Raw genomic sequence first — 57,671 nt, forward strand, 5'->3', positions numbered from 1 at the left:
GTTTGTGCTTCCGCCTGCGGAGGTACCCGCAACGACGTTTTGCATCAAGTTTCTCGTGCTAGGAACCGCACGATCGGCAATACCTTGGAGTTCTGACTGCAAGCTCGAAAGGTAGGCCTCTTCCAATGCCTGCTTTTCGGCAGGCTCTTGTACTGCAGCCACGGCCGTCTGAGCTTGCATGATCGACATTTGAAGGAAGGGAACCGAAGAAAGGAGATTTCCCAATGCGCTTGAGATGCTTGGAACACTGCTTGCAAATGCATCGCCGTGCGTCGCAACCTCATTGATTCTGGACACCGCGGCATCGATAACCGCACCTCGGTTCGACGATCCGATAGACTGCGCTACCGCCCTGAGGTCATTCGCAATTGACTGAACATCGGCTCCGAGGCTGTTCCAATGCTCCATAGCTTGGCCCACGGCTCCGTGATTTGTTTGCCACAGTGCAGATGAAAGTTCAGACAGCGAGTTGGACTTGCCTACGATTGGCGCTTCAAATTCAAAACTTAGATAACGTGCATCCGGTCGCGGCCTAAACTCAACGCCTTCCGCCCCGATTCGACCACCTTCATCTGCGATACTCAATCCGCTACGGGTGAAAGACTCTTGTAAGGAAAGTGCCCGTACAGTATTCCTAAGCTGTTCGGAGATCCAAACTACTTGATCAGAGAACGACTGCAAGATTTCTGCTGCCGAACCTGTTCCACCGAAAAGGATCTTGCCATGGTTTTCACCGAGTGAATCGAAGCCCGGAATACGGGAGTAGCTTGAATCAATCAAATCCGTTGAAGAAGCCTGAAGAACTGTATTGGAGATCTGAACCACTTCACTAAGGCGTGCGAGCTGCTCTTCAATAGAATCGATAGACAAATTCAGTTCCATTAGGAGATTCCTTTCAAGTCAAGGATCGTTTTCATTTTCTGATCAGCGTCAGAGCAAAGCTTTTCCAAGGAAACATCTCTAACCACCCCACCCAAGGCGGTTACGCCCAAGCGTCCTCCGGTCGTCGAAACGCTCACCATGCAATTGGAGTCCGATAAGTGCGGGAATGGAGAATGAAAAATTGCGCCCGTAGTGACACTTTCAAATGGCATATTCAGCTCAGCGAAATTTTCTGAGACTACATCCCTCACCATTTCGTCGGAAACGAGAGAATAGGCCACCTCACTCTTTGTCCTGTCTTTGTTTCTAAAGCCACAGAAGGCAAAATTCTTGAATGTTCGTTGGTGATTTACACCGTTTGACTCAAGGCCCATACCAGCAATCTCTGCCGCCGTCAGCTCTTCGCAGACGTTGAAGAATTCATAATCCGGCGCGCTCACATCAAAATCACCAAGACGAAAGCGACCCTGCATGGCGGAAGCCTGAGGTACAGCTTCGATCCCTGCAGCGGGGTTTACGGGTGTTATTGTGCTCGGTGATTCTCGTTCGTTATTCGCAATGGCATCGACTGCGAATCCACACCCAGATAGCCCGAGAGCAGTAATCCCAATCACGAGGATTGCGCTAAGTTTTCGCACGCCGGCCGGATGATCTTTTGGACGCTTAGCTGAAGTGAGTTTCATCACGGATCTCCAAGTTAAAGGCAGGGTTTTGAGGCAGGTTTATGCACGCCAAAGGCCTACATGAAACTACTTAGACGGGTGTTGCGGGGCTCCGGTTCCCTGGAGGGTGAAACTTTTTTTTCCCGGCCGAACGCTCGTTTTGGTGTTTCATTTCCCAGAGCCTTTTTCGCGGCTTTCCTTCCTTTTACCTACCCGTTTGTGTGATGTGGTTCCCAAATGTGTTGGTTTTTGAGTGGTATCGGAACGTAAATGGGCGCGGGTTTGTTGGGACAGGTGAACGTCGGCAAGCGAAGGCGCAGGTTAAGTGGGAGAAGCGAGTGTGTCGCGGGCGTGTGACAGTATTAGATGGACGTAAAAATTAAGCGAAAGTTTGGTGTTTAATCCGTGCGATCAATCGCCCGAATTCTCAGCAGCGCCAAGGCGCTGTGGCCCTACTACCTAGGGGTCGTCATTTCCGCGGTCATCGTTGCCGTATTGGCGCTGGTGACACCGTTTATTCTCAAAGACGCAACGGATACGATCGTCGCTTCAGTCGCGGGTGATACCCCCCTTGAAACCGCTACCACCAGGGTCATGTGGCTGGCGGTGGCGCTTTTTGCAGCGCAGCTATTGAACACGATCCTGCACAACGTCGGTGGCTACATCGGCGACGTCATGGCCGCACGCATGCGGCAGATTTTGTCCACCCGCTACTACGCGCAGCTGCTGGGCATGCCGCAGCGATACTTCGACAATCAGGTCACCGGCACGATCATCGCCCGGCTTGATCGCTCCATTTCCTCCATCACCCAAACCCTGCAGGCGATGGCCAACAACTTCTTCCCCATGATCATCACGCTCGTCGCGGTGCTGGGAATTTCCGCGTGGTACTACTGGCCGCTGGCGGTGCTGCTGGCTGTCATCGTGCCGGTGTACATGTGGCTGACGGGGCTTACCAGCAAGAGGTGGCAAAAGATTGAGGCGAAGAAAAACGAGCAGATCGACCTCGCCGGCGGGCGTTTCGCCGAGGTCATCGGCCAGGTCAAGGTAGTCAAGTCCTTCGTATCCGAGGTCCGCGAACTGGGCACCTTCGGCCGCAGGTACCGCACGACCGTCGAGCTCACCAAGAAACAGTCCTCCTGGTGGCACTTCATGGACGTGGCCCGCGGCGGGTCGATGGACTTGGTGTTCTTCGCCATTTACCTCATGCTGTTCTATCGCACCCTGCACGGGATGTTCACCCTCGGCGACATGGTGTTGCTGCTGCAGCTGGTCAACATGGCCCGCCAGCCGCTGACCATGATGAGCTGGGTTGTTGACACCACACAACGCGCGATTGCCGGATCGAAGGACTACTTCGAGGTCATGGAAAAGCCGCTCGAAGACACCGTCAATCCGGAGCTGGTGGCCGCCACCCGTGCCGTTGACGTGCCAGTGCTGCACGAGGATGCGGTCCGCCCACTGGTACCGCGCGGAAATCGCCCGATGATTTCATTGCAGGGCGTCTCCTTCGAATACACCGCCGGCGAGCAGGTGCTGAGCGACGTTTCCTTCGAGGCGCAGCGCGGGCAGAAGATCGCTTTGGTCGGCGAGTCCGGTGGCGGCAAGTCCACCATTGTGAACTTGATCCTTGGCCTCTACCAGCCCACCCAGGGGCAGCTATCGATCGCCGGATACGATGTGTCCCAGCTTTCCGCCGAGCAGCTGCGCGCCAGCGTCGGGGTGGTCTTCCAGGAGTCCTCCCTGTTTTCCGGCACGGTGCGCGAAAACATTGCCTACGCACGCCCGGATGCCACCATGGAAGAGATCGTGGAGGTGGCCAAGAAAGCCAACGCCCACGACTTCATTATGAGCTTCCCCGACGGCTACAACACCGTCATCGGCGAGCGCGGCCTACGCCTGTCAGGTGGGCAGAAACAGCGTGTGGCGGTGGCCCGCGCCATGCTCAAAGACGCACCTGTGCTTGTCCTCGACGAGGCCACTTCGGCGCTGGACACCAAAGCCGAGCTGGCGGTTCAGGCTGGCCTCGAGCAGCTCATGGAAGGCCGCACCACGTTGATCATCGCCCACCGCTTATCCACCATCGCCGACGTAGACACCATCATCACCTTGCGCGATGGGCACGTCGACGAGATCGGTTCACCAGACGAGCTGGCACGCTCCGGCGGGATCTACGCCGAGCTGTTGGCTCTGACGGCCCACTCCACAGAGGCCAGCAAGCAGCGTCTAAAGGCATTCGGCTTCGAGGGTTAGCTGCCAGTTGGATGGGCGCCAGCCGCAGTCATGACAATGCGTCCTGATATCCACTGATCGCGACACCAAAGCAGGGCTGCCTGGTTAATCCTTCGGGAGCGAGCTGCCCCTGGAAAAGCCCGACGTAGCGAAGTCATCAGCGGGAAGTGGCCCGACAAGTTCCATGGGCACATCACAGGCAAGACACTTCGTGCTGCGCAACGCCGCTTATATTGAGAATTTCCACTCTGAAGGTTGTGCACCACGCTCAGAAGGTCTCCTCATCGCACTACCTGGTTATCTAGCGTCAAAAGCACCAAGAGTTTTATTCATAGGTACTTTGTGCGCTATCTCAACCTGCGGCGCTGTTGAGTAGCGTAGAGGCATGAATCTGATTAGCTTTCCTACCCTCGACGAGCTCACAGCCCGCCACACCATGAAGTGGACCCGCTATCCCAGCGACGTTTTGCCCCTGTGGGTGGCCGAGTCCGACTTTGCAACGTGTCCGCCCATAAAGAAGGCGCTACAAGCGGCAGTGGAAAACGAATCTTTCGGCTACCAGCCGGACGGGTCCGCGCTTCCCGCCGCCACCGCCGATTTCTACCGCAACCGTTACGGTTTTGACGCCAAGCCCGAGTGGATCTTTGCCGTGCCCGATGTGGTGCGCGCGCTGTACGTGGCGATTAGCCACTTCACCGCACCAGGCTCCAAGGTGATCGTGCCGGTGCCGGCCTACCCGCCATTTTTCCAACTGCTGTCCGCGACCGGGCGCGAGGGCGTCTTCCTCGACGCGCGCGGCGGGCTGGACCTCGACCAGGTAGAGCAGGCCTTCCGCGATGGTGCAGGCTCGATCCTGTTGTGCAACCCCCACAACCCGCTGGGCTACACGTTTAAGCAGGACTACCTCATCGAACTCGCCGAGCTCGCCGACCGCTACGGCGCACGCGTGCTTGTCGACGAAATCCACGCCCCACTGGTCTACGATGGCGCCCACGTCGTGGCCGCAGGGGTATCCGCCACTGCCGCCAAGGTCTGCATCACCGCCACCGCCACCTCCAAGGCGTGGAACACCGCAGGCCTGAAATGCGCTCAGATCATCTTCAGCAATGAAGACGACGTGAGGAAGTGGAATCAGCTGTCCCCAGTCATCCGCGACGGCGTGTCCACCCTGGGCCTTATCGCCGCCGAGGTGGCCTACACCGAAGGCCTCGAGTTCCTCGAGCAGGAGCTGGACTATCTCAAGGCCAACCGCGACTTCGTCGCCCGCGAGCTACCCCGCCGCATCCCCGGGGTCAAAGTGCCACACCTGGAGGCCACCTACCTGCTGTGGCTGGATTTCACCGAGACCACGGTGCCAGGCAACCCCTCCCAATTCTTCATCGAGCACGCCAAGGTGGCCATGAATGACGGCGAGTTCTTCGGCGAGATCGGCCGCGGGCACACCCGCCTGAACATCGCCACCTCCCGGGAGATTCTCACTGCGGCGCTCGATCGCATGGAGGCGGCCTACGCCGCTTTGTGAGCCGAGACTGTAGACGTCTGCAAGGCTGCGTGGGAATAACGATTCGGCCGTCATCGTTACAGGAAGACATGAGTAACCAGCTTCCTTTGTCCCTGCTCGACTTCGCCACGATCTATGACGGGGAACGCCCCGGCGTCAGCTTTGCCCGATCGGTGCAGCTGGCACAGAAGGCGGAGGAGCTGGGATTCGAACGCGTGTGGTACGCCGAGCACCACAACATGAAGTCCATCTCCTCTTCGTCCCCGGCGGTGCTCATCTCCCACATCGGTGCGCACACCAAGCGCATCCGACTGGGCGCGGGTGGGGTCATGCTGCCCAACCACTCCCCCTACACCGTGGCCGAGCAATTCGGCACGCTGGCCGAGCTCTACCCCGGCCGCATCGACCTCGGGCTCGGGCGCGCCCCGGGCACGGATCAAAACACCTTGGGGCGCGCGCTGCGCCGCAATCCCATGGCCGCCGAATCCTTCCCCGAGGACGTCGTGGAGCTACAAAAGTACCTGGCCGATGAGTCCATCATCGACGGCGTGCGCGCCATCCCCGGCGCGGGCACCAACGTGCCGCTCTATATCCTGGGATCGTCCCTCTTCGGCGCCCAATTGGCCGCGCGCCTGGGTTTGCCCTACTCCTTCGCCTCGCACTTTGCCCCCACACACCTCGAGGCGGCGGTGTCCACCTACCGCGAGAACTTCCAGCCGCGTCACGACGGCGACAAGCCATACGTCATCGCCGCCGTCAACGTGCTTGCGGCCGACACCACCGAGGCCGCCCTCGCCGCCCGCGAACAGGTCATGCGCGCGTGGGTGCGCAACGTGGCCAGCCGCGACCACTACCTCAACGACGAGCAGCTCGACGCCGTCATGGACTCCTACGCCGGGCAACAAATCCAAGACATGATGCGCTACACCGCGGTCGGCACCGGCCCCGAGGTGCGCGACTACTTACAGAAGTTCGCCGCGCATGCCCAGGCTGACGAGCTGATGATTTCGCTGCGCACCCCCAGCTTCGAGCAAACCCTCGAAAGCCTGGAGATCTTGGCGGCCAACCGCCCCTAGTCCCAGGCGTCCTTGGCCCGTGGCAGGGTCTGCTCCACCACGGTAAAGCCCGGTTCATCCTCGGCGACCTCGCCCTCGACGCCGAGATCGCCCGCGATAACCACGTTGCCGGGGATGACGATCGTACCGTCCGGCTCCTGTGCGAGGCGCACCTCCTGAAGGGGATTGCCGTCCTCGTCATAGCCGGGTGCCGCCGCCTGCTCGTGCTGCTCCAGCTTCTCCGCGGTGTCGGTCTTGTCCCACCGGCGGGTCACCACCTTCCTGCGGGCGGCGGCGTCGTCGGACATACCGCGGATGAGGGAGTACATCATGATGAATTGGGTTATCAGGAATGGGAAGGCCACGATGATCACCACCTCCTGCAGGGTGGTAATTCCGGTATCCGGGGAAATAAGCAGCAGGGCTGCTGCCACCGCGCCGATGGCCACCGTCCACAGGATGCGATAGCCCACCGGGGTCGCGTCCTCCTCGCCGGCTGCGAACATGTCGTTGATCATGCCGGCGGAGTCGATCGACGTCACGAAGAACAGCACCACGATAATCAGCGCGAGGATGCTCACCGGCACCGTGAGCGGGAAGTGCTCGAGGAAGCCGAATAAGGCAAAGGCCACATCGCCCTCGTGGACCACCGGATCACTCAAGACGCCAGGGTTGCCCAGCTCAATGTCGATTCCTGCGCGGCCGAAGATGGCAAACCACACGATGGCAAAGAGGGCGGGCAGCGCCAGCACGCCGCCGATGTATTCGCGCACGGTGCGCCCCCGGGAGATGCGGGCGACAAACGTGCCCACAAACGGCGACCAGCACACAGTCCAGGCCCAGTAGAACACGGTCCACTTGCCCTGCCAGCCGGGGTTATCGCCGAAGGAGTCAGACCAGAACATTACCTCGGGAAGCGAGCCCGCGTAGATGCCGAAGCTTTCCACGGTAAATCGCAGCAGTGCCAGGGTGGGACCTGTTGCCAGGATAAAAAGCATGAGCGCAACCGCCATCGCGATGTTGAGGTTGGAGAGCATCTTGATGCCTTTCTCCAACCCGGAGGCCACCGAGGCGCAGGCTACGGCGGTGATGACCACGATGATGATCAGCTGCACCCAGCTCACCTCCGGGGTGCCCCACAACTTGTGCATGCCAGCGTTGATCTGCAGCACGCCCATGCCGACCGAGACGGCGATGCCGAAGGTGGTGGCAACGATGGAAAGTACGTCGATGAGCTTGCCGGGGGTGGAGTAAATCCGTGCGCCCAGCACCGGGGCAAAGACGGAGCTCACGCGCGGCGGCAGCTTGCGCTTGTAGATGAAGTAGCCCAGCGCCAGCCCCGGCAGGGCCATAATCGCCCACATGTGGATGCCGAAGTGATAAAAGGTAAAGGCGAAGGCCTCGTGGATGGCCTGTTTAGTCATCGGTTCGGCATCGGCCTGGGGGACGTTGACCGCGTGATTGAGGGGCTCGGCCACACCCCAGAACATGAGCACGCTGCCCACGCCACCGGCAAAGAGCATGGCGAACCAGGCGGGCAGGGAGTGCTCGGGCTCATCATCGTCATCGCCGAGCTTGAGGCGTCCGTAGCGGGAGGCGAAGACGCCGATGAGGAAGATGAACATGAGCGAGACCCCGCCGATGTAGAGCCAGCCGACGTTGGTCAGCATCCACCCAGCCACGGAGGAGAAGAATCTGGTGGCGCTATCGCCTGCGAGGATCGCGCCAATGACGAAGACGATGATCGCTCCAAGTGCGCCGGTGAAGATGAAGCGATCGGGACGTGAAGAATTCATAGGTTAAATTTCTAAAATAGGACAAACTTACCCCATCAACGCTATGCAGAGCGCAACTTACCTAGCAACCCCACTTCGGCACCTCAACCGTTTCCACCTGCAGCTTTATCCAAAGTTGAGACCCAATCGGAACCGAACCGCACCCTTTTCGTGATCGTACCGTTACCTTTTCGTTAGCATCCAACTTCGGTTTTACTTATCGACGACCAGCCCGGGCACCCGCGCGGAAAGGTACTCCACGAGCTCGAAGGGGCGCGGATCCGGGTGCGGCGGAAACTCCACCGTGTAGGCCTCCAGCCCGCGTGTTTCTTGCACCAGGTGCCTCGGCAACAACACCGCCTGGCTGCGCAAACCCGCCCGTGTAATGACTAGGCGCGCCAAGTCCGTGACGGGAAAACTCACCCCGGAGTGCACGATGTGGATGCGATCGTCGATGATGAGCACCGGCTTGCGGCGCCTGATAGATACGAAGATCCAGCTGATCGCAGCCGCGACGATCCCCAGCCCCGGCCCGAAAGCGGCCACAGTATATAAGGTGCGCCAGAAACCGGCCGCGGGCATGCCGTCGACGAGTACCACCAGCACAATAGCCATCGCCGCGATGAACGCGAAGGCAATTCTTGTGGCTTTGCTGCGCAACAAGGCGGCATTGGCGGTGCGCACGGTGAGGGTCATAGGGCATTAGTTTAATGAACCAATCCCCCAGCATCAGCGCTTGGCGCTGCTTTAGCCACGATTTAACCCAGCAGCACTGACACCACCACGATCACGGGAAACGAGACGATGGTGGTCACCAGCCCCGCATCCCGAGCGAGGGCAACGTTGGTCTTCTGTCGCAGCGCATAGGCGTAGACATTCTGCGCCGTCGGCAAGCAGCCGAGAATGACCGCGGCCAGCAGGGCGTGTTCGTGTAGGCCTAGCGCCCAGGCCAGCACAAAGGCTATCGCGGGGTGCAGGAAGTTCTTGAACACGACCACCGCCCACACCTCCTTGCGCCACGCGGAGTGGAACTGCAGCCCCAAGCCAAACAACACCAGCGCCAGCGGCACAGAGGCCCCACCAAGAAGCGCGATGGGTTCGGCGATCACCGCCGGCGGCTGCCACGCCAGCGCGGTACACACCAGCCCGGAGACCGCAGCAATCAGCATCGGGTTGCGCACGGGGGTCAGCACCAGCGATTTCCACATCGACGCCTCCGGGTTGCGGTGAAGGAAGTCCAGCCAGGTCATGGTCACCGGGGCGTAGAAGGCGATTTGGAACAAGATGACGGGGATGACCAGCGAGGCGTCGTCGAGCACATAGACCGCCAGCGGAATGCCAAGGTTGCCGGCATTCGAGTAGCTCGCGGCCAACATGGCGATGACTGAGTCCGCCACCGACCGCCGGGCGAAGAGGTGGTAGGCCACGAAGAAGGCCAGCCCCGTCGCCAGCGCCGAGCCCACGATCACCACGAAGTTGCGATTGAACACCTCGCCCAAGGTCAGGTGGGTGAGCTTATCGAACAACAGCGCGGGCGTTGCCACCAGGTAGACGAAGTTGCCTAAGACCTCGGTGGCATTCTTGCCCAGCGCACGGGTGCGCCCCAGGACCATGCCCACGCCGATGATCACCACGATGATGACGAATCCGCTTAACACCTGCTGCATGCCCATCATTATCCCCCTATCATTTTCCCTCCCTGCCGCAAGGTACTACCCTGCTTACATGTTCTATTCACACCGGCGCCGCCCGGCCGCCACGGTGCTCGCAGTAGCGCTTTGCAGCTCCCTCCTGCTGAGCGGATGTTCCGCGGGTCACACCGCCACCAGCCTTTCGGATGTCTCGCCGGCCGACACCATCACCGTCGGTGCCACCACCGCGCCCGCTTCCTTGGACTTCACCACCACATCGGGGGCAGCGATCCCACAGGCGCTCATGGGCAACGTCTATGAGGGCTTGGTCCGTATCGACCAAAACGGCGCGGTCGCCCCCTTGCTGGCAACCAGCTGGGACACCAGCGAGGACGGCCGCGTCTACACCTTCCACCTGCGCCAGGGCGTGCGCTTTTCCAACGGCGACCCCTTCAACGCCGACGCCGCAAAGTTCAGCATCGATCGGGTGCTTTCCGACGCCTGGACCAACGGGCTCAAGGCACAAATGGCCAAGGTGGAGTCCACCCGAGTCATCGACGAGCACACCCTCGAGGTCACCCTCACGCAGCGCTCCAACACCTGGTTGTGGACGATGGGCACGCTCATCGGCGCCATGATGAGCCCCACCGGCGTCGATGATTTGGCCAATAACCCGGTAGGCACCGGCCCCTTCATCGTGGAGAATTGGGCCGTAGGCTCGTCGTTAAGCATGACCCGCAACGAGGACTACTGGGGGGACACACCCACCGCACGCCGTGCGGTGCTGCGCTATTTCTCCGACGCGATCTCCATGACCAACGCCGTGCGCGCCGGCGACATCGACATCGCCGTGGGCCTGCAAAACCCCGAGCTGCTGGACTCCCTAGCCAAGCAGGACGACCTGCAGATCGAGGTGGGTACCACCAACGGCGAGGTGCTGTTGTCCATGAACAACCAGCGCGCGCCTTTCAACGATGTGCGCGTGCGCCAAGCCGTCATGTACGGCATCGACCGACAGGGGCTCATCGACGCCGCCTGGGACGGCTACGGGCTCGATACCGGCGGCACTCCCGTCCCGCCCACCGATCCCTGGTACACCGGCACCTCGCAGTATTCCTTCGACCCGGACAAGGCTAGGCAGCTCATGCAGGAGGCCGGCGCCGTGGGCACCCCGATCACCATTTCCGTGCCTTCCCTGCCCTATGCGCAGGTGGCAAGCGAGATGATCTACTCCCAGCTGCGTGACATCGGCTTCGAGGTCAGCATCGAGTCCACCGAGTTCCCCGCCGTGTGGCTGGCGAAGGTCTTAAAGGGCAAGGACTACGACATGTCCATCGTTGCCCACGTCGAGCCGCGCGACATACCCACCCTCTTCGGCAACCCCGACTACTACCTCGGCTTTGACGACGAGCAGGTCCAACAACTGCTCGCCCAGGCGGACTCCGCCCCTGCCGAGCAGTACACGCCGCTCATGCGCGAGGCCGTGGCGCGGATCATGGACCAGGCCGCCGCGGACACCGTGTTCAACCTGCCCAACATCGTGGTCGCCCGCACCGGCATCGACAACATTCCCGTCAACTCCGTCTCCGATGGGCTGGCGCTGGCACCTGTGAGCAAGCAAGGAGCGACAAAGTGACAAGGATCCTCATCCACCTAGCGCGCTACCTGGCAACGGTGATAGCCGCGAGCATCATCATCTTCATCGCCTTGCGCATCGTCCCCGGCAACCCCGCAGAGATCGCCCTGGGGGTCACCGCCACCCCGGACAACGTCGCCGCCCTGGAAAAGTCCATGGGGCTCGACCGCCCGCTAATCGAGCAGTACTTTAGCTGGGCAACCGGCATGCTCACCGGAGATTTCGGCACCTCTCTTACCTCCGGCAAGGACATCTCCCCATTGGTTGTCGACCGCCTGCAGGTCTCGCTCATCCTCATCCTCGCCTCGATGGCGATGGCCTTGGCCATCGCCGTGCCCACCGGCCTGTGGGCCGCCCGGCGCGCCCGCCACGCCGACGGGGTGCTTATCACCGCCACCTCCCAGATCGGCATCGCCATCCCCAGCTTCCTGGCAGGTGTCTTATTGGTTGCCTTGTTTGCCATCCAGCTGGGGTGGCTGCCGCCGAATGGCTGGGTGGTTCCCGAGCAGGACTTCGGCGGGTTCCTTGCGCGCCTGGTGCTACCGGTGTTCGCCTTGGGCATCGTGCAGGCTGCGATCATGACCCGCTACGTGCGCTCGGCCGTGCTGGATGTGATGAACGAAGACTTCATGCGCACCGCGCGCGCCAAAGGCCTCAGCCTGCGCCAGGCGTTGCGCGCCCACGGCCTGCGCAACGCCGCGCTGCCGGTGCTCACGGTCACCGGCTTGCAGATGACCTCCCTGCTCGTGGGGGCCGTGGTCATCGAGAAGGTGTTTGTCATCCCCGGCCTTGGCACCATGCTGTTATCGGCGGTCACCAGCCGCGATCTGCCCACCGTCCAGACGATCGTCATGGTGCTGGTGGTCTTCGCGGTGGTGGTCAACGCGATCGTCGATCTCACCTATCTCATCGTCGATCCGCGCACCCGTAGGAGGGCCTAAGTGAAAAAGTTCTGGAACGCTTTGCCCACCACCGGGCGCGTTGGTCTGGTCATCGTGGCCTTCGTGGTCTTCCTCGCGGTGGTATCGCTGGTGTGGACCCCGGTGGATCCGCTGCGAGTCGACGCTGACGCCCGCCTGCAGGGCCCCAACCTCATCCACTGGCTGGGCACCGACCGCTTCGGCCGCGATGTGTTTAGCCAGATTATGGTCGGCGCCCGCATCACTTTGCTGGTGGGCGTGGTGGCTGTGGCTGTGGCGGCGCTGTGCGGCGTGCCCCTAGGGGTGTGGGCGGGCATGCGCCGCGGCGCCGTCGAGTCCCTCATCATGCGCACCTCTGACCTGCTGCTGGCCTTCCCCGGCCTGCTGCTGGCGATCATCGCCACCGCCATGTTCGGCGCCTCCACGCTGACCGCGATGGCCGCCATCGGTCTGGCCAGCGTCCCGGCCTTTGCCCGCATCGCACGCGCGGGCACCTTGTCCATCATGAGCCGCGACTTCATCGCCGCCAGCTTCCAGGCGGGAAAGTCCGCGTGGTTCGTGGCCACCCGGCACGTGCTGCCGAATATCGTGGGGGTCATCATCGTGCAGGCCTCCGTCTCCTTTGCGCTGGCCATCCTCGCCGAGGCGGGCTTAAGCTTCTTGGGGCTTGGCACTCCGCCACCGGATCCGAGTTGGGGCCGCATGCTGCAGTCGGCGCAGTCCTCGCTGGCGACCGCCCCGATGCTGGCGCTGTGGCCGGGGTTGGCCATCGCCGTGACCGTCTTGGGCTTTAACCTGCTCGGCGACGGACTGCGCGACCTGGCCGATCCCCGACGGCTGAGTATGACCGACAAACACGAGGCGAGAAAGGCCTACTAATGAACACCCTTGAGGTACGCGAGCTTCACGTCGCCGGTGTTGTCCACGACCTGGCGCTTTCCATCGCCCCCGGCGAGCGGGTGGGGCTTATTGGCGAGTCCGGTTCCGGAAAGACACTCACCGCCTTGTCGATCATGCGGCTCATCGACTCCCAGGGCAGCATCACCCTCGGCGACACCGACCTGCATCGACTGCCCGAAAAGCAGCTGTGCCAGATTCGCGGCCGCCGGGTGGCCATGGTTTTCCAGGAGCCGATGACTGCGCTCGATCCGCTGTTAAGCGTCGGCAAGCAAATCGTCGAAGCGATCCGCATTCATGACAAGGTGCCGCGCGCGAAAGCACATCAACGCGCGCTGAAGCTGCTTTCCGACGTCGACCTGTCCGACACCCACTTCGGCCGCTACCCACACGAGCTTTCCGGTGGCCAGCGCCAGCGGGTGATCATCGCCATGGCGCTGGCGCACAATCCCGAGCTGCTCATCTGCGACGAGCCCACCACCGCGCTGGATGTGACCAGCCAGAAGGCGATCATCGACCTCATCTTGAACCTGGTGGCTACCCGCGGGATGTCCCTGCTGTTTATCACCCACGACCTTGGTTTGGTCTCTCGTACCTGCGAGCGCCTCTACGTGCTCCAAGAAGGTCGCATCGTGGAGGAAGGCCCCGCCAAAATGGTCCTGGGCAACCCCAGCCACGACTACACCCGCCGCCTACTTGAGGCAGCGCAGCTTCCCCCGGCCAAGCCTTCGCACGCCACCGACGAGGTGGTCATCGAGGTCAGCGATGCCACCAAGCGCTTCCGGCGCACCACCTCGGTCGATGGCATCTCGCTCAAGGTCCACCGCGGCGAGCGCCTTGGAATCGTGGGCGGGTCCGGCTCCGGCAAGACCACCCTGCTGAAGATGATCGCGGGGCTGGAAAAACCCACCTCAGGCACCGTTTCGGTGACCACGCCTGCGCAGATGGTCTTCCAGGATCCCATGGGCTCGCTCGACCCGCGCATGACCACCGCCGACATCGTGGCGGAGACCCTCCCCCACCCTGATCCCGCCCGCGTCGAGGAGGTCCTCACCCAGGTCGGCATCGACCCCGCGCTGGGACACCGCCTGCCACATGAGTTTTCCGGCGGCCAGCGCCAGCGCATCTCCATCGCCCGTGCGATTGCACCGCACCCGCAGATCGTGCTTGCCGACGAACCCGTGTCCGCGCTCGACGTCTCGGTGCGCAAAAAGGTCCTCGCGCTCATCGATCGCCTCGTTGAGCAAGAGGACCTGACCCTGGTGTTTGTCTCCCACGACATCGCGGTGGTGCGCAGCGTATGTACCCAGGTTGCGGTGATGTGCGAGGGCAAGGTCGTAGAATACGGCCCCGCGGACAAGGTGCTACACCACCCGGAGCACCCTTACACCCGCACCCTCATCGAGGCGGTGCCCCGCCTCGAGATGGCCAATTTCTAGCCTCGCGCCGATGGGCACGACCAATGTCGCATCAATCCAACCACGAGGTTAGGAATCGTAAATCATGCGCAGGCTAGAACCATCGAGCACATGTTCCTCAACAACCTCGAAGCAGGAGACTAGCTCGACAAACTCGGCATGCTCGGCCTGACTAAGAACTCGATCCTTGTCCATGGGGGACACTTTAGTCCCCCGCGCGAATGTTGGCAGCTCTATGCGCCTAGCGCTCCAGTAATTTCTGATGCAGCAGGTTGAAGATGCCTGCCCCATCGTGGCGGATGCCGTCGTGCTGGAATTGGTTGGTGACATGCAGGCGGGCATCGCCGAAGGCCTCGGCCGTTGCCATCGACTGCTCGAAAGGCACGAAGATGTCATCGAGGTAGACTGCAGCGGCAATCGGGCAGGCATTGCCCAGGCGCTCAGGATTGTAGGGGCTGGTGTTCCACGTGTGGTCCGCCAGTTCGCAGGCGGCATCCTTGAAGGCATGCAGCGCCGGATCTTCGTCGAATTGCCAGGGGAAGATGTGTTCGCCGGTCAGATAGAACACATCCCCTCTGGGGTCGGCATCTTCCTCGAAGCCCGCCATCTCCTCGCGGATGCGGTGGGCCGCCCACTGCGTACGCTTTCCTGCGACCCCGCCGTAGATGGACTCATGGATTGCCGCATAGAGCGGGCCTTGCTCAAAACTTAACGCTGCACCCGCGGTGGCGAGGAAGTCCGTCTTCAGGCGCTTTTCGCCACAAACCACCCTGAAGGGATCCTCGAACAGGTACGCCAGGGTGTGGAAGCCATTGCCCCTTCCCAATTCGATGCCCAGCGTTCGAAAGCGCCGCGAACTCAATCGCTCGCCGGTCGGCAAAAGCTCCGCGGAGTTGTCAAGATGGTGGGCGATCTCCTTAATCTTTTCGCGCGCGAAGGGGTACTGCGCAAAGAACGCCTCCTGGCGGCGGCGCAGCTTGGCGAAGGTGGCACGGTAGACCTCGTCGGCATGGCAATCGATGGCCGGCAGGCCCCCTGTGAGGTAGGCGCGGGAGACCGCCTCGGGATAGGCGGAAAGATAGGCGGTGATACAAAAGCCGCCGAAGCTTTGGCCGAACAAAGCCCACTGCGTGATGCCGAGGGCTTCGCGCAGCGCCTCGGCATCATCGACGATGAATTCCTGACGGAGGACCGCAAGGTGGGCTGCGTCCCTATCTTCTGGGGCGCTGTGGCCGTCGATACGCGCGGAACGCCCCGTGCCACGCTGATCGAGCAAGATAACGCGGTAGTGCTGCAACGCCGCGCCGATCAAGCCGCCGTCATCGACAGGGCGCGGTGCGGGAAAGCCCGGACCACCCTGAAAATAGACGATCGCCTCGCGGTCTTCGCCCCCATCGGGGACGAGCTCACGGGCGAAAAGCTCGAAGGTGCCAAGCTCCGGGCGGGCAGGATCCCACGGGCGGGTCAGGCGATGCTCACGAATGGTAAGCCCGAAGTGTCTCGACGAGGTCGTAGTCAAAGTCATGGCCACCATCTTATTCACGCCCCAACCATTGACAGCGGATTTCCCTATAATTGAACATGGTTTATGTACCCAAAGCAAAGGATTTCCAGTGCCCCGACTCGTCATAGACAACCTTTCGAAAAGATATGGAACCATCCAAGCCCTCGACGGGGTATCACTTTCGGTCGAAGCCGGTGAGATCTATGGGTTCGTGGGCTCCAACGGCGCCGGTAAGTCCACCACCATGCGCATAGCCTTGGGTGTGCTGGCCGCCGACAGCGGCAAGGTCTTCCTCGACGGCAAGGAGATCAACTCCACGCTGCGTAGGCGCATCGGCTACATGCCCGAGGAACGCGGCCTGTATGCGAAAGAGCCGCTGCTCGACCAGCTCGTATTTTTCGCCTCATTGCACGGAATCACCACAGCCGACGCCCGCGCGCGAGCCCTCAGTCTGCTGGAGCGTCTCGGCCTAGCCCAACGAGCAAGCGACAAGCTGGAGACCTTATCTTTGGGTAACCAGCAGCGCGTACAGCTGGCCGCCTCCCTCATCCATGACCCCGACGTCCTTGTCCTCGACGAGCCCTTCTCCGGCCTTGACCCCGTGGCCGTTGATGTCATGAGCGAACTGCTCATCGAGCGCGCCCGCGCAGGGGTGGCGGTGCTGTTTTCCTCCCACCAGCTATCCCTCGTCCAGCGGCTGTGCGACCGGGTTGGCATCATCACCGGTGGGAAGATGCGCGCCCAGGGAAGCATCGATGAGCTGCGCGCCGGCGGCGAGGTCATCTACGATATCGCTACCGCCGTGGACCCGCAGTTATGGTGCCCACCGCACCTTCAGGCGCACCCCGTTGGGCCTGAACGCTACCACGTTGCCGTGGGAGAAACCGATCCCCAGGCTCTACTGCGCGCGGCTGTTGCCCATGGGGCGGTGGAGTCCTTTTCCCGGTACGTTCCCGACCTCGACGAGCTTTTCAAAGAAGTGGTTTCCCAATGAACGCCTACTCCACCAGCCAAACCATCCGCACCGTCGCCCTCCGCGAGATCCAGGTGGTCTCGCGCCTGAAAGCGGTGCGCATCTCCATCGCCATCATCGTGGTGCTCATCATCGCCGCTCTTGTGGCCTTGAGCTACTTTGCTTCCAAGGACGATGCGGACGACAGCACCCAAGCAATGGCGCTCGTAGGGGTCGAGGCTTCCCTTTTCCCTGACGGTTCCTTTGAGTTTTCTTCGCTTTCCGACGCCAAGGCTGCGCGTGAGGCAGTAGAAAATGGAACCGACTACGCCCTTATCAACACCGGCAGCGGTTACGAGCTGCTGCACTCTGGAAGCGCGGATCCGCTCGTCCAGGCCACAATCGAGCAGGTCTTGGCCGACGATGCGATGGCGACAGGGCTCGCCGAACTGGGCGTGGATCGGGCAGCATTTGAGCAGGCTACCGCCGCCCCGATTGTCGAGGCCATAGATATCTCCGCGGCCGCGGAACAAAAGGATGACAGCTACTATGCCGCCATCGCCACTACCCTGACGGGCATTGGTATCCTCATGTACTTCATCATCCTGTTCGCCGCCAACGTCGGCGGCCGGATCTGCGAGGAGAAATCCTCCAAGGTCATCGAGATCATCTTGGCCACCGTCAAACCGCTGGACTTCCTCGCCGGAAAGATCATCGGCAACCTCATTTTCGGCACCGCCGCCTCCCTGGCGATCGTGGCCATTGGGCTGGTAGGTCTCAAGCTCAGCGATCTTGGCGAGGGGGTCAGCATCGACTACTCCATTCTTCCCTTGCTCGTGGTTATGTTTATCCTCGGCATGCTGTTTTTCGGCAGCCTCTACGCCGCCGCCGGCTCGCTCGTGGCACGCACCGAAGACCTACAAGCAACGCAGATGCCTGTGATGCTATTTGTCTTCCTCACCCTGTATGCGCCCATGTTTGGCATGAACGCCCTCGAGTCCACCATCATGCAGGTGTTTACCTGGCTGCCACCGACCTCGCTGACCGTGGCGCCACTGGAGTACGCCGCAGGCAACATCAACGCGGCACAATTAGCCGGCGCGTGGGGCGTATTCCTTGCCACCACCGTCGGGGTTATGTTCATCGTGGCCCGCGTCTACCAAAACGCCATCCTCCACAGCGGTACCCGCATGAGCTGGTCCCGGGCGCTGAAGGGAACCCGTTAGAAGGGCGCGGGTTCGGGAACCTCCTCCGTATTCGAGGCCTGTTCCTTGGCCTTGGTATTGGCCTCCACATTCGCCTCGCGGCGCTTGTGGCGGGCCCTGCGCTGGACTCCGTAGCTGCGATTGTAGAGTCGCTCCATGCCTGTGGAGTACGAGGTGACCACCCGACCATCCGGGGTGGTCCAGGTCAGCACACCATTGTTGATGGTGTAGCTGACGATGCCTGCGGTCTTCGCGTTGTGACAGCTTCGGCACAGGCGGGCCCCGTTGGAAGGGTTGGTCGCTCCCCCGTCGGCCCAGTTGACGACGTGGTCGATGTCGCACACCCGGCGCTCGCAGCCAGGAAAGCAGCAATGCTCATCGCGCACCTCAAGGAAGGCGCGCTGCACGCTTGAGAAGGCATAAGAATGAACCGTCTTGTTCGCCACCGCGCCGATATCGCGCGAATAGCAAACGATGTCTTGCCAGCGCCGTAAATCCTCGCCTTCGAGGAAGCCAAAGCCGGGCATGAAAAGCCCGTCCATTCCCTCGACGGAATACAGGTTGACCACCACCGACTGCTTCTTGAGCAGCCCCTTGATCAAGGCCTCGAAGACCTCCGGGCTCATGGTATGGACCGGCTCCTCGGTCGCGGCTTCTTCCTCAGCCTGCTTATTGAGTTGATCGCGCATCTTATCCAACATGTCCTGCAACACCCGCGCGGTAGGCTCACTCAAGAAGGCGAGGAACATCCATTGATTGTCCCCCATCTGCTTCATCTCATTGTCCGGCAGGCCCGTCTTCGGGGTCGATCCATCACCGAAGTGGATGGTCACGATGTCTAGCACCAAATTGCGTAAGGCATTCGGCAGGTGCATCACCTCCGCCTTCTTGCGAGGGGTGATCAAAAAGGCCACCTCCTCATCGATCTCCGCAAGTTGCTCCGGGGTGAGCGCGACCAAGGGGCGCAGCAGGGACGTCAACCGCCGCATCGAACAGGGATAGTCATGCTTGATGCGCCCCAGGGTTACCGGCATGTGGTGCAGCACCGCCAGGCAGGTCAAAATGGTGCGGGTGGTGTAGATGGACTCACCCAGCTTGGTGGCCAAGGTCATCTCATGGGTATAGGCGTCCACGCTTGAGGCATCCTCATCCCGGATGGTAAAGGCGTACCACTGTTCGAATAGGCGCTTGTGCGCCTCCGCATCGTTTTCACTGACTGGGCAGCCCGGCTCGCGGTGCGCGAAGTAGGCCCCTTCCTCAATGCTGATCTTTCGCACCGTTTCTACCTCCTTTCATCTTCTCGATTCATCCTCCAACTAGCCTCCAAATTAACCCATTCCCAGATACCCCACAAGGGTATTTTTCCTGCAAATTTTGCAAAAACTCACGCCGTTACCCGAACACACTTTCGTATGCTGGGCGAACGAAAATAAATTTGCACGCCTGCAAACCGCAACAAAAAGGCTTCGGGCGGTGGACGTCGGCAAGCACACCACAGGCGATTAGGATGGGGCGTATGACCGATCCCCACTTCCACCCCGAAACCGTCGAAGATTTCCGCGCAGCACACCAGCAGGTGCTCGAGCGCATGAGCGATGCCGCGCGACGCGCCGGGCGCGACCCCCAGGACGTGCGGCTGATCGCGGTGAGCAAAACCAATCCCATCGAAAGGGTGCGGCTTGCGGTGCAGGCCGGGATGACGCTCCTCGGCGAGAACCGCCCCCAGGAACTGGCAGAGAAGGCCGAGGCCATCCCCGGCGTTACCTGGGCTGCGATCGGGCATCTGCAACGCAATAAGGCCCGCGAGGTAGCTCGCTACGCACACGAATTCCACGCGCTGGACTCGCTGCGGCTTGCCGAAGCGCTCCAGCACCGCCTCGAGCTCGAAGATCGCACCTTGGACGTATTTATCCAGGTCAATACCTCCCACGAGGAGCAGAAGTCGGGCTTTTCGGCAGACGAAGTCGAGCCCTTCCTCCCCCAGCTTGCCTCGTTGGATCGGCTGCACCTGCGCGGGCTGATGACCATGGCGGCCTTCGATGCGCCGGAGGTAGTAGTCCGCGGCAGCTTCGCACAACTGCGTGAGCTACGTGATCGCCTCCGAGAGGTGCTTCCCGACGGGATGAGCTGCGAGGAATTGTCGATGGGTATGTCGGGCGACTTCGAATGGGCGATCGCCGAGGGCTCGACGAGCGTGCGGGTGGGTACCGCACTCTTCGGCCACCGCGCCAATTCCGCCTATCTCAAGTAAGCACGATGCGCGGAATTCTCATCGGCTTTGCCATCATCTTCTTCGTCATTGCGGCGGGCTACATCTTGGCGCGAAAGAAGATCATCGGGGGCGACGAGCAGCGCCTGGTGCTCAACCGAGTGGCTTTCTTCGCCGCCACCCCGGCGCTGATGGTCACGGTGGTCGGCTCCTCGCACCCGGATGAACTTTTCTCCCCGGTCATCGCCGTGGAAACACTCGCGGCGCTGATCACCGCGGGACTTTTCGCCGTCTTGTACCTCTGGTTTGCACCAAACGATGCCGCGCGCGACCGGGGCACGGTCACCATGGGAGCCACGGCAGCAGGCTACGTCAACTCCAACAACATCGGTTTGCCCGTGGGCATGTACGTCTTGTCCAATGCCGCCTACGTAGCGCCCCTTCTCGTGGTGCAGATGGTGCTGCTTACCCCGCTGATCTTAGCGTTGATCACCCCGCGCAAGGCTGAGGGATCCCGAACGAGGCAGGTGCTCGGCGCGATCAAGGGTGGGCTCTTGAGCCCCATCGTCATCGGCGCGGCCGCGGGCTTGGTATTGTCCCTGACCAGAACCTACGAACAGGTTCCAGAGATCATCGTGGAGCCGCTGACGCTATTGGGCGGGGCTAGTATCCCCATGATCCTCATCAGCTTCGGCGCAAGCCTGCACGGCACCTCGGTGCTCCAGCAAAAGCAATACCGGCTGGGGACTGTGCTTGCCACCGGCTTGAAGGTGGTAGGCATGCCACTTGTGGCGTTCGCGTGCGCGTGGGTTGCCGGTTTGCGTGCCGACGACCTCTATGCCGCAGTCATCCTCGCGGCCCTGCCCACCGCGCAGAATGCCTACAATTACGCCGCCACCTACCGCCGCGGCGAGATCATCTCCCGCGACACCATCATGTTGTCCACCTTCCTGGCACTGCCGGCGATGCTGCTCATCGCCTTGGTATTCGGGCGTTAGCCCCGTGTGGGGTCAGTGCTATGTCCGATGTACTCACGCCTCGGCAGCAATTTTCGGTAGCTTCGAAGACATGACCCTCCCCATCCTCACGTTGGACCTTGGCACCTCCGGCGCCAAGGGGGCGCTGGTGAGCGTGGATGGCACCGTTTCCGCCACCAGCTTCCACGCCTACCCCACCACCAGCCTGCCCGGCGGTGGCTCCGAGCAAGATCCGCAGGCGTGGATCGACCAAACCCGCGAGACGATTCTCGATCTCTTGCCAGCCAGTGGCGTGGCGGCGATCGTATTGACCGGGCAGATGCAAGATCTCATCTGCATCGACGCCCGCGGCCAGGCCATCGGCTTTGCCGTCCTGTATAACGACACCCGCGCTACCGAACAGGCGGCAGCCCTGCACGAGACGCTTCCGGAATGGAATGCCATCACCGGCAACGAGCAATCGGCGACCTCGCTGCCAGCCCTGTGGGCGCGGGCCATCGGCGAGGATGCCACCTTGGCCGCGAAGACCCACCACCTGTTGTTCTCCCCGGCCTCCTACGTGGTCGCCCAGCTCGGTTTGGGCTACTTCTGCGACGAGACCACCGCCTCGACCACCGGCCTGCTGGATTTGTCCTCGCGCACGTGGAGCCAGCGCATCTGCGAGGCCGCAAAGATCAGCGTGGCGGCACTGCCCACGATCAGCTCGGGCATGGTGGGATTCGCACCGGCCAACAACCACCTGGGCATTCCCGCGGACACCCCCATCGTCCTAGCCCCCGGCGATGCCGCCTGCGCTACCGCAGGCCTCGTGGGGCTCAAGGTTGGAGAAGACTATGTCTCCTTTGGCACTTCCGGGTGGCATGCGCAGGTGGTCAAGGAGCAACAGGATCCCGGTGCCACCCATCAGCTCGCACTGCCGGGGCACGGCTTCTTGCGCATCGCGGCGATCCTCAGCGTTGGCGGCACCGCCGATTGGGCCCGCCAGCGATTCCTGCCGGGCGTGACGACGTCGGCAAGCGATGCCATGTTGATGCGCGCCGTGCGCCAGCCAACGGGCATCATTTCACTGCCCAGCCTGCGCGGCGAGCGCTTCCCGGTGCGCAACGATCTCCTCGGCGCCGCGCTCATAGACATCCCCGCCGACGCGGATAACCTGCGCCTTTATGCCGCCGTCCTGGAGGGGGTGTGCTTTGGCTTCGCGCATGACATTTCCGGGACCGGCCCGCTGCCCGCCACCGGTGGCGGTTCCCGCTCGCTTCCCTGGATGCGCATGCTTGCCGACGTCACCGGCCGCACCATTCGCGTGACCCCCAGCAACGACGCGGCGCTGCGGGGTGCGGCCATCTTCGCCGCCGAGGTCCTCGACCTAGGCACGATCAAACCGCTCTCAAGCCACGCGATCGTCGATATCGAACCCGACCCACAGGCGCATGCGGCCTATCAACCATTGCGGGTGCGCCAGCGCATGCTCTATGACGCCCTGAGCCAGCTGCCACGATAAGCCAGATGTGGCAAAGTTAAGAAATTCATGAGACACTAGGGCGGAAACTTCTACGAAAGGAACCCGCCATGGGCATTATGGACAAGGCCAAGGAGCTGTTGAACTCCGAGGAGACCACCGACATGATCCTCGACAAGGCCGAGGAGCTGGCAAAGGCCAAGCTCGGCGAGGACAAGGCTGAGCAGATCGCACAGGCTCGCCAGGCCGCCGATGAGAAGCTCGGCAACGAATTATAAACGAAAGCGGGAAGGAATCCTCATGGATCCTTCCCGCTTTTTATTCCATCACCAGGCTGGTCAGCCAGGCCACGTGTCCGTACTCTGGATCCGCCACTAGGTTCTCAAGGTAGGCGCACACCTTTCGCTCCGCCAGGGTCAGCTCCTCGAAGGAGCCCAGATCGAAGCCGATCTGGGTTGCGACATGCTTGCCCAAGGTGAGGGTCGGGTTTTCGAAACGCCACGCCATCTTCAGCTCATCGACGATGTAGCCCTCGCTGGCGCTCAGCGTCGCCGGGCCACTGAGTCCGAGCACCCCGGCAAGCTCGCGGGATAGCCCCGAGATCCGGCTGTGCGGCGCGAAGCAGTCGACGAGTAGTTGGTAGGACACAACGGTATTGTGAGTGCGCATCTTTTGCTCCTTTGCGTGAGAACTGTTCGCCACGTTGGAAGCAAGGATACCCCTCCAATGCCTATAGGTCGATAGTTATTTGGCCTGTGGGGGAAATTTCTCACCCAAAAAGGCCCGCGACTACTTCTCGTCGGTCGACAACGCCGCCACAAACGCCTCCTGCGGCACGGACACCGAGCCCAAGGACTTCATGCGCTTCTTGCCTTCCTTCTGCTTCTCCAGCAGCTTGCGCTTACGCGAAATATCGCCGCCGTAGCACTTCGCGAGCACGTCCTTGCGCATAGCGCGAATGTTCTCGCGGGCAATCACCTTCGAGCCAATCGCCGCCTGGATCGGCACCTCGAACTGCTGGCGAGGGATGAGCTCTTTGAGCTTCTTGGTCATCTTGTTGCCATACCAGTTCGCCGAGTCGCGGTGGACGATCGCCGAGAAGGCATCCACCGGCTCGCCATTGAGCAGGATATCCACCTTGACCAGGTTCGCCTCCTGCTCTCCGGCCTCCTCGTAGTTCAGGGAGGCATAACCCTTGGTGCGGGACTTGAGCTGGTCGAAGAAGTCAAAGATGATTTCGCCGAGTGGCATGGTGTAGCGCAGCTCCACGCGATCCTCGGACAGGTAGTCCATGCCGCCCATTTGTCCGCGCTTGGACTGGCACAGCTCCATCGTGGTGCCCACGAACTCGCTGGGAACAATGATAGTGGTCTTGACAACCGGCTCCCAGACCTCGCGCAGCTTGCCACCCGGCCAGTCGGATGGATTGTGAACCTGGTGCTCGCTGCCGTCTTCTGCCACCACTCGATAGTTGACCGAGGGGGCGGTGGAGATCAGGTCGAGGTCAAACTCGCGCTCGAGGCGGTCGCGGGTGATCTCCATGTGCAGTAGGCCGAGGAAGCCGCAGCGGAAGCCGAAGCCCAAGGCCACGGAAGTCTCCGGCTCATACGTCAAGGAGGCGTCGTTGAGCTGAAGCTTTTCCAAGGCGTCGCGCAGGTCGGGGAAGTCCGCCTGGGAAATCGGGAACAGGCCCGAATACACCATCGGCTTGGGCTCCTCATAACCCTTCAGCGGCTCCTCGGCGCCGTTGTGGGCCCAGGTGACTGTGTCGCCGACCTTGGACTGGCGCACGTCCTTCACACCGGTGATCAGGTAGCCCACCTCGCCGGGGCCGAGCCCCTCACACTTCTTCGGAGTCGGCGAGACAATACCAATCTCGAGCAGCTCATGGATGGCGCCGGTGGACATCATCTTGATCTTCTGGCGCGGGGTGAGCTTGCCATCGATCATGCGGATGTAGGTCACCACGCCCCGGTAGGTGTCGTAGACGGAGTCAAAGATCATCGCGCGCGCCGGTGCGTCGATGTCATACTCGGTGGTAGGCGGCGGCACCAGCTCGGCGACCTTGTCGAGCAACGCGGCCACACCCTCGCCGGTCTTGCCGGACACGCGCAGCACGTCTTCCGGCTCGCAGCCGATGATGTTTGCGATCTCGAGCGAGTACTTCTCCGGATCGGCGGCAGGCAGGTCGATCTTGTTGAGCACCGGGATGATCTCGAGATCGTTTTCCATTGCCAAATAGAGGTTGGCGAGGGTTTGTGCTTCGATGCCTTGGGCGGCGTCGACAAGCAAAATAGCACCCTCGCAGGCCTCGAGCGCGCGGGAGACCTCGTAGGTGAAGTCGACGTGACCGGGGGTGTCGATCATCTGCATGACGATCTCCTCCCCTGCGAAAGGACCGGAGCTAGGCACCCACGGCAGGCGCACGTTCTGAGCCTTGATGGTGATACCGCGCTCGCGCTCAATGTCCATGTTGTCCAAGTACTGATCGCGCATGTCGCGTTCATCGACGACCTTGGACAGCTGCAGGATGCGATCCGCCAGGGTGGACTTGCCGTGGTCGATGTGTGCAATGATGCAGAAGTTACGGATTTGGGAGGTATCCGTAAAGGTCTTTTCCGCGAAGTTCTTGGCCATATGGGTCCCTTATACACCTTTCTATAAGTGTGTCTCACACTACCGCATCCATGCCCAAAAGTAGATATCGTGCAGGGGGTTTGATTGCGAAGCCAAAGGTGTAACATCGCGTGGTAACAAAGCTAGATTTGTTCGGGATAGATTCGTTAGAATGTCTAAGAAATTCTAAGAATACGGTGGAAGCCCCTTCCGCCGGCGTTCTCGACTTATTCCTGAAAGATTTCTTTCCAAAGGTGCGTTTTCGACATGGGCAGCAACGATACGACCAAGAAGGCCCTGCTGGGCCTTGGCAAGCTGGCCCTGGTAGCCAAGCTTGGCAAGACGCGTAAGAAAAAGCACCAAAGTCCGCTCGACGATGGCCTCGCCCATCTCAATGACCGGCTGGGGCTGTATGAGAGCACCCACCACCGCACATTGCGGCAGGATTCTCCCGCCTGCGAGGTGGCCGCAGCCGTTGATTGCGCCCGCAATATCTTCTACGCCCCGGACATGGACGGCCAAGTCGACCCCGGCGAGGTGGTGTGGTTCTGGGCCCCCACCTCGGACGTCGACCCCTCCCCACTCGAGCGCGCCCTCGTGGTCATCGGCCGCCACGGCCCCGACATCCTCGGCCTTTTGACCTCCCCTAACCCGATCCACCAGCGCGAAGACTCCTGGCTCGATATCGGCGCGGGCCCCTGGGACGAGACCGGGCGCCAATCGTGGGTGCGACTGGACAAGGTGGTCAAGCTGCCCGAGACCTCCATCCGCCGCCAGGGTGCGGTGATCCCTCAGTCCCGTTTCGAGCGCATCGCCAATCGTCTTCGGGCCGACTACGGCTGGGCTTAGCTCACCGCATTTTTGGTTTTGAGCGCGGGCAAATGCTAGGCTTTTACCTCGTTGTCAATTCACGTTCATGGGCAGCGGGATTTCCTTTCATGCTCAACCGGCCAGGACCTTGGGGCAGGTTGGAGGAAATCGACAGGGCATGACTCCTCACAGATTGCGCCCTCGGACCCCTCGCAGCTTGTGGCAATAGTAGAAGAATAAGAGGCATTTGACATGGCAAACATCAAGTCCCAGAAGAAGCGCATCCTGACCAACGAGAAGGCTCGCCAGCGCAACCAGGCAGTCCGCTCCGCAGTCCGCACCGAGATCCGCAAGTTCCGCGCCGCCGTTGAGGCTGGCGACAAGGCTGCTGCTGAGGCTCAGCTCCGCGTTGCCTCCCGCGCACTGGATAAGTCCGTTTCCAAGGGCGTTTTCCACCGCAACAACGCTGCTAACAAGAAGTCCTCGATGGCTCAGGCTCTCAACAAGCTGGGCTAAGGGCTTCGCACAAAAAGGTGTCCACCATTGTCGGTGGGCACCTTTTTTGCGTTTAGGCCACCCCGCTAAAAATGAGCAGCGCCCCGGCGATTATGAAGAACACGCCGGCGGTGAGATCGATCCACTGCGAGATGGACAAAAAGCGTCTGCGATTGGCCTCGGTGGAAATCGCCAGCGATAACACTCCGAAGCCAAGGATGTTGGAGGCTACCACTACCGCGATGACCGCGGCGGCCGTGCCGAAGCTAGGTGAGGCCGGAAGCAGTGGAGCCACGATCGCCGAGAAGTAGATGATCACCTTCGGGTTGGCCAGGTTGGTGGTCAGCCCGTTGCGGTAGCTCGACAGCCTGCTACCCAAGAACCGGGAGGGATCCACGTCGGCACCGGCTACCGGCTTGCCCCACTGGGCGCGGGCGGCCTGCAGCATGCGCACGCCCATGTAGATGATCCAGGCGCCGCCGAGGACCTGGATGAGCTCGAGCACCGCCGGGTAGGCCGTCAGCAAGGTGGCCGCCCCAGTGACGGTGAGGGTCACCCAAAAAAGGATGCCGGTGGCAATCCCGAACACCGCCGCCAGCGCGTGCGCGCGCGATCGGGTAGCAAGGCGGGTGATGAGGAAGATATCGGGACCGGGGGTGGCCATGCCTGCGAGGTTGAGTCCGGCCAGTGACAATAGCGCACTAGCGCCCACCGGCGGCCTCCAAGCGTTGCACGAGGTCATGCTGGCCGAACAGGCGGGCGGTGTCGATAGCCGAGGGGGTCCCTGCGGTGGGATCCGCGCCTGCGGCAAGCAACATGTCCACCACCGCATCCTCCTTCTTGAAGATCGCCCCCGCCAACGGGGACTGGCCGCGGTCGTTGAGACGGTTGACGTCGGCGCCGCGGGCGATGAGCGCCTCCAGCGCGCTGGTGTTGCCGGCGTAGGCGGCGAGCATGAGGAAGGTATTGCCGTCATGGTTCATGAGATCGACGTTGATGCCCTGATCGATGTAGGCGCCCAAGGTGGCGCCATCGCCGCTTCGGGCAAGGTCGAATAGCCTGGCGGCAAGTGCTGCTTCATCGTCGTCGAGTGGAGCCTTGGGAAACTCATTCGAAGTCATGGCGTCATTCTAACCGGCAAGCAGTGCCACCCGCCGAACAGCGTCCTCGATGGCGAAACGATCGTCGTGGAAGGTCTGTCCCTTCACCGATGCGTCCAGCTCCGCCATGAGGATGACCGCCTTGCTGACGGCATCCCCGCTCCAGCGCCGTGCAATGCGGGCCGTCTTTTCCACCACGAAGGGGTGCATACCCAACTGCCGCGCCAACCCTTGAGCATCGATGCGCCCGCGGGTGGAGTACAGCCGTGCGATGGCGGAGACCTTCATGCTCAACGCCGCCGTGAGGGCGACCGGGGAGATACCAAGCTGCAGGGCGCGCCTCGTGGAGGCCACCGCCCGCTGGAGCTGCCCGGAACAGGCGAGATCGGCGATGTCGAAGCCGGAGACCTCCGCCACGCCGACGTAGTACTGGCGTACCGCCTCCACCGTGAGCTCCCCGCCGGTGTCGGCCACCAGCTGTGCCACTGCCGAGGCCAGCTCGCGCAGATCCGATCCCACGGACTCGAGCACGGCGTGGATCACGTCCGGGGTGGGGCGCACCCCGTGGCTTCGAAACTCGGCCAACAACCACTCCGGCCGATCCTTGGCGGGCATCTTCGGTACCTCCACCACCCGCGCCAGCTTCTTGAGCTTGGGAATAGCGCTTTTGGTTCGCCCGCCGCCGGAGTGGAGGATGATGAGGTACATGCCGGGGCCGGGATCCTTCGCCGCCGCCAGCACCGCCTCGAGCGGCTCCTTGCCGCAATCCTCAGTGTTGGTCAGCACGATGACCCGATCCTCGCCAAAAAGCGAAGGCGAAAGCAGCTCCACCAGCTCCGACTCCGTTACCTCCCCCGCTCTTAACGTGGTGATCATCACGTCCGCTCCCTGTGGGAGGCTATCGCGAATGGAGTCAATGATGCGCAGGCGGGCGCGCTCCGCGAGGAACTCCTCGGGGCCAAGGATGAGATGGGTGGCGGGGACGGTGGTGCTCATGACTTTTATCGTGCCACAAGTAGCAGCCCGATCGCCGCGGCGGCCATCAACGTGGCGGCCCGCGGCTTGGCGTCGATAAGCAAGACCGCCAGCCACGCCGACAGCAGCACGGCAACGCCCACGCCGGGGACGGCGACGTGGGCGAAGGGCAAGCGCGCACACCCCACGCCCACCGCGCCGACGAGACTGACCAGCGGGTCGGCCGCCTCGATAAAGATCCATTCCCCGCCGCCGGGCAGCGCCGTTGCCACCAAGCCGGCAAGACCCAAGACGGTAATCGGCGCCACCAACGGTGCAACCAGCAGGTTCGCGAGCACACCAACGACGGAGACGTGTCCGGAGACCAGCGCCACCAGCGGCATCGTGGCCACCTCCGCGGCGAGGGTGACCGCCAGCGCCCGATTGAGGATGTCCGGGGTGGGCAGCCGAGCCATCCCCCGGTAGAAAAACGGCGTGAGCACCACGATGCCCGCGGTGGCCGCAACCGAAAGCGCAAAACCCGCGCGAACGGCGAAGTCGGTGTCGTAGAAGATGAGACCCAGCACCGCGATGCTCAAAGAATGAATGGGCACAGCCCGCGTCGAGGCCAGCATCGCCGCAATCCCGATCGCCCCGGTCACGCTGGCCCGCAGCACGCTCGGTTCTGGGCCCACGAGGAACGCAAACCCGCCGATCGCCAGCGCAGAGACCACCATTTGTCCCCGCGGCCCCGCACCCAGTGCCGCCGCAGCCACCACCGCCACCGTGGCCACGATCGCGACATTGCCACCGGAGACGGCACTCAGATGCGCCAGCCCCGTGGCCACATACGCCTGCTTTTCTGCCACCGACTGCAGGCTCACGTCCCCGTTGGTCATCGCCGGCAGCAATCCCGCCCCGGGGCTGCCCACCAGCTCGCCCACGCGGGCGGCAAATTCCTGCTTCCACTCGCGCACCATCGCGGTCCAGCCGTCGCCGGGTTTAGCCAACTCCACCCGCGAGGCGGCCACGAACACCCCGGTGAGCGAGGGCCGCTCGGAATCCTGCACCGTGCCGGCGATGCGAACAACGTCGCCGGCGTTGATCGCACCCGGCGCGGTATTCGAAAACACCGGCACGGAGCCGGGCACCCCGTCGACAGTGGCGTCCATGATCCAGCCCTTGGCTGTTTGTTTGGGCGCGGACTGCAGCTTGGCGTAGAACTCCCCCGGCCAGCTCACCGCGCGGGCAATGCGCAAGCGGTACCAGCCTGACACCACCGCGCCCACGCCCATGACCACCACCGTGAGTGCTTGCCCATAGTGACGAAAGCCCACGGCGATGCCACCGGCTAGCGCCACCACCCAGGCGGCGGCCCACGGGCCGTGGACAAGCAGTGCGATAGTGGCCAGCCACACCACCGCCGCCGCAGGCACCAGGCGCAGGTCAGTCACACCGTGACCCCGTCCTTGAGCGCGGCGAACTTGGCGGGCCCGATGCCTGGAACATCCATGAGCTGTTCCACGGAGCTAAATCCGCCCACCTGTTCGCGGTGGGTGAGGATGGCATCCGCCGTGGATGGCCCCACCCCGCGCAAGGTGGTGAGTTCTTCGGCGGTGGCGGTATTGAGGTTGAGCTTGCCCCCTGCCGCCGGTTGCGGCGCTGCCTGCTCGGCGGGCACGCGGATGTGGGCGCCGTCGGCAAGCCTTTCGGCGAGGTTGAGCCCGGCGTATTTCGGGTCGGAGTAGTCGATGACCCCGTTGCTTGCGGCCGCCAGCGCGTCGGCCACGCGCGCGTTCGGTTCGAGGGTGTGCAGGCCGGCGGCGTCCACATCGCCGGTCACCGCCACCACCACCGCGGTCGGGGCAGTGCTTTCCGACGTCGGGACCGCCACGGGGGCCGGGGTCACCAGCTCCGGTGGCGGCCCCGAGCGCAGCACCACCCCGGCCACCACGAGCACGACAAAGCCCGCCACGGCGGCTATGTGCATGGGCCTGATGGCGATGCGCGGGCGGGCGGGGAGGTCGAGGCGCATGACGTCTTCTACCCCGGTGGGGCGGGTTAGCTCTGCTATGCGCTGGGTTACCGCGAAGTTCTTCTTGGAGGATTCTTGTTGTGCCTTCATGCGCCCACATGATAGAAACCTCACCGAAGGTTGCAACCCCGCCTGCCCAACAAGCCGTCTAGCCTGTGGATAACTCGACCGACCTGCGGAAATGAACCTGTGGATAACTTTATTTTTCGGCAGATTCTTCCTGCGGGGCCGAGAAGACGGCCGAGACACCCAGCGCGCCGGGACCGGTGTGGATGGCCAAGGTCTTTTCCATCTCTAGGATCATGATGGTAGATTCCTCGCCCAGGCCGGCGCGCAATTGCGCCTCCAGCACCCGGGCGGCCTCCTTGGCCTCGTTTTGTTGGATGGCGATGAAGGCGGGCTCGCCGGCGGCGCGGGCGACGACCAGCTCGGTGAGTTTGGCCAGGGCCTTGGACTGCGTGCGGGTCTTAGCGGCGAGCTCGATGCGCCCGTCGTGGACGTGCATGATCGGCTTGGTGGCCAGCGCTGTGGACAGCAGCGCGGTGGTCGCCGAGATGCGCCCGGACTTGCGCAGCTCGTCGATGCGGTGGACGTAGATCCAGGTGTGGGAACGCACGAGTGTGTCGTGGGCAAGGTCGGCGCACTCCTGCAGGCTGGCGCCGTCTTGGGCCAGCCGCGCCGCCGCCATGGCTGCCGCGCCCACGGCCATGCCCACGGTGTCGGTATCGATGACCACCACGGACTCGTCGAACACGCCCGCCGCGGTCACCGCCGCCGACCACGTCGACGACAGCTCCTTCGACAGGTGCAAGGCCACAACCCCGGCGTCGCCGCCGCGTTCCAGCTGGCGGGCGTAGGCGGCCGTGAGCTCGAGGGCGGACAGCCCCGAGGTGGAGGTGGCCTCGCCTTCGATGTCCATGCGGTGCAGGCCCACCACGGTGATTCCGAGTTCCTCGACCACGTCCTGGGGCAGCCCTGCGGACGAGTCGGTCACGATTCTTACTGGCATGCCCCTACTTCCCTAGGGCCACGCCCATGTTCCACCCGTCAAGGTACCACTGCGCGCCGTCGATGTTGGTGGAGTTAAACATCGCCGAGGGCGGCACCTCGTCGCCGGGACCCATCGCGTCGGTGGAGCCGGGGGTAAAGCGCGGGCGGGCGGTCAGCTGCGCCCAGCAGGTGTTGCCCAGGCCGGAAAACATGGGGTATTGGTTGACGTCCAGCGCGAGCAGGCTCGAGGTCAAAGCGCTAATGGTCCCACCGTGGGCGACCACCAGCACGGTCGACGAATCCCACTGTTCGTAGGTGTGCATGAGCTCGTCGATGACGGCCCGTGCCCGGGCCGCGACCTGCATCCGGGACTCCCCCTCAGGTGGGGCCCAGGTGGCGTCGTGGCGCCAGGCGGCGCGGGCACCGGGGTAGGCGGCGTCGACCTCCTCGTGGGTCTTGGCCTGCCACACGCCCAGGTTGGTCTCCCGCAGGCGCGCATCCACGACCGGGGTCACCCCGGCCTTGGCGCCGATGACCTCCGCGGTGACCTTGGCGCGCTGCAGATCCGAGCACAAGATGGTGCCGATGTTTTGGGTGGCCAGGTAGTCGGCCACCGCACGGGCCTGGGCAACGCCGGTGGCCGACAGCTCGGTATCGATATGTCCTTGCATGCGTCGGGTGGCGTTGAACTCGGTTTGCCCGTGGCGCAGCAACATCAAGCGGCGGGTCATGATTTAGAGCTCGTCTTCTTCCGGCTCCGGCTCGGCGAGCGGGATGTCGTCGAGGGACTCGACGGTGCGCACGTCTACCTCTTCTGCCCATTCCTCGGGCCGGGTCATGGTCTCTACTCCTTCGACCTCGATGAGCGGGCAGTCACGGTAGAGGCGGTCGAGGCCGTAGAAGTCGCGCTCGGTGTTGCGCTGCACATGGATGACAAGCATGCCATAGTCCAGCAGCACCCAGCGATTTTCGCGGTTGCCCTCGCGGCGCTTGGGCTCCTCACCCACTGCGGTGAGCTGGTCCTCGATCTCCTCGACGATGGCGCGTACCTGGCGCTCATTATCGGCCGAAGCCAAGACGAATACCTCGGAGATGGCCATGACGTCGGAGACGTCGATGACGGCGATGTTGGTCGCCTGCTTTTCGTCGGCAGCAAGCGCCGCGATCTCCGCGAGGCGGATGGTGTCTTGAGATGCAGTCACAAATAATCCTTCGATGGGTGTGCGTACAAAGTCCGTTGTGGCCAATTTTTCCACGAACCGGGGCGATGTACCTAACGCGGGTTCGGATCGCGCGCGGTATCGGCGCCACCGGGGTGATAGAGCCTGCGCTTATTAATGTATTGCACCACCCCGTCGGGCACGAGGTACCACACGGGCAGCCCCTCGCGGGCGCGGCGGCGGCAACCGGTGGAAGAGATCGCCATCGCGGGGATCTCGATGAGCTCGACGCGCTGCTGGCACGCGGGCGGGAGGAAATCTTCCCTCAGCTCATATCCGGGCCGGGTAACCCCCACGAAGGTGGCCATGCCCAGCACCTTCTCCCAATCGCGCCAGCTCAAGATGCTCGATAGCGCGTCGGCGCCGGTGATGAAAAACAGCTCCGCGTCCGGGTAGTGGGCTTTAAGATCCGTCAGGGTGTCGATCGTGTACGTGGCACCCGGGCGGTCGATGTCGACCCGGGAGACGGTAAAGCGCGGGTTGGAGGCGGTGGCGATGACCGTCATCAGGTAGCGGTCCTCGGCCGAGGAGACCTCCCGGTCCGATTTTTGCCAGGGGTTGCCCGTGGGCACGAACACCACGAGGTCGAGGGCGAAGCGGGCGGCGACTTCGCTCGCGGCGACGAGGTGACCGTGGTGGATCGGGTCGAAGGTGCCGCCCATCACACCCACCCGCCGCACGGGGGCTTGTTTTTCCATAGCCATCTAGCCTAGCAACACCCCGTGCGGTTACCTGCATTTATTGCTTTCCGACGATCAGGGGCGGGTTTGCCCCTGTCCCTGCAGGATCCACTTGGTGGTGGTCAGCTCCGGCAGCGCCATGGGCCCGCGGGCGTGCAGCTTCTGGGTGGAGATGCCGATCTCGGCGCCCATGCCGTACTGCTCGCCGTCGGTAAACGCGGTGGAGGCGTTGATCATCACGGCCGCCGCGTCCACCTCGTCGGCAAAGCGCTGGGCGGTGGCAATATTGCCGGTGGCAATGGCCTCGGTATGCCCGGTGGAATAGGTGCGGATGTGGGAAAGCGCCTCGTCGATGCCCGAGACCACCTTCGCGGCGATGTCCATTGAGAGGTACTCGTCGGCCCAGTCGTGCTCCGTGGCGGCCACGATGTCGCCCGCGCCGAACGCGGCGAGCTCCGCGACCTCGCCGTGGACGGTGACGCCGGCGGACTGCAGCGCGGCGATGATGGCCAGCTTGTCGGCGTCGGCAAGCGCGGCGTCGATGAGGACGGTCTCGGTGGAATTGCACACAGAAGGCCTGCGGGTCTTGCCGTTGAGCAGCATCGCGATGGCCTCATCGAGGTCGGCGACGTCGCGGTCAATGAAGAAGTGGCAATTGCCCGTGCCGGTCTCGATGGTGGGCACGGTAGCGCCGGTGACCACGGCCTCGATCAGGCCCGCACCGCCGCGGGGGATGACCAGGTCCACCAGGCCGCGGGCGGTGATGAGGTCCTGGACGCTGTCGTGGGTCTCACAGGGTAACAGCTGCACGGCCTCGGCGGGAAGGCCCTTTTCCACCAGCACGCGCTGCAGGATCTCCACCAGCTTCTCATTGGAATGGCGCGCCGACTTCGACCCCCGCAAAAGGGCCACGTTGCCGGACTTGAGGGCCAGACCAAAGGCGTCCACGGTAACGTTGGGGCGGGCCTCGTAAACCATGCCCATGACCCCTAAGGGCACGCGCACCTTGCGCATCTGGATGCCGTTGGGCATCACCGAACCGCCCACGACCTCGCCAACCGGATCCACCAGACCTGCGACCTGGATGAGCCCGCCCGCAATACCCTCGATGCGCGCGGCGTCGAGCTTGAGCCGATCGATGAGTGACTCGCTCATTCCCCGCATCTGCCCGGCCTGAATATCGAGCGCGTTCGCCTCCAGGATTTCCTCGGTGGCGTCGACGAGCACCTGCGCCGCGGCGCGCAGGACCTCGTTCTTCTTATCGCTGGTCAGCTTGGCTAAAATCGGCGCGACCTCCTTGGCCGCGCGTGCCTTGGCCAGCACGTCGGCGCGCTCGACCTCGCGCGCCGGGGACAGGACTATCGTTTGTTCTTCAGGATTCATAGCCCATGAGTATAGCGGGCACACTTATGCACGGCTTGCATAATCGGAGAGATAGTCCGCGTGCACGACCGGCCGCTGCATGCCCGCTGGCAGTTCATCCGAATGCTTGCCCAGCATCGACTGCAGCACCGCGGAATCGTAGTTGACCTCGCCGCGGCCTACGACCTGCCCGTCCGGATCCAAGATCTCCACGATCTCCCCCGAATGGAAGTCGCCGTCGATCTCGGTGATGCCGACCGCCAACAGCGAATGCCCGCCCGCGGTCACCGCCTTCACGGCACCGGCGTCGATGCGCAGGCTGCCGGTGGTATCGGCCGCATACAGCGCCCAGAACTTCCACGCCGAGAGCCCGTTTTCCTTCGGGTGAAACACCGTACCCACGCTCGCGTCCGTGAGCGCCGCGTCGATATTGCTTGCCGACGTCAACAGCACCGGAACCCCACCCCGGGACGCGAGCCTGGCGGAGTTGACCTTCGACCCCATCCCGCCGGTGCCCACGACCCCGCCATCTCCGGCGACCACGCCCTTGAGGTCATTGCCGTCGCGCACCTGGGAGATGAAACGCGCGCCGGGCTCGGCCGGGTTCTTGTCGTAGAGCCCGTCGACGTCGGAAAGCAAAATCAAGGCATCCGCGCCGACCAAATTCGCCACGATCGCGGCCAGCCGGTCATTGTCCCCGAAGCGCATCTCCGTGGTGGCCACGGTGTCGTTTTCGTTGATGATGGGCACAGCACCCAGCTGGCGCAGCCGCTCTAAGGTGCGCTGCGCGTTGCGGGCACGCTCGCGCACGCCCGCATCCGATGCCGTAAGCAGCACCTGGGCGGTGACAATGCCATAGTGCTTGAAGGACTCGCTCCACGTGTGCGCGAGGTGCACCTGGCCGACGGCGGCCGTGGCCTGCTTGGAGGCGAGATCCGTGGGGCGCTTGTACAAACCCAGCGGGCCCATGCCGGCGGCCACCGCGCCGGAGGAGACCACGATGAGATCCGTGCCCTGCTGGATGCGGGCATACAGGCAGTCCACGATGCGGTTGATCCGCTGCGGGTCCACCCGGAAGTCCTTGCCGGTCAGCGAGGAGGAGCCGATCTTGACCACGATGCGCTTGGCAGAGGCGATGTGGCGGCGAAGTTCGTGCTCGGGCATCCAGGAGGTAGCGGTGTGCGTCATGGACAGTAATTCTACAATTCGGCGCAGACCTAGCCCTGCCAGCGGTCCTTGTTGGCGGACTCGCGGGTCACGGAGCTGCCGTCGCCAAAATCGAACTCGTCGATGAGGCCGCGTCGCACCTGGGAGGCGCGCTTGCGCTCCTGCGCGGACTTGCGGGTGGTGTGCGCGAGGCGGATGTCTTGGCCGCGGCCGGTAAGCGTGGGGTCCACGCCCGCGGCCGTCATCGGCTCCCACTCGAAGGATATCGGGCCGATGGACACGGTGCAGCCGGCCTTCGCGCCAGCCTTGTAGAGGGCATCCTCTACGCCTAGGCGGTTGAGGCGGTCGGCGAGGTAACCCACGGCCTCGTCGTTTTCGAAGTCGGTCTGGATGATCCAGCGCTCCGGCTTCTCGCCGGATACGATAAACCCGCCCTCGATCTCCGGATCCGGGGTGATCTCGAAGTCGTGACCCTTGCCCCGAGCATCCACGGCTTTCGGGCGCACGACGATCTTCTCGGCCTTCTGCTTCGGCTGCTTGCGGCGGGCCTCGTGCACGATTTCCATCAGCTTGTAGCGCAGCGGGTCGAGCCCCTTGCGGGCAACGGCGGAGATGATAAACACCGGCCAGCCGAACTGCTCCTCCAGGTCCTCCTTGACGAACTCCGCGAGCTCCTGGGCCTCCGGGATGTCCACCTTATTCAAGATGATGATGCGCGGGCGTTCCCGCAGATCGCCCAGGCCGGTGTCCTCATCGAGTGCGGACTGGTAGGCAGCAAGTTCTGCCTCGAGCGCCTCGATGTCGCTTGCCGGGTCGCGCCCCGGCTCCAAGGTAGCAGTGTCGACCACGTGGGCCAGCACCGCCGTGCGTTCGATGTGGCGCAGGAAGTCCAGGCCCAGGCCCTTGCCCTCGGAAGCGCCCGGGATGAGCCCCGGGACGTCGGCGATGGTGAAGGTGTCATGTCCCACCTCGACCACGCCGAGGTTCGGCTGCAGGGTGGTGAAAGGATAGTCGCCGATCTTGGGCTTGGCCGCCGAGAGCACAGAAATCAGCGAGGACTTGCCCGCCGACGGGAAGCCCACCAGGCCAACGTCCGCCATGGACTTCAGCTCTAAGATGACGTCGTGCTGCTCGCCGGGCTCGCCTTTGAGGGCGAAGCCCGGCGCCTTGCGTGCGGCCGACGCCAAGGCCGCGTTGCCGAGTCCGCCCACCCCGCCCTTGGCGGCGATGAATTGCATGCCGACGGTGGTCAGGTCCGCCAAGGTCTCCCCCGACTCGCTCATAACGACGGTGCCCGCCGGTACCTCCAGCACGAGATCCTCGCCGCGGGCCCCGTTGCGGTGGTCGCCCGCGCCGTTGGCGCCGCGCTGGGCCTTGATGTGGGGGCGGTAGTGCAGGTCGAGCAGGGTGTGCACCTGCGGGGAGACCTCCAGGACGATGTCACCGCCGTGCCCGCCGTTGCCGCCATCGGGCCCGCCGAGAGGCTTGAACTTTTCACGGTGGATCGAGGCACACCCGTTACCGCCGTCACCGGCGGCCAGGTGCAGGACCACGCGGTCCACAAATCGTGCCATGGAATTTACCCTTCAGGTTTTGTTGACTGTCCTAGAAAGTGTAGTCGGCCTTGGGCCGTGACCGAAACTGCTCGTCACCGCCCAAGGCCGACTTCCGCCATCCGCGCTTTTAGTTCTTGCGCTTGATGAAGCTTGCTACCAAGGCTGCCCCACCGAGGCCGAAGAGCCACCACAGGCCTATTCCGCCGGTGAGCGGGAGCGCGTTTTGCACCTTGAAGGAGCTACAGTGCGTGCGCCGACGTCAGCGAAGAGAACCGTTACACTGGTGGCTTTGTTGCAGCTATCTTGCTCGGTGGGATCCACGGCTGTATTGAGCACCTCGTACATGTCAAAGACCTCACCGCCCAAAGCATTGCCGCTTACTGTTTGCGCGGCTCCTTCAGCTGCTTTCCGACGGAAGAGCCACCGTGCTTATGAATGGTCAGCGGGCCAGTGGTTCTCATGCGATTGATGACGTCTCCGAAAGGTGCAATCAGTGATTCGGTCTCAGGTCCGCGTAGACCCCCTCAAAAAGGGAGCCATTTTCTGGGGCTCGTCCTCGACGACAAGCGTTCAACAACAAACCAAATCCCCCATGACGTCGAACTGTAGATTGCCAACGCGACCACCCTCAACAATGGCGACACCGGAGTCCGTTTTCAATTAGTGGGAAGATTCACAAAAGTGGCCGCCCAATTGACGATGATAAGCATTTCAATATTCTTCCAAATCGCCACAGGTCAAAGGATAAAAACAACTATAGTAGGCGAGCCAACCTAAATAAGAGGTGTACCCGCTTCAGCCTCTTCTTGTCCCCTTCGCCCCGGTGATGCATCCGCGGGTATGCCGAAGGCCCCAAGACTTCACGAGGAATTCTTGGGGCCTTAGCTAGGCTCAGTTGTATGAAGGCCTAAGCCTCGACAGCCTCGGCAGCCGGAACGATGTTCACGGTGCGGCGGTTGCGCTTGGTGGTAAACTCCACCGAGCCCGCAGCCAGAGCGAACAGCGTGTCGTCGCCGCCGCGGCCAACGTTCTCACCTGGGTGGAACTTGGTGCCGCGCTGACGCACGAGAATCTCGCCTGCGTTGACCTGCTGGCCACCGAAACGCTTCACACCAAGGCGCTTGGCGTTCGAATCGCGACCGTTGCTGGAGCTAGATGCACCCTTCTTGTGTGCCATTGGTTTTCCCTCCTTCGGGAAGATCTAGAAGGCCGAAGGCCTTACTTGATACCGGTGATCTTGACCACGGTCAGCTTCTGACGGTGACCCTGACGCTTCTTGTAGCCGGTCTTGTTCTTGTACTTCAGAATCTTGATCTTCGGGCCCTTGGTGTGCTCGACGATCTCGCCTGCGACGCTCACCTTAGCGAGCTCCTCAGGCTTAGAGGTTACATTTGCGCCATCGACGAGCAGAACCGGGGTGAGAGCCACGGACGAACCTGGCTCACCCTCGATCTTCTCGACCTTGACGAGGTCACCTTCGGCAACCTTGTACTGCTTGCCGCCGGTCTTGACGATCGCGTACATACGAGGGCTACCCCTTATCTATTACTCGGGCGAGGCAAACTCGAGGTCTGCCTCGCGGACGTAAAAACTCATTAATTCCACATTGCGTTTCAGAAAGCATGCATAAGACACGCGTGTCAACGTAGGGCACAATCTTCCTAAAACAGCGACTGTCAAAGACTACCCTTTAATGGGCCGAAATTACAAACCGGCCCATTCTAGCCCCTGCGGCGCACCGCCCGGCGTCGCCCACGCCCAGAACTTGCTTCACTCTTATTAACAGCAGTCTCAACCGGGCGCGTGGAGCTGCGGCCGACATCCTTGTGCTCCTGGACCGGCGAGGCAGTCACCGCCCGCCGCACAGCACGCCGGCGCGTACGACCGTTGCTGCCCGGACGCGAGGAGGTGGATATCTCCTGGGTGGGCTCCTTCGCCGCCGCGCCCGCAGGCGGCACCTGCTGCGCTGCGCTTTCCGACGCTGCGGTGCTGCGGCGAGCTCGCTTGCGCGCCCGTGTGGTTTCCGCCTTTACTTCCTGCGTGCTTTCACTGTGCTCGCTGTGCGGAGCCTCATGACCCTGGAAGTCCTCGGGCTTCGGCGGGACATCCGAGGCCGAGTTACCCCGAACCCTGCGCTTGCGACGCGGGCTCGCCTCGAACTCGGCCAGGGCCTGTTCGTAGGTAGGCTGTGCGGCGTGCGAGGCCGGCAGGTAGTCGGCACCACTCGGCGCATCGGGGTCGTGCTCATTGGCGGTGGCCACCGCCGCATGCGCGATCTCCTCCACCGCGGACACTGACATTGCCTCGTCGGTGGCAGGGGCATGACCCGCGCGGGAACCGCGGCGGCGTTTGCGCGGGCGAGAAACCTCCTTCTCCGGTTGGTCTTCCGGCACCACCGCGGCTGCGAGCTCCTCGATGCTGGGCTTCGCCGGCTCGGGCTCGTCCTCGCGTGCGGCGCCGTGGTCGTCGTTATGCATGGCAACAACCGCTGGGTGCCTGGTCGGGTCCTGGTGGCGCACGCCGTGCTGCGTGGAGGAATGGCGCGACTCGGCATCGGTGTGCTCCACCGGGTCAGCGTGGATGATCACGCCGCGGCCCTCGCAGTGCTCGCACTCCGTGGCGAAGGTCTCCAGCAGGCCCGTGCCCAAGCGCTTGCGGGTCATCTGCACCAAGCCCAGCGAGGTCACCTCGGAAATCTGGTGGCGGGTACGATCCCTGCCCAGGGTCTCCTTGAGCCGGCGCAGCACCAGGTCCTGGTTTTCCGGCAGCACCATGTCGATGAAGTCGACCACAATCATTCCGCCCAGATCCCGCAGGCGCATCTGGCGCACGATCTCCTCGGCGGCCTCCAGGTTATTGCGGGTGACCGTCTCCTCCAAGTTGCCGCCCGCGCCGGTGAACTTGCCGGTGTTGACGTCGATCACCGTCATCGCCTCCGTACGGTCGATGACCAACGTGCCGCCCGACGGCAGCCACACCTTGCGCGAAAGTGCCTTCTGGATCTGCTCGTCGACGCGGTAGACCTCGAAGGCATCACGGCCGTCGTTGGCATCGCGATCGAAGTGAGTCAGGCGGCCGGCAAGCTCCGGAGCCACCGACTGGATATAGGCGTGCACGGTATTCCAGGCGCGCTTGCCGTCGACGACCAGCTCGTGGAAGTCCTCGTTAAACAGGTCACGGACCACCTTGACCAGCATGTTCGGCTCTTCGTACATGGTGACCGGCTTGGCACCTTTGGACTCAGTCTCCTTGCTGGTGCGCTCCTGGATCTGCTCCCACAGGGTGTGCAGGCGCCCGACGTCGGCCGCGATGGCCTCCTCGCTCACGCCCTCGGCCGCGGTGCGGATGATGACCCCGCCGTCACCCGGGACGACCTTGCGCAGGATCTCCTTCAAGCGCTTGCGCTCTGGGACCGGAAGCTTTCGCGAGATCCCCGCCGAGCGCCCGCCGGGGACATAGACAAGGTAGCGACCCGCCAGGGAGATCTGGGTGGTCAGGCGCGCGCCCTTGTGGCCGACCGGGTCCTTGGAGACCTGAACGAGCACCTGGTCGCCGGACTTGAGCGCCTGCTCGATGCGGCGGTTCTTGCCGCCGAGTCCCGCCTTGCGCCAGTTGACCTCACCGGCATAGAGCACGCCGTTGCGCCCCTTTCCGATGTCGATGAAGGCGGCCTCCATGCTGGGCAGGACGTTTTGGACCCGTCCGAGGTAGATGTTGCCCACCATCGAAGACTGGGTATCGGAGGTGACAAAGTGCTCGACGAGCATGTCGTCCTCGAGCACGCCGACCTGGGTGACCAGGCCCGGGTGATCGGTGCGCTCGCGCTCGCGCACCACCATCGTGCGCTTGACCGACTCGCGGCGGGCCAAGAACTCCGCCTCGGAGACCACGTGGCGCTTCTTGCGCGACTCCTCGCGCAGCTCCACGCGGCGGCGGCGCTGCGCCTCCAGGCGGGTGGAACCCTTGATGGCCAGGGGTTCGTCGATAAGCTGCGGCTCGGCGTCGTCCGCCTCCTCGACGTTAGCCTCCTCCACGTTGGACTCAGCGTCTTCTACCCCACGTCCGCGGCCGGTGCCACGGCGCCCACGACGGCGCTTGCGGGGCTGCTGGTCGGCTAAGTCATCCTCTTCCTCGTCGTCGAATGCCTCGTCCTCGGACGGGGTCTCCACCAGAGTGGGTGCGAGGAACAGCGGGGTGGCAAAGGTGGGCTCGTTCGGCGCAGGGGTGATCGCTGGAGTGACGTCCTCGAGCAGCTCAGGGGCCGACTCCTCCCCGAAATCGAAGTCATCGTCGTGCTCATCGGTGCCCACCAGCAGCCCGTTGCCGAGGCGCTCCTCGATGTCGCGCTCGACCTTTTCTTCGATCTGGTGGATCTCATTATCCACGTTCTTTTCCACCCGGTGGCGCAGCTTGTCCTCGTCGATGGGCTCCTCGGCTGGCTGCGGATCCGCGCTCGCAGCAAGGCCAAGCTCGCGATTGACCTTGTCCTCAATCTGCGCGATCTCATTATCAACGTTCTTGCGCACGCGATAGCGCAGGCGCTGCTCGTCCGCCTCAGGGTTGGTTGCCACCGCCTGCTCCGAGGTGGCCGGGTTTGCCGGTGCGTAGGCATCCAAGACCAGGGTTGCCTGCTCCGCGGTGATATTGGACTGGGCGACTTTGTCCACGCCCGCCGCAGCCAAAACCGCCACCACCTCCTTGGTGGCAACACCGAGCTGCTTGGCCAGCGCCGACACGCGCAGCTTCGCGGGCAGGTCCTTTCTCATGTCCGCGACCAGCTTGCTGTCTACGGCACTTAACGACACATCAGCCGAACCATCAGCCACTGTCTTCTCCCTATATTTATTTGTCCATCCCCTCCCCCGGGCGCAGGCCTTGGCCGCCGCCACACAGGAGAGACGATGAATCGAATTGGCATGAAACTTCTTACTCCAACCAGCGCAAGCTCAGCGATCCACGCGCCACAACCGGCGCGGAGCGAACGAACACTAGCCACAGCCCATTGTTTCATACTTTCGTTGCACCGATTGCCCGCAACGCGAACGCAGAAATAGCGGGTCGGTCACACCCGCCTACCGCGGCAGCTGCCGCCCGGATCGCCACCGCCGGGGTCATCGGTGCGGCGCGGTGGGCGTCGGCAAGCAAAGGCCGCGCACGGCACAAACCTGGGGTGAGGGGCCAACGCGGCACGAAACGGGGGTGGAAAATCGGGCGTGGCCTGGAAATGCTGGCTACGATTGATGTGTTCGCCGCCCGGAAAGCCGTGGCGAGCAGCACAATGAAATGGCCACCCCGTACAATCGAAGTCGTTTGACGAGGCGCCGACAGGCCACGATCAACCTAGCTTTCATGCCTTACATAAGGAGACACCCTATGAAGAACACCCGCATCCTTGCTGCTGCCCTGGCAATGACCGTCGCCGCAGCTGGCCTTTCGGCCTGCACCAACTCCCAGAAGGACTCCGAGACCGGCGCCGTCGACACGGCAACCTCCGTGAAGGTCACCGCGCCGGCCACCACCGCTGCAACCGAGGCCACTGAGAGCACCGAGAGCACAGCGGCAACCGAGGCAGCTGAGGCTGGCCTGGAAACCGAAGAGACCGAGATCATGCTTTCCGACGAGGCCACCGCCGAGACCGCTGTTGTCACCAGCGAGGTAGTCGTCAACTAATACAGGCCACAGACATGCTGAAAGCCCAAGGCGTAGTGCCTTGGGCTTTATCCGTTCATCGGCTTAGAGGTTCGGGAACCAGATGGAAATCTCGCGGGCGGCCGACTCCGGGGAGTCCGAGCCGTGCACGACATTCTTGGCAACACTCAAAGCGAAATCACCGCGGATGGTGCCAGGGGTAGCCTTGGCCACCGGGTCGGTGCCGCCGGCAAGCTGGCGCCATGCATCGATGGCGCGCTCACCCTCGACAACACCAGCAACCAGCGGAGCGGAAGTGATGAACTCCACCAGCTCACCGAAGAAAGGCTTGTCAGCGTGCTCAGCGTAGTGCTTCTCAGCGGTCTCACGGTCAGCAACGCGCAGGTCCATAGCCACCAGCTTCAGGCCCTTGCGCTCAATGCGGGCAATGATGTCACCGACGTGGCCTGCAGCAACACCGTCCGGCTTGATAAGAATCAGGGTACGTTCAGTCATGATTAGGTAGCTTACCTACTGCCCCTAGCTCGCGCATTCCCACCCCCACTGCGAGTCGTGCATCACACCTAGAAGTTACACCCGCACATGGACGGTGCCTTAAAACGGCCGTCCGTGGCCGGCCTCACCTAGTTCGATCTCGTAATCAGCCGCGATCGCAGCGACAGCCTCCTGGGCTTGTTGGTCCGTAATCCCTCGGCACCACAGATGGGTTTGGGTAATCGCACCCCGCTCGTCACCCAGGCGAAGCATGCTCGCGATGGTCTCCTTTTGCTCATCGGTGTACTCCACGACGAATTCGCCGTGCTCTCGGACACGCAACACGAGCGCCAGTACGCCCGCGATACACGCCACAAAGATGGCGATGAAGGCGGGAATGTCCATGCCCAGCAGCTTCGCTGCGATTGCAATAAGGCACAGCACAGCCGCCAGCGCATTGAGGGTATTCGTTCTCACGCAGTCCCACTTTCCGGATTCTGCTTAGGTTTGGTCACCGTAGAGATTATCCCACCTGACGTGGAAACGCGTGGGGGGAGATGTCGGCCGGGTAGTGCTGGTGCCACGCCAAGCTGCGCGGGAACCGATGGAGGTCACTGTGGGTTCGCCGGCTGCTCACCCACAGCCGTTTTTAAATTAGGTTCGGGTAACCTAAACTAATAGAGACGACGAATATATCCACGGCGCTGCCACGTGCCCTCAACCCCTCCAAAGGACACACCTTGACATTGAAAACACGCCTTTTAGCAACCATGGCCACCCTCGGGGTGGCCACCACACTGGTCGCCTGTGGCTCCTCGGAGCCTGTCTCCGAGCCGGCAACATCCGACAACGTTGCAACCGCAGGGGAGGGCACCACGGTCTACCCGCTCACCATCGACAACTGCGGGCAGACCATCACCTTCGAGAAGGCGCCCGAGCGCACCGTCTCGCTCGACCAGGGCAGCACCGAGATCTTGTTGTCGCTGGGCCTTGAGGACAAACTGGTCGGCACCGCCTCGTGGACCGACCCGGTCCTACCCAACTTGGAAGAAGCCAACGCCTCCGTGCCGCGTCTGGCCGACAACGCCCCCACCTATGAAGTAGTGATGGACACCGATCCCGACTTCGTCACCGCCTCCTTCGCGCGCCACTACAAGACCGAGGGCGGCGTGGCCTCCCGCGAGCGCTTCGCGGAGACAGATATCAATTCCTTCCTCTCCCCCACCGACTGCGAAGGCTCCAAGACCATCAACGGTGGCGGCACCCGTTCCATCCCGCTTTCCGAGGACAAGGTGTACGAGGAGATCGCCACCCTTGCCGAAATCTTCGATGTCCAGTCCCGCGGCGAGGAGCTGATTGCCGAGCTCAAGTCCCGCGCCGAGGCTGCGACCAAGGACATCAATGGCTCGGGACAGACCGTCGCCTACTGGTTCGCCGACACCAAGACCCCGTACTTCGCCGGCGGCCTAGGCTCAGCCGCAATCTTGTCCGACAAGACCGGACTGACCAACGTCTTCGCCGATACTGCCGACGACTGGCCGGCCGTGGGCTGGGAAACCGTCGTGGAAAAGAACCCACAGATCCTGGTCCTGGGCGACCTGCTGCGCGATCGCTTCCCCGGTGATCGCCTCGACGACAAGAAGGAGTTCCTGGCGAACGACCCTTTGACCAACACGATGGATGCCGTCAAGAATGAGCGCTACATCGCCCTCCATGGCGCCGAACTCAACCCGTCGATCCGTTTCGTCGATGGCCTGGAAAAGATCGCCGCCTACCTGAAGGAATCCTCCTCTTAAAAAGGGTGGCATCTATGAGCGCAGTCCGGTGTGCCAGGCGACAGTGCGTCGTGCAAAGGCACCGGGCTGCCTTCTCGTATTCTTGCTTACTTTGCCCACGCCGCCACCGACCCACGCCCAGATTGAAACAACGACCTCATGTTGGAAACCACCACTGACACCCCTGCACCCACCACGCCCACTCCACCCGAGCGTGTGCCTGGCCACGCGCTTGGCCTCATCACGATCGTCATCGGCTCCTTAGTCCTCCTCGTCTTCTCCGTGGCCGCGGCCATCACCTTGGGCCCGGCCGATATCTCGCTGGTCAACGTTCGCGATATCATCCTCAACCACATGGCGGGTGCCGAGATCCCCGTCAAGCTCAGCAAAGACGCCATCGTGTGGGAGGAGCGCCTGCCGCGTGCGTTGGTCGCGGCGTGCTGCGGCGCGGGGCTTGCCCTCAGCGGCGTTATCATGCAATCGCTGCTGAAGAACTCGCTGGCTGACCCCTACGTGCTGGGTATTTCCTCCGGCGCCTCCGCCGGCGCCGTGGTGGTGGGAGTACTCGGCCTGGGCTCGGTGTCCCTGGGGCTGTCCGTCGGCGCCTTCGTTGGCGCTCTCATCAGCTTCGGGCTGGTGTTGCTGCTGGCTAATCTAGCGGGTGGCACCTCGGCCAAGGTCATTCTCGCCGGCGTGGCCACCACCCAGTTGTTTTCGGCATTGACCTCGCTGGTCATCTTCGCCTTCGCCGATTCTGACGAGACCCGCGGCGTCATGTTCTGGCTGCTCGGCTCGCTCGAGGGCGTGCGCTGGGACGACGTTGCCTTGTGCGTGGTCGTCGTGCTTCTGGCCTCCGGGATCTGCCTCTATTTCGCCCACGTCTTGGACGCGTTTACCTTCGGCGATGACGTCGCCCATTCCTTAGGCATCAACGTCACTGCGGTGCGAATCGCCTTCCTGACGCTTACCGCCTTGCTGACAGCAAGCCTGGTCGCCGTCGCCGGAGCCATTGGTTTTATCGGCCTCGTGCTTCCCCACGCTGGCCGGCTCGTCGTGGGCTCGGTTCACTCCCGCCTCGTGCCCGTGACCATCATTTTCGGTGGAATCTTTATGGTGTGGGTCGATGCCTTATCACGCATCCTCTTCTCCCCCACTCCGCTGCCGGCAGGCGTCGGCACCGCGCTCATCGGCGTTCCGGTATTCATTGTTCTCCTCATCCGCAAGAAGGGAGTCTAGCCGTGGGGCTTCGCGCAGAAGATCTGGTGTGGGACCGAGCAGGAAACCTCGTGGTCAACGGGGTGTCGCTGGTTCCCCGACGGGGAGAGACCGTTGGCTTGCTCGGACCGAATGGCTCGGGCAAGTCCTCCTTGCTTCGGCTCATGGCAGGCATGGCCAAGCCCACGGGCGGAAACGTGTATTTTGAGGACAAGCCTTTGGCGTCGATAAGCAAAAAGCAGCTGGCACGGCGGGTCGCGATCGTCTCGCAACACGCCGACACGGTCGTCGACATCAGCGTCCTCGAGTCCGTGCGCCTCGGCCGCATCCCCCACCGCAGCGCCTTTGGCGGCGATCCAGTAGCGGACGCGCTGGCGGTTGAGAAGGCCTTGAAGCACACCGACCTGGCCCACCTGAAAGACAAGTCCTGGGATCATCTCTCCGGCGGCGAGCGCCAGCGCGTGCAGATCGCCCGTGCGCTCGCCCAGGAACCCACCGAGCTGCTGCTCGACGAGCCGACGAATCACCTCGACATCAAGCATCAGCTCGAGCTCATGCGGCTGATCGTCAATCTTCCAGTGACCTCCATCGTGGCCATCCACGATCTCAACCTCGCCGCGATGTTCTGCGACCGCCTCGTTGTCCTGCGCAAAGGCCAACTCGTGGCCGCCGGCAGCCCCGTTGACGTGCTCACCCCAGAGCTTATCGCCGAGGTATATGAGGTCCGTGCCACCGTCGAGCGGGTCTCAGATACGGGCCAGGTCCGGGTCAGCTACCAGGTCTAGAACCCATTTGCGAAAGGAAAGGGTCCCGAAGCAATCTCTTGCCTCGGGACCCTTTGACGTCTCGCGGTCCTACATGTGCTGGGTGGTCAAAAGCCCGCGCTTCATGCGTTCGATCAAATTCTTGCGCAGGTAGAGCAGGTACGCCCACACCGCGATGAACAAGATCGCGATGAACCCCGCGCTCGGGTGCACGAAGGCCCCGCCAAGCGCGAAGACCTGGAGGACGAGGTCGGCCGGGATCGCCCACTTCACGAATTGGAGGAAACTCATGATCGTCATCGCCACGCCGACCGCGGTGATGTAAACCCAGTTGACGGTGGTCCAGTGCGCGCCGTTGTCCACCCGCAAGATAACCGTGAGCACCAACAGGTAGCTGATAGCCTCCATGAGCATCGTGCCGCTCATGACGCCGCGCACGCCCTTCAGGGGATCCTTGATCGGGGCGTGTCCGGGCCCGAGCGGGCCGTACTCGATGCTTTCCTCTTTCTTCTCGCTCACGCGGGTTCCTTTCCAAACAGGGTCCGGGCCTCGCCCGCGGTAACTACCGACCCGGTGATGATAACACCGGCGCCGGACTGAATGTCGGTGTCCTCGGCCAGGGCCACGGCCTCCTCCACGGCTGCGGGCAGGTCGTGGGCCTCGTAGACGCGCTCGTCGCCGAAGATGTCGCGGGCATACTCGGCAAGCTCAAAGGCATCCATCGCGCGCGGGGAGGAATTGGTGGTCACGACGATCTCCGTGAGGTACGGCTCCAGCTCGCGCAGCACGCCGCGAACATCCTTGTCGCCCAGGCAGGCAACCACGCCGATCAACCGGGAGAATTCGAAGTCACGCTCAAGGGCCGCTCCTAAGGCCTTGGCGCCGTGGGGGTTGTGGGCGGCGTCGATGAACACGGTCGGGGTCGCGCGCACCCGCTCGAGGCGTCCCGGGGATTGCACGGTGGCAAAGCCCTCGCGCACGGTGTCGATGTCGAGGGCGCGCCCTGCACCCGCGCCGAAGAAGGCCTCCACCGCGGCCAGTGCGCAGGCGGCGTTATGCGCCTGGTGCTCGCCGGACAGCGGCAGGAAGATGTCCTCATAGTCGCCGCCGAGGCCGCGCAGGCTGAGTTGCTGACCGCCGACCGCGATCGCGGATGAGGTCACGCCGAATTCCACGCCGAAGCGGGCGACCTGCGCGTCCACGCTCACGGCCTGCTCGAGGATGACCTTCATCGCCGCCGGGTCCTGGGCGCCGATGATGGCCACGTTATCCGGCGGGGTGAGCAGGTCGTCGGCGTCCCAGCGGGACTTGATGATGCCCGCCTTCTCGCCGGCGATCTGCTCGATGGTATCCCCCAAATAGTCGGTGTGGTCGAGCCCCACCGGCATGACCACGGCCACGTCGGAGTTGATGACGTTGGTGGCATCCCAGCGCCCGCCCATCCCGACCTCCACGACCGCCACGTCGACCGGGGCGTCGGCGAAGGCGGCGTAGGCCATCGCGGTAAGCACCTCGAACTTGCTCATCTTCGGCCCGCCGTTATTTTCGGAAGTAGCGTCGACCATCTCCACATAGGGCTTGATCTCCTCCCAGATCCGCACATAGTCGCGCGGGTGGATGGGGCGACCGTCGATGCCGATGCGCTCGGTGACCAGCTGCAGGTGGGGGCTGGTCGTGCGCCCGGTGCGGCGATGGAAGGCGCGCATGAGCGATTCGATCATGCGCACGGTGGAGGTCTTGCCGTTGGTGCCTGCCACGTGGATGGCCGGAAAGGCCCGCTCGGGGTGGCCGAGCAGGTCCATGAGCAGCTCCATGCGCTCTAAGGTGGGGTCGATCTTGACCTCGGACCAGCGCTGGTCGAGCTCGGCCTCGACCGCCGCGAGCGCGGCGAGGTCCTCGTCGGTGATGGAGTCATCGAGCGCCGCCTCGTCACCTTCTGCCGCCGGCTCGGCGGTGATCGGCAGGGTCAAACCGGTCTCGGTGAGCTTGAGCTCGCCGAGGTCGAAGCCCTCCTCCTCGTCCGCGATCAGCGAGGCCAGCTCCGCGAAGGAGTCCTCGTTGATGATGTCGTGCGAGTGCTGGGGCTGTTCTTGAGCTTGTTCCTGGGACTCGTGTTCGTCCTTAGGCATTAGCCCAGCTCCTCAAGGCGCGCGGTGATGCGTGCCACCTCTTCTTGGGCGACCTGCTGGCGGGCACGGATCTTGTCCACCACAGCCTCCGGCGCCTTGGCCAAAAAGGCCTCGTTGCCGAGCTTCTTTCCGGTGGTTTCCAGCTCCTTGGTGGCGGTGGCCAGGTCCTTTTCCAAGCGCTTGCGCTCGGCTGCCTTGTCGACGGTGCCGGAGGTGTCCAGGGAGACGACCACGGTGGCGTTCGACAGGCGCACCTCGATGCTTGCCGACGGCGCGAAGCCGTCCGCAGGGACGTCGATCTTCGCCAGCGAGCGCACCAGCGGCTCCTGCTCGGCCAGATCACAGCCGATGAAGTCGACGGCGGCCGGAACCTTCTGGGAGGGCTTGACCCCCTGGTCGGAGCGGAAACGACGGATCTCGGTGATGAGCTTTTCGGTATCGGCCATCCGGCGGGCGGCCTCGGTGTCGGCCGCCGTCCCGCCGTTGGTCAAGGTGACATCCGGCCATGCGGCTAGGTTCAGCGACTCCTCCTCGGTCAGGGCGGTCCACAAGACCTCGGTCACGAAAGGCATTGCCGGGTGCAGCAGGCGCAGCACCGCATTGAGCACCTGGCCGAGCACCAGCTGGGTGTTCTCCCCGGTAGCGCGAGCGGCCGGGGAGGCTGCGTCCATATCGCGCGGGATCTGCACCTTGGCATACTCGAGGTACCAGTCGCAGAACTCGCCCCAGGTGAACTGGTAGAGCAGCTCATTGGCCTTGGCAAATTGGTAACGCTCCAGGTAGTCGTCGACCGCGGCGCGGACTTCTTCCAGACGGTCGAGGATCCAGCGGTCGGCGTCGGTGAGCAGCTCGCGCTCCGGCAGCTGCCCCACGCGCGCGCCGTTCATGAGCGCGAACTTGGTGGCGTTGTACAGCTTGGTGGCGAAGTTACGCGAGGACTGGGCGGAGTCCTCTCCCACAGGCAGGTCCACGCCGGGGTTCGCGCCACGGGCCAGGGTAAAGCGCAGGGCGTCGGCGCCGAAGCGCTCGACCCAGTCCATCGGGTCGATGCCGTTGCCCAGCGACTTACTCATCTTCCGGCCGTGCTCATCGCGGACGAGCCCGTGGAGGAAGAGGTCCGTGAACGGGATCTGCGGGCGGCCATCCGTGCCGTGTCCTAAGATCTCCGGGGTCTGGGAGGCGGCGAAGGTTCCAAACATCATCATGCGCGCCACCCAGAAGAACAGGATGTCGTAGGCGGTCACCAGCACGCTGGTGGGATAGAACTTCTCCAGCTCCGGGGTCTTGTCCGGCCAACCCATGGTGGAAAATGGCCACAGCGCGGAGCTAAACCAGGTATCCAGGACGTCCGGGTCCTGGACGTAGCCCTCGGGTGCTACCTCGTCGGGGCCGACGCAGATGATATCGCGGTTGCCCTCGGCGTCTTCCGGCCCGTACCAGATCGGGATGCGGTGACCCCACCACAGCTGGCGGGAGATGCACCAATCGTGCATATCGTCGACCCATTCGAAATAGCGCGGCTCCGAGGACTTCGGGTGGATGACGGTATCGCCTGCGCGCACTGCATCGCCGGCCATCTTTGCCAGCTGGTCGACCTTGACGAACCACTGCAGCGACAGGCGCGGCTCGATGGCCTCGCCCGAGCGCTCGGAGTGGCCCACGGAGTGGACGTAGGGGCGGATCTCCTTGACGATGCGACCCTGCTTGGCCAGCTCCTCGCGGATGGCCACGCGGGCCTCGTAGCGGTCCATGCCATCGAATTGGGTGCCGGTATCGGCGATGTGGCCGGTGGCATCCATGATGGTGGGCATGGGAAGGTTGTGGCGCAGGCCCAGCGCATAGTCGTTCGGGTCGTGCGCCGGGGTGATCTTGACCGCGCCGGTGCCGAACTCGGGGTCGACGTAGTCGTCGGCGACCACGATCATGGTGCGATCCGGCAAGAACGGGTGCGGCAATTCGGTGCCGATGAGGTCGGCGTAGCGCTCGTCGTCGGGGTGCACCGCCACGGCGACGTCGCCCAGCATGGTCTCCACACGGGTGGTGGCCACGATAACGTGCGGCTCATCGTCATTAAGCGAACCGTAGCGGATGGAAACCAGCTCGCCCTCGACGTCCTTGTAGACGACCTCAATGTCGGAGACGGCCGTCTCCAGCACCGGCGACCAGTTGATCAGGCGGTTGGCCTGGTAGATCATGCCCTGGTCATACATCTGCTTGAAGATCGTCTGCACCGCGCGCGACAGTCCCTCGTCTAAGGTAAAGCGCTCGCGCGACCAGTCCACCGAATCACCGATGGCGCGCATCTGGGCGCCGATGGTGCCGCCGAACTTGCGCTTCCACTCCCAGACGCGCTCGATGAACTCCTCGCGATCGTAGTCCCAGCGCTTCTTGCCCTCGGTCTCGCGCAGCATGGCCTCCACCTTGGTCTGGGTGGCGATGCCAGCGTGATCCATGCCTGGCAGCCACAAGACCTCATAACCCTGCATGCGCTTGCGGCGGGCGATGGAGTCCATGAGCGTGTGGTCTAAGGCATGGCCCATATGCAGCTGACCGGTCACGTTCGGTGGGGGCAACACGATGCTAAAGGCTGGCTTCTTGCTCGAGGGATCGGCGGTGAAGTAACCCTTGTCCACCCACTGTTCATACAGTGCACTCTCGTGGGCCTTCGGGTCCCAGCTTGCTGGCAATTTGTCTGCGCGGTTTTGATCAGTCACGGCTTACCATCTTAGCCCACGCAACCAAAAACCCACCGCGGCGGGCGCGGTGGGCATGGGAAAGCAAATCACGGATTAGGCGAGCAGGTCCTTGACCGCCTCGCGCTCCTCCTGCAGCTCGGCAACGTTGGCGTCGATGCGGGCGCGCTGGAAGTCATTGAGCTCCAGTCCCTCGACGACCTCCCAGGCACCGTTGCGGGACACGGTCGGCAGGCCGATGATGATTCCCTCCGGGATGCCGTAGGCGCCGGTGGAAGGGATAGCAGCAGAGGACCATGCCTCGGTGCCCTGGATCCAGTCACGCATGTGGTCGACGGCGGAGGAAGCAGCAGAAGCCGCAGAAGACTTGCCGCGCACCTCGATGATCTCGGCGCCGCGCTTGGCAACGCGTGGAATGAACTCCTCGGTGTACCACTTGTGATCGAGATCGTTGAAGATCTCCTTGCCATCGACGGTGGTGTAGGTCAGGTCCGGGAACTGGGTGGCGGAGTGGTTGCCCCACACGGCGATCTTGGCCAGCTGGGTCTTGTCCACGCCGAGCTTAGCGGACAGCTGGGAAATGGCACGGTTATGGTCCAGACGCATCATGGCGTTGAAGCGGTCATTCGGCACGTCCTTGGCAGCGCTCATCGCGATCAGGGCGTTGGTGTTGGCCGGGTTGCCCACAACGAGAACGCGGATGTCATCGGCGGCGTGGTCATTGATGGCCTTACCCTGCGGGCCGAAGATCTTGCCGTTGGCGGCCAGCAGGTCAGAGCGCTCCTCGCCCTTACCACGCGGCTTAGCGCCGACAAGGAACGCGGCGTTGGTGCCGTCGAAAGCCTTGTTGACATCGTCGGTGACGACGATGTTCTTCAGCAGCGGGAAGGCGGAGTCATTGAGCTCCATGGCAACGCCCTCAGCACCGCCGATGGCCTGCGGGATCTCAAGCAGCTGCAGCTCGATCGGCTGGTCCTTGCCGTAGACATCGCCGTTGGCGATGCGCCACAGGAGGGAGTAGGCGATCTGACCGGCGGCACCGGTGACTGCAATCTTCTTGACGGATTGGCTCATGGTGGGTAGCTCCTTCGAATAACGGCGCCCTTCGGCGGGTTGCGGCCGCGGGCGGTAAGTATGAGCGTGAGATCGGGATGCCACTCACTTCGGTGTGAGCTGCATCAAATCTTGGTTCGACCCTTCCCACCTTAGCGTGAAAACCACAATGTCCGCACGGGCAAAAGCCAAAATTACTGGTCATGTGAGATTGGTGTTTGTCACATGTGACTGTTTTCTCAATGAAGTCCATATAATTCGATTAAGACCACACAAAGAAACACAAACACAGAATTTCACCCTTTTGGAGCGTGACGCCCACGACCTCCCACTGGCACTTTTGCATTGGTGTTGGATTAAAAGTCCGATCGGAAGGGATTCACCCCCGATAGAAAGTAGGAAAGTCTGAATCTATTACTTCGGAGTCGAAGGAGCCGGAAACTTAGGTATCTTATGTTCTGTGCATGCAAACGGGTTATAACCTATTGCCTCATCGACTGCCGCACTACACCCCGTGTGGCACGACCTTCACCCTTTGTGCAATGCCTCACAACCTGTGAAGGAGTCCCCTTCAGCACCGACTATGTAATGAACACAAAGGAGTATCACCGTGAAGGATCTAGTCAACAATAACGGGAACGGGCCATTCGGCGGCGAACCCGTGCTGTCAGACCAAGATCACGGCGATATCTCCCCCGAGGCTGTCCTCGATGTGGCCATGCAGCACTTCGCGTCGGTAGGCTTTTCAGACACCAAGCTAGAAAACATCGCCAAGGACTCCGGAATGTCCAAGCGCATGATTCACTACCATTTCGGCGACAAGCGTGGGCTGTATAACCGCTGTTTGGCCCGCGCCGTGTGCTACCTGCGCCCCACCAAGGAGGAGATGCAGGTGGAATCCTCCGTGCCTGTGGAAGGCATCCGGCGGATCGTGGAGGCACTGTTTCGGTGCTTCGTGGCTCACCCCGAGGCCGTGCGCCTGCTCATCATGGAAAACCTCCTTCACTTTGGCAAGGTGACCGATCGCCGGATTCTTTCCGATAAGTCCGAGGTGATCCTGCAGCTGGACAAGCTACTTATGAAGGGCCAAGACTCCGGCGCATTCCGCCCGGGCATTTCCGCCCAAGATGTGTTCACCCTCATCGTTTCTATCGCGGTGTTCCGCATCTCCAACCGCTCGATTACCATGAATCTTTATGGCGTGGACACGATGGACGAGGATAACACTGCCGGTATGGCGCGCATGGCGTGCGACGCCACGCTCGCGTTTTTGACTTCCAATCTAAAGTCCTCCTCCGATGAGGTTTCCTACCTCACCGTCAGCCAGTCGGAGGAAACGGAGCTGATCGACGAATCCGACTCCACGTACGACATTGACGGCGCCGTATTCGAATAGTTGCACATCATCAAGGGGCAGCCACCAGTGATGGGAGCCGCCCCTTGATGTTTATGTCTTTGTGTGCCTAGCGGAGCAGTACACCTGGTCGCAACATCTGATTGCGCACCAATACCACCATTAGCGCGATCGTGAGCGCCTGAACCGCATATGCCGCAGCGAGTACCACCACAAATAGCGGCGAGCCGGTGTCTGCGATGCCATTTTTCATCAGGCCCACATTAAGGAAGAAGAAGCTCAAGACTCCGATAGCCACTCCCGGGCATACCAACGTAAACGCAGCCGGGGACTGCTCCTGGCGCGAGAATACGAAGCGTTTGTAGAAGCCGTTGGAGCTCATGACGCGGTGCCCCATGAACAAGAATGCGACTTGTGCCATGAGCATCACTCCCAGCAGGAAGAAGATTTGGGAGGTGCTGGCGGGAAGCGAATGTTCCACCTTCAACGAGGTCAGGAACTGCAAGCCATGTCGGGTGCGCAGGCCGGTGATCGCCCACAGCGTCAGAATCGGAATTCCCAGCCACAAGGTGGCGGAATTGCCCAGGGTAAGACCATAACGCAAGATGCTCATGAAGCCCATCGGCAAGAACACCAGGAAAAGGAGGCCGGAGATCACGCCGAAGAAGGCGGCCCCCAGAATACCGACGATAACCGTGTACGTATTCTCGCTCATCGCAGCCGGGGCCGCCATACCAACGCCGATCATCGAGAAGGCAAAGGCAGCCAACAGCTGATTGAGGCCGCCGTTTGATTTGAAATCGAACCCGTTGTGCATGACTCGATTGAGGTAGCGGCCCAGATAGGTCAAGGCCAATGCGCCGACGAGCCCGTAAGCGACCAGCGCCGCGGGGAAAAGATATTCTATGACGTTCCACAATCCAGGAACGCTGATCGCCCCGACGATGAAAAACCCGTTAATGGTCATTCCAAGCGTCAGCGGAAGCGCCAGCAGGGTGATTTCTGCGTTGCTGTTGACGGTCACGTCGTAGCTGTCGGTTTTCTTCCACGTCTTCATCTGGCGAAGGTTCCAAGCCAACAGGACTAGGTGAATGAGGAAGAAGACATAAAAACCGACGTAGGCCATCACGATCATAGACTGCTGCAGGCCTGACCCGCTATTCCAAGCAGCGGAGATTGATTCCACGGTGGGAATGGCGGTGTTGGGGTGCGGGGTGAGGTGCATCAGGTTCATGAAGAACAGGACCGACATGCCTCCAAACCCCAGGGAGGAAAGGAAGTAGAGGGGCGAGTACTTGTCACCCAAGACGTGTGTCATCGAGACTCCAAGTGTAGTTGGGAATAGGCACCAGATTGGGACCGCGCACAACCTTACCGATACCCCTAGGGGTATGCAATTCTATACCCCCCGGGGTATCTTGGAAAGCTAAAAAAACCCGGTCAAATCCGCAGGGTGCGCCCTGCAGCCTCGACCGGGCTTCATCGCTTTTTAGGCCGTCTTCTCCTCGTCATCGATAACAAGCTGCGGCTGTTCCTCACCGCGCACGCTCGCAGCGGTGACCACGACGCGGGAGACGTCCTCGCGGTCCGGGATGTCATACATCACCGGCACGAGCAGCTCCTCCATGATCGCGCGCAGGCCGCGGGCACCGGTGCCCCGCTCGATGGCGCGGTCGGCGATTTCCTCCAGGGCATCCTGCTCGAATTCCAGCGCCACGCTATCCATCTCGAACAGGCGTTGGTACTGGCGCACGAGGGAATTCTTCGGCTCGGTGAGCACGCGAACCAGTGAGGCCTGATCGAGATTCGTAACGGTGGCCACGATGGGTAGGCGGCCGATGAACTCAGGGATCAGTCCGAACTTGATGAGGTCCTCGGGGCGGACGTCTTTGAAGATGTCCACCGCGTCGCGCTCCTGCTTGCCGCCGAGCTCCGCGCCGAAGCCTAGGCCCTTCTTGCCGTTGCGTTCCTCGATGACCTTTTCTAGACCCGCGAACGCACCCGCCACGATGAACAAAATGTGGGAGGTGTCCATCTGGATGAATTCCTGATTGGGGTGCTTGCGCCCGCCCTGCGGCGGGATGGAGGCGACGGTGCCCTCCAGGATCTTCAGCAGCGCCTGCTGCACGCCCTCGCCGGAAACGTCGCGGGTGATCGAGGGATTTTCCGACTTACGGGAAATCTTGTCCACCTCATCGACATAGATGATGCCGCGCTGGGCACGCTGCACGTCGAAGTCGGCCGCCTGGAGCAACTTCAGCAGGATGTTTTCCACATCCTCGCCGACATATCCGGCCTCGGTGAGGCTGGTGGCGTCGGCAATAGCGAAAGGCACGTCGAGCAAGCGCGCGAGCGTTTGTGCGAGATAGGTCTTGCCGGAGCCGGTGGGGCCTAGCATCAAGATGTTGGACTTTTGCAGCTCGGCTTCGTCGTCCTTCGTACGGCGGCCGCTGGTGGCGCGGGCTTCCTCGGCGCGCACGCGCTTGTAATGGTTGTAGACGGCCACCGAGAGGATGCGCTTGGCCGCGTCCTGCCCGATGACATACTTGTCCAAGAACGCGGAGATCTCCGAAGGACGCGGCAGGGACTCGCCCTTGCCCTTTTCCTCGTTTGCCGCTTGGCCCAGCTCCTCCTCGATGATCTCGTTGCACAGTTCGATGCACTC

The 57,671-nt window shown here is 62.6% G+C and carries 54 protein-coding genes (2 of these 54 running past the window's edge); 20 read left to right on the plus strand and 34 right to left on the minus strand.

Features of this window, described 5'->3' with window-relative positions; all coding sequences use genetic code 11:
* On the minus strand, positions 1–180 hold the beginning of the coding sequence (locus PAB09_RS09670; protein WP_271033465.1) for a hypothetical protein. The gene continues 945 nt to the left of window position 1, outside the view; 180 of the gene's 1,125 nt are visible here — the first part of the coding sequence; the start codon lies at positions 178–180; the stop codon falls past the left edge of the window.
* A 701-nt stretch (positions 181–881) separates the two neighbouring features.
* The gene (locus PAB09_RS09675; RefSeq protein ID WP_333780170.1) at positions 882–1,568 is read right to left on the minus strand and encodes a hypothetical protein; all 687 of its coding nucleotides are present in this window, start codon (positions 1,566–1,568) and stop codon (positions 882–884) included.
* A gap of 381 nt (positions 1,569–1,949) precedes the next feature.
* On the opposite strand from PAB09_RS09675, the gene PAB09_RS09680 reads away from it, so the two are divergent.
* The 3 genes from PAB09_RS09680 to PAB09_RS09690 all read left to right on the plus strand — a co-directional run bounded on the left by PAB09_RS09680 (position 1,950) and on the right by PAB09_RS09690 (position 6,353).
* On the plus strand, positions 1,950–3,797 hold the full coding sequence (locus PAB09_RS09680; protein WP_271033466.1) for an ABC transporter ATP-binding protein: 1,848 nt from the start codon (positions 1,950–1,952) through the stop codon (positions 3,795–3,797).
* 364 nt (positions 3,798–4,161) lie between these two features.
* Positions 4,162–5,298 carry a MalY/PatB family protein gene (locus PAB09_RS09685; protein ID WP_442873666.1) on the plus strand — a complete coding sequence of 379 codons (1,137 nt, stop codon included), beginning with the start codon at positions 4,162–4,164 and terminating at the stop codon, positions 5,296–5,298.
* A 68-nt stretch (positions 5,299–5,366) separates the two neighbouring features.
* Complete coding sequence (locus PAB09_RS09690) at positions 5,367–6,353, plus strand: LLM class flavin-dependent oxidoreductase (protein ID WP_271033467.1); 987 nt, start codon at positions 5,367–5,369, stop codon at positions 6,351–6,353.
* On the opposite strand, the gene PAB09_RS09695 is transcribed toward PAB09_RS09690, so the two are convergent.
* From PAB09_RS09695 to PAB09_RS09705, 3 genes are all read right to left on the minus strand, one after another.
* Positions 6,350–8,128 carry a BCCT family transporter gene (locus PAB09_RS09695; protein WP_271033468.1) on the minus strand — a complete coding sequence of 593 codons (1,779 nt, stop codon included), beginning with the start codon at positions 8,126–8,128 and terminating at the stop codon, positions 6,350–6,352. The genes PAB09_RS09690 and PAB09_RS09695 overlap by 4 nt on opposite strands.
* 192 nt (positions 8,129–8,320) lie before the next feature.
* A complete protein-coding gene (locus PAB09_RS09700) occupies positions 8,321–8,803 on the minus strand; it encodes a hypothetical protein (protein WP_271033469.1) in 483 nt (160 codons plus the stop codon).
* A gap of 62 nt (positions 8,804–8,865) precedes the next feature.
* Positions 8,866–9,774 (minus strand): AEC family transporter, encoded by a 909-nt coding sequence (locus PAB09_RS09705; RefSeq protein ID WP_271033470.1) that lies wholly within the window; start codon positions 9,772–9,774, stop codon positions 8,866–8,868.
* A gap of 58 nt (positions 9,775–9,832) precedes the next feature.
* On the opposite strand from PAB09_RS09705, the gene PAB09_RS09710 reads away from it, so the two are divergent.
* From PAB09_RS09710 to PAB09_RS09725, 4 genes are read left to right on the plus strand one after another with little or no spacing between them, the layout of a single operon-like run.
* Positions 9,833–11,374 (plus strand): ABC transporter substrate-binding protein, encoded by a 1,542-nt coding sequence (locus PAB09_RS09710; RefSeq protein ID WP_271033471.1) that lies wholly within the window; start codon positions 9,833–9,835, stop codon positions 11,372–11,374.
* 5 nt (positions 11,375–11,379) lie between these two features.
* Positions 11,380–12,315: an ABC transporter permease gene (locus PAB09_RS09715; RefSeq protein ID WP_271035367.1), complete on the plus strand. Its 936-nt coding sequence runs from the start codon at positions 11,380–11,382 to the stop codon at positions 12,313–12,315.
* Positions 12,316–13,173: an ABC transporter permease gene (locus tag PAB09_RS09720; protein WP_271033472.1), complete on the plus strand. Its 858-nt coding sequence runs from the start codon at positions 12,316–12,318 to the stop codon at positions 13,171–13,173.
* Positions 13,173–14,630, plus strand: coding sequence for an ATP-binding cassette domain-containing protein (locus PAB09_RS09725; protein ID WP_271033473.1), 1,458 nt, complete (start codon positions 13,173–13,175; stop codon positions 14,628–14,630). Before PAB09_RS09720 ends, PAB09_RS09725 begins: the two co-directional genes overlap by 1 nt.
* Before the next feature lie 48 nt (positions 14,631–14,678).
* On the opposite strand, the gene PAB09_RS09730 is transcribed toward PAB09_RS09725, so the two are convergent.
* Positions 14,679–14,804, minus strand: coding sequence for a hypothetical protein (locus PAB09_RS09730; protein WP_271033474.1), 126 nt, complete (start codon positions 14,802–14,804; stop codon positions 14,679–14,681).
* Between the two features lie 46 nt (positions 14,805–14,850).
* A complete protein-coding gene (locus PAB09_RS09735) occupies positions 14,851–16,128 on the minus strand; it encodes an alpha/beta fold hydrolase (protein WP_442873749.1) in 1,278 nt (425 codons plus the stop codon).
* A gap of 94 nt (positions 16,129–16,222) precedes the next feature.
* On the opposite strand from PAB09_RS09735, the gene PAB09_RS09740 reads away from it, so the two are divergent.
* Both PAB09_RS09740 and PAB09_RS09745 read left to right on the plus strand, forming a co-directional pair.
* Positions 16,223–17,107, plus strand: coding sequence for an ABC transporter ATP-binding protein (locus PAB09_RS09740; protein WP_271033476.1), 885 nt, complete (start codon positions 16,223–16,225; stop codon positions 17,105–17,107).
* Positions 17,104–18,291 (plus strand): ABC transporter permease, encoded by a 1,188-nt coding sequence (locus PAB09_RS09745; RefSeq protein ID WP_271033477.1) that lies wholly within the window; start codon positions 17,104–17,106, stop codon positions 18,289–18,291. The genes PAB09_RS09740 and PAB09_RS09745 overlap by 4 nt, the downstream gene beginning before the upstream one ends.
* Here PAB09_RS09745 and PAB09_RS09750 read toward each other — a convergent pair.
* Entirely contained in the window at positions 18,288–19,547 is a 1,260-nt protein-coding gene (locus PAB09_RS09750) for an HNH endonuclease (protein ID WP_271033478.1), read from the minus strand. The genes PAB09_RS09745 and PAB09_RS09750 overlap by 4 nt on opposite strands.
* A 239-nt stretch (positions 19,548–19,786) precedes the next feature.
* Here PAB09_RS09750 and PAB09_RS09755 point away from each other — a divergent pair, with 239 nt between their 5' ends.
* From PAB09_RS09755 to PAB09_RS09770, 4 genes are all read left to right on the plus strand, one after another.
* On the plus strand, positions 19,787–20,521 hold the full coding sequence (locus tag PAB09_RS09755; protein WP_271033479.1) for a YggS family pyridoxal phosphate-dependent enzyme: 735 nt from the start codon (positions 19,787–19,789) through the stop codon (positions 20,519–20,521).
* A 5-nt stretch (positions 20,522–20,526) separates the two neighbouring features.
* Positions 20,527–21,477 carry an AEC family transporter gene (locus tag PAB09_RS09760; protein ID WP_271033480.1) on the plus strand — a complete coding sequence of 317 codons (951 nt, stop codon included), beginning with the start codon at positions 20,527–20,529 and terminating at the stop codon, positions 21,475–21,477.
* Positions 21,478–21,547: 70 nt separating this feature from the next.
* Complete coding sequence (locus PAB09_RS09765; protein ID WP_271033481.1) at positions 21,548–22,957, plus strand: FGGY family carbohydrate kinase; 1,410 nt, start codon at positions 21,548–21,550, stop codon at positions 22,955–22,957.
* Between the two features lie 68 nt (positions 22,958–23,025).
* Positions 23,026–23,193, plus strand: coding sequence for an antitoxin (locus tag PAB09_RS09770; protein WP_271033482.1), 168 nt, complete (start codon positions 23,026–23,028; stop codon positions 23,191–23,193).
* 40 nt (positions 23,194–23,233) lie between these two features.
* Here the strand turns inward: PAB09_RS09770 and PAB09_RS09775 are convergent, their stop codons facing one another.
* Both PAB09_RS09775 and lepA read right to left on the minus strand, forming a co-directional pair.
* Positions 23,234–23,584: a hypothetical protein gene (locus PAB09_RS09775; protein ID WP_271033483.1), complete on the minus strand. Its 351-nt coding sequence runs from the start codon at positions 23,582–23,584 to the stop codon at positions 23,234–23,236.
* A 120-nt stretch (positions 23,585–23,704) separates the two neighbouring features.
* Complete coding sequence (gene lepA / locus PAB09_RS09780) at positions 23,705–25,552, minus strand: translation elongation factor 4 (protein WP_271033484.1); 1,848 nt, start codon at positions 25,550–25,552, stop codon at positions 23,705–23,707.
* Positions 25,553–25,798: 246 nt separating this feature from the next.
* Here lepA and PAB09_RS09785 point away from each other — a divergent pair, with 246 nt between their 5' ends.
* Together PAB09_RS09785 and rpsT are read left to right on the plus strand one after the other, a co-directional pair.
* The gene (locus PAB09_RS09785) at positions 25,799–26,380 is read left to right on the plus strand and encodes a growth inhibitor PemK (RefSeq protein WP_271033485.1); all 582 of its coding nucleotides are present in this window, start codon (positions 25,799–25,801) and stop codon (positions 26,378–26,380) included.
* A gap of 213 nt (positions 26,381–26,593) precedes the next feature.
* Positions 26,594–26,857 carry a 30S ribosomal protein S20 gene (gene rpsT, locus PAB09_RS09790; protein ID WP_271033486.1) on the plus strand — a complete coding sequence of 88 codons (264 nt, stop codon included), beginning with the start codon at positions 26,594–26,596 and terminating at the stop codon, positions 26,855–26,857.
* 52 nt (positions 26,858–26,909) lie between these two features.
* On the opposite strand, the gene PAB09_RS09795 is transcribed toward rpsT, so the two are convergent.
* The 16 genes from PAB09_RS09795 to PAB09_RS09870 form a co-directional block, all read right to left on the minus strand.
* Positions 26,910–27,548 (minus strand): LysE family translocator, encoded by a 639-nt coding sequence (locus PAB09_RS09795; RefSeq protein ID WP_271033487.1) that lies wholly within the window; start codon positions 27,546–27,548, stop codon positions 26,910–26,912.
* On the minus strand, positions 27,538–27,957 hold the full coding sequence (locus PAB09_RS09800) for an ankyrin repeat domain-containing protein (protein ID WP_271033488.1): 420 nt from the start codon (positions 27,955–27,957) through the stop codon (positions 27,538–27,540). Before PAB09_RS09800 ends, PAB09_RS09795 begins: the two co-directional genes overlap by 11 nt.
* Before the next feature lie 9 nt (positions 27,958–27,966).
* Positions 27,967–28,932 (minus strand): DNA polymerase III subunit delta, encoded by a 966-nt coding sequence (gene holA / locus PAB09_RS09805; protein ID WP_271033489.1) that lies wholly within the window; start codon positions 28,930–28,932, stop codon positions 27,967–27,969.
* A 5-nt stretch (positions 28,933–28,937) separates the two neighbouring features.
* On the minus strand, positions 28,938–30,344 hold the full coding sequence (locus tag PAB09_RS09810) for a ComEC/Rec2 family competence protein (protein WP_271033490.1): 1,407 nt from the start codon (positions 30,342–30,344) through the stop codon (positions 28,938–28,940).
* The gene (locus PAB09_RS09815) at positions 30,341–31,015 is read right to left on the minus strand and encodes a ComEA family DNA-binding protein (protein ID WP_271033491.1); all 675 of its coding nucleotides are present in this window, start codon (positions 31,013–31,015) and stop codon (positions 30,341–30,343) included. Before PAB09_RS09815 ends, PAB09_RS09810 begins: the two co-directional genes overlap by 4 nt.
* A 109-nt stretch (positions 31,016–31,124) precedes the next feature.
* On the minus strand, positions 31,125–31,934 hold the full coding sequence (locus tag PAB09_RS09820; protein WP_271033492.1) for a DegV family protein: 810 nt from the start codon (positions 31,932–31,934) through the stop codon (positions 31,125–31,127).
* 4 nt (positions 31,935–31,938) lie between these two features.
* Entirely contained in the window at positions 31,939–32,646 is a 708-nt protein-coding gene (locus tag PAB09_RS09825; RefSeq protein ID WP_271033493.1) for a histidine phosphatase family protein, read from the minus strand.
* Between the two features lie 3 nt (positions 32,647–32,649).
* Positions 32,650–33,117, minus strand: a complete 468-nt coding sequence (gene rsfS / locus PAB09_RS09830) for a ribosome silencing factor (protein ID WP_271033494.1) — start codon at positions 33,115–33,117, stop codon at positions 32,650–32,652.
* A 71-nt stretch (positions 33,118–33,188) separates the two neighbouring features.
* Positions 33,189–33,833, minus strand: coding sequence for a nicotinate-nucleotide adenylyltransferase (nadD, locus tag PAB09_RS09835; RefSeq protein ID WP_271033495.1), 645 nt, complete (start codon positions 33,831–33,833; stop codon positions 33,189–33,191).
* Between the two features lie 57 nt (positions 33,834–33,890).
* Positions 33,891–35,198, minus strand: coding sequence for a glutamate-5-semialdehyde dehydrogenase (locus tag PAB09_RS09840; RefSeq protein WP_271033496.1), 1,308 nt, complete (start codon positions 35,196–35,198; stop codon positions 33,891–33,893).
* A 24-nt stretch (positions 35,199–35,222) separates the two neighbouring features.
* Positions 35,223–36,365, minus strand: a complete 1,143-nt coding sequence (proB, locus tag PAB09_RS09845) for a glutamate 5-kinase (protein WP_271033497.1) — start codon at positions 36,363–36,365, stop codon at positions 35,223–35,225.
* 29 nt (positions 36,366–36,394) lie between these two features.
* The gene (gene obgE / locus PAB09_RS09850) at positions 36,395–37,918 is read right to left on the minus strand and encodes a GTPase ObgE (protein ID WP_271033498.1); all 1,524 of its coding nucleotides are present in this window, start codon (positions 37,916–37,918) and stop codon (positions 36,395–36,397) included.
* Between the two features lie 109 nt (positions 37,919–38,027).
* On the minus strand, positions 38,028–38,129 hold the full coding sequence (locus PAB09_RS09855) for an LPXTG cell wall anchor domain-containing protein (protein WP_271033499.1): 102 nt from the start codon (positions 38,127–38,129) through the stop codon (positions 38,028–38,030).
* 678 nt (positions 38,130–38,807) lie between these two features.
* Positions 38,808–39,077, minus strand: a complete 270-nt coding sequence (rpmA, locus tag PAB09_RS09860) for a 50S ribosomal protein L27 (RefSeq protein WP_271033500.1) — start codon at positions 39,075–39,077, stop codon at positions 38,808–38,810.
* 41 nt (positions 39,078–39,118) lie between these two features.
* Entirely contained in the window at positions 39,119–39,424 is a 306-nt protein-coding gene (gene rplU, locus PAB09_RS09865; protein WP_271033501.1) for a 50S ribosomal protein L21, read from the minus strand.
* A gap of 197 nt (positions 39,425–39,621) precedes the next feature.
* Positions 39,622–42,666: a translation initiation factor IF-2 N-terminal domain-containing protein gene (locus PAB09_RS09870; RefSeq protein ID WP_271035368.1), complete on the minus strand. Its 3,045-nt coding sequence runs from the start codon at positions 42,664–42,666 to the stop codon at positions 39,622–39,624.
* A gap of 607 nt (positions 42,667–43,273) precedes the next feature.
* Here PAB09_RS09870 and PAB09_RS09875 point away from each other — a divergent pair.
* A complete protein-coding gene (locus PAB09_RS09875) occupies positions 43,274–43,570 on the plus strand; it encodes a hypothetical protein (protein ID WP_271033502.1) in 297 nt (98 codons plus the stop codon).
* A 63-nt stretch (positions 43,571–43,633) separates the two neighbouring features.
* On the opposite strand, the gene ndk is transcribed toward PAB09_RS09875, so the two are convergent.
* Positions 43,634–44,044, minus strand: coding sequence for a nucleoside-diphosphate kinase (ndk, locus tag PAB09_RS09880; RefSeq protein ID WP_271033503.1), 411 nt, complete (start codon positions 44,042–44,044; stop codon positions 43,634–43,636).
* 99 nt (positions 44,045–44,143) lie between these two features.
* On the minus strand, positions 44,144–44,500 hold the full coding sequence (locus PAB09_RS09885) for a hypothetical protein (RefSeq protein WP_271033504.1): 357 nt from the start codon (positions 44,498–44,500) through the stop codon (positions 44,144–44,146).
* Positions 44,501–44,763: 263 nt separating this feature from the next.
* On the opposite strand from PAB09_RS09885, the gene PAB09_RS09890 reads away from it, so the two are divergent.
* The 3 genes from PAB09_RS09890 to PAB09_RS09900 all read left to right on the plus strand — a co-directional run bounded on the left by PAB09_RS09890 (position 44,764) and on the right by PAB09_RS09900 (position 47,798).
* Complete coding sequence (locus PAB09_RS09890; protein WP_271033505.1) at positions 44,764–45,819, plus strand: ABC transporter substrate-binding protein; 1,056 nt, start codon at positions 44,764–44,766, stop codon at positions 45,817–45,819.
* A 138-nt stretch (positions 45,820–45,957) separates the two neighbouring features.
* A complete protein-coding gene (locus PAB09_RS09895; RefSeq protein ID WP_271033506.1) occupies positions 45,958–47,034 on the plus strand; it encodes a FecCD family ABC transporter permease in 1,077 nt (358 codons plus the stop codon).
* Between the two features lie 2 nt (positions 47,035–47,036).
* Positions 47,037–47,798 (plus strand): ABC transporter ATP-binding protein, encoded by a 762-nt coding sequence (locus tag PAB09_RS09900; RefSeq protein ID WP_271033507.1) that lies wholly within the window; start codon positions 47,037–47,039, stop codon positions 47,796–47,798.
* 69 nt (positions 47,799–47,867) lie between these two features.
* Here PAB09_RS09900 and PAB09_RS09905 read toward each other — a convergent pair whose 3' ends face one another.
* The 4 genes from PAB09_RS09905 to PAB09_RS09920 all read right to left on the minus strand — a co-directional run bounded on the left by PAB09_RS09905 (position 47,868) and on the right by PAB09_RS09920 (position 53,673).
* Entirely contained in the window at positions 47,868–48,296 is a 429-nt protein-coding gene (locus PAB09_RS09905) for a DUF4233 domain-containing protein (protein ID WP_271033508.1), read from the minus strand.
* Entirely contained in the window at positions 48,293–49,906 is a 1,614-nt protein-coding gene (gene folC / locus PAB09_RS09910) for a bifunctional tetrahydrofolate synthase/dihydrofolate synthase (RefSeq protein WP_271033509.1), read from the minus strand. The genes PAB09_RS09905 and folC overlap by 4 nt, the downstream gene beginning before the upstream one ends.
* Positions 49,906–52,620, minus strand: coding sequence for a valine--tRNA ligase (locus PAB09_RS09915; RefSeq protein ID WP_271033510.1), 2,715 nt, complete (start codon positions 52,618–52,620; stop codon positions 49,906–49,908). Before PAB09_RS09915 ends, folC begins: the two co-directional genes overlap by 1 nt.
* Before the next feature lie 75 nt (positions 52,621–52,695).
* Positions 52,696–53,673: a malate dehydrogenase gene (locus PAB09_RS09920; RefSeq protein ID WP_271033511.1), complete on the minus strand. Its 978-nt coding sequence runs from the start codon at positions 53,671–53,673 to the stop codon at positions 52,696–52,698.
* A 640-nt stretch (positions 53,674–54,313) separates the two neighbouring features.
* On the opposite strand from PAB09_RS09920, the gene PAB09_RS09925 reads away from it, so the two are divergent.
* Entirely contained in the window at positions 54,314–55,048 is a 735-nt protein-coding gene (locus PAB09_RS09925; protein WP_333780196.1) for a TetR family transcriptional regulator, read from the plus strand.
* A gap of 67 nt (positions 55,049–55,115) precedes the next feature.
* Here the strand turns inward: PAB09_RS09925 and PAB09_RS09930 are convergent, their stop codons facing one another.
* Positions 55,116–56,324 carry a TsoY family (seleno)protein gene (locus PAB09_RS09930; RefSeq protein ID WP_271033513.1) on the minus strand — a complete coding sequence of 403 codons (1,209 nt, stop codon included), beginning with the start codon at positions 56,322–56,324 and terminating at the stop codon, positions 55,116–55,118.
* A 171-nt stretch (positions 56,325–56,495) separates the two neighbouring features.
* A protein-coding gene (gene clpX / locus PAB09_RS09935; RefSeq protein WP_271033514.1) for an ATP-dependent Clp protease ATP-binding subunit ClpX crosses the window boundary here: on the minus strand, positions 56,496–57,671 show its 3' portion. It continues 108 nt past the right edge of the window; the window shows 1,176 of its 1,284 coding nt (coding positions 109–1,284); its start codon lies off the right edge, out of view; it ends in the stop codon at positions 56,496–56,498.

The organism is Corynebacterium sp. SCR221107, assembly GCF_027886475.1.
Lineage (GTDB): Bacteria > Actinomycetota > Actinomycetes > Mycobacteriales > Mycobacteriaceae > Corynebacterium.

Coding starts and splice junctions, on each gene's coding strand:
- proB (WP_271033497.1), bottom strand. CDS start 36,365: ATGACGCACACCGCTACCTCCTGGATGCCCGAGCACGAACTTCGCCGC.
- holA (WP_271033489.1), bottom strand. CDS start 28,932: ATGAGCACCACCGTCCCCGCCACCCATCTCATCCTTGGCCCCGAGGAG.
- PAB09_RS09785 (WP_271033485.1), top strand. CDS start 25,799: ATGGGCAGCAACGATACGACCAAGAAGGCCCTGCTGGGCCTTGGCAAG.
- nadD (WP_271033495.1), bottom strand. CDS start 33,833: ATGGAAAAACAAGCCCCCGTGCGGCGGGTGGGTGTGATGGGCGGCACC.
- PAB09_RS09875 (WP_271033502.1), top strand. CDS start 43,274: ATGAAGAACACCCGCATCCTTGCTGCTGCCCTGGCAATGACCGTCGCC.
- rpmA (WP_271033500.1), bottom strand. CDS start 39,077: ATGGCACACAAGAAGGGTGCATCTAGCTCCAGCAACGGTCGCGATTCG.
- PAB09_RS09695 (WP_271033468.1), bottom strand. CDS start 8,128: ATGAATTCTTCACGTCCCGATCGCTTCATCTTCACCGGCGCACTTGGA.
- PAB09_RS09685 (WP_442873666.1), top strand. CDS start 4,162: ATGAATCTGATTAGCTTTCCTACCCTCGACGAGCTCACAGCCCGCCAC.
- rplU (WP_271033501.1), bottom strand. CDS start 39,424: ATGTACGCGATCGTCAAGACCGGCGGCAAGCAGTACAAGGTTGCCGAA.
- rpsT (WP_271033486.1), top strand. CDS start 26,594: ATGGCAAACATCAAGTCCCAGAAGAAGCGCATCCTGACCAACGAGAAG.
- PAB09_RS09725 (WP_271033473.1), top strand. CDS start 13,173: ATGAACACCCTTGAGGTACGCGAGCTTCACGTCGCCGGTGTTGTCCAC.
- PAB09_RS09730 (WP_271033474.1), bottom strand. CDS start 14,804: ATGGACAAGGATCGAGTTCTTAGTCAGGCCGAGCATGCCGAGTTTGTC.
- PAB09_RS09775 (WP_271033483.1), bottom strand. CDS start 23,584: ATGCGCACTCACAATACCGTTGTGTCCTACCAACTACTCGTCGACTGC.
- PAB09_RS09800 (WP_271033488.1), bottom strand. CDS start 27,957: ATGACTTCGAATGAGTTTCCCAAGGCTCCACTCGACGACGATGAAGCA.
- PAB09_RS09870 (WP_271035368.1), bottom strand. CDS start 42,666: ATGAGAAAGGACCTGCCCGCGAAGCTGCGCGTGTCGGCGCTGGCCAAG.
- lepA (WP_271033484.1), bottom strand. CDS start 25,552: ATGGCCAAGAACTTCGCGGAAAAGACCTTTACGGATACCTCCCAAATC.
- PAB09_RS09825 (WP_271033493.1), bottom strand. CDS start 32,646: ATGACCCGCCGCTTGATGTTGCTGCGCCACGGGCAAACCGAGTTCAAC.
- PAB09_RS09840 (WP_271033496.1), bottom strand. CDS start 35,198: ATGAATCCTGAAGAACAAACGATAGTCCTGTCCCCGGCGCGCGAGGTC.
- PAB09_RS09920 (WP_271033511.1), bottom strand. CDS start 53,673: ATGAGCCAATCCGTCAAGAAGATTGCAGTCACCGGTGCCGCCGGTCAG.
- PAB09_RS09745 (WP_271033477.1), top strand. CDS start 17,104: ATGAACGCCTACTCCACCAGCCAAACCATCCGCACCGTCGCCCTCCGC.
- PAB09_RS09815 (WP_271033491.1), bottom strand. CDS start 31,015: ATGAAGGCACAACAAGAATCCTCCAAGAAGAACTTCGCGGTAACCCAG.
- PAB09_RS09700 (WP_271033469.1), bottom strand. CDS start 8,803: ATGACCCTCACCGTGCGCACCGCCAATGCCGCCTTGTTGCGCAGCAAA.
- PAB09_RS09820 (WP_271033492.1), bottom strand. CDS start 31,934: ATGCCAGTAAGAATCGTGACCGACTCGTCCGCAGGGCTGCCCCAGGAC.
- PAB09_RS09690 (WP_271033467.1), top strand. CDS start 5,367: ATGAGTAACCAGCTTCCTTTGTCCCTGCTCGACTTCGCCACGATCTAT.
- folC (WP_271033509.1), bottom strand. CDS start 49,906: ATGCCTAAGGACGAACACGAGTCCCAGGAACAAGCTCAAGAACAGCCC.
- PAB09_RS09705 (WP_271033470.1), bottom strand. CDS start 9,774: ATGCAGCAGGTGTTAAGCGGATTCGTCATCATCGTGGTGATCATCGGC.
- PAB09_RS09710 (WP_271033471.1), top strand. CDS start 9,833: ATGTTCTATTCACACCGGCGCCGCCCGGCCGCCACGGTGCTCGCAGTA.
- PAB09_RS09760 (WP_271033480.1), top strand. CDS start 20,527: ATGCGCGGAATTCTCATCGGCTTTGCCATCATCTTCTTCGTCATTGCG.
- PAB09_RS09765 (WP_271033481.1), top strand. CDS start 21,548: ATGACCCTCCCCATCCTCACGTTGGACCTTGGCACCTCCGGCGCCAAG.
- obgE (WP_271033498.1), bottom strand. CDS start 37,918: ATGGCACGATTTGTGGACCGCGTGGTCCTGCACCTGGCCGCCGGTGAC.
- PAB09_RS09770 (WP_271033482.1), top strand. CDS start 23,026: ATGGGCATTATGGACAAGGCCAAGGAGCTGTTGAACTCCGAGGAGACC.
- PAB09_RS09930 (WP_271033513.1), bottom strand. CDS start 56,324: ATGACACACGTCTTGGGTGACAAGTACTCGCCCCTCTACTTCCTTTCC.
- PAB09_RS09895 (WP_271033506.1), top strand. CDS start 45,958: ATGTTGGAAACCACCACTGACACCCCTGCACCCACCACGCCCACTCCA.
- PAB09_RS09755 (WP_271033479.1), top strand. CDS start 19,787: ATGACCGATCCCCACTTCCACCCCGAAACCGTCGAAGATTTCCGCGCA.
- ndk (WP_271033503.1), bottom strand. CDS start 44,044: ATGACTGAACGTACCCTGATTCTTATCAAGCCGGACGGTGTTGCTGCA.